Source organism: Castellaniella daejeonensis (assembly GCF_039523555.1).
GTDB classification, from domain to species: Bacteria; Pseudomonadota; Gammaproteobacteria; order Burkholderiales; family Burkholderiaceae_B; genus Castellaniella; species Castellaniella daejeonensis.
The window spans coordinates 98,233-154,572 of record NZ_BAAAFN010000011.1; the positions used below are offsets into that span (position 1 = coordinate 98,233).

General features: G+C 65.9%; 53 protein-coding genes (2 of these 53 cut by a window edge). 15 read left to right on the forward strand and 38 right to left on the reverse strand.

The features are described from left to right. Window positions 1-446: the 3' portion of an ABC transporter permease subunit gene (locus tag ABD022_RS07620; protein WP_343820727.1), read on the forward strand. Its footprint begins 385 nt before the window's first position; only the last 446 of its 831 coding nucleotides appear in the window; its start codon lies off the left edge, out of view; the stop codon is at window positions 444-446. A gap of 12 nt (window positions 447-458) precedes the next feature. Next, a complete protein-coding gene (gene pdxR / locus ABD022_RS07625) occupies window positions 459-1,967 on the forward strand; it encodes a MocR-like pyridoxine biosynthesis transcription factor PdxR (RefSeq protein ID WP_343820729.1) in 1,509 nt (502 codons plus the stop codon). A gap of 84 nt (window positions 1,968-2,051) precedes the next feature. On the opposite strand, the gene ABD022_RS07630 is transcribed toward pdxR, so the two are convergent. Both ABD022_RS07630 and ABD022_RS07635 read right to left on the reverse strand, forming a co-directional pair. Next, a complete protein-coding gene (locus ABD022_RS07630; RefSeq protein ID WP_343820730.1) occupies window positions 2,052-3,482 on the reverse strand; it encodes an NAD(P)/FAD-dependent oxidoreductase in 1,431 nt (476 codons plus the stop codon). 39 nt (window positions 3,483-3,521) lie between these two features. Further along, window positions 3,522-3,914, reverse strand: a complete 393-nt coding sequence (locus ABD022_RS07635) for a nuclear transport factor 2 family protein (RefSeq protein ID WP_343820732.1) — start codon at window positions 3,912-3,914, stop codon at window positions 3,522-3,524. 315 nt (window positions 3,915-4,229) lie between these two features. Here ABD022_RS07635 and xsc point away from each other — a divergent pair, with 315 nt between their 5' ends. Both xsc and pta read left to right on the forward strand, forming a co-directional pair. Further along, the gene (gene xsc, locus ABD022_RS07640; protein WP_343820734.1) at window positions 4,230-6,026 is read left to right on the forward strand and encodes a sulfoacetaldehyde acetyltransferase; all 1,797 of its coding nucleotides are present in this window, start codon (window positions 4,230-4,232) and stop codon (window positions 6,024-6,026) included. 21 nt (window positions 6,027-6,047) lie between these two features. Continuing rightward, complete coding sequence (gene pta, locus ABD022_RS07645; protein ID WP_343820735.1) at window positions 6,048-7,016, forward strand: phosphate acetyltransferase; 969 nt, start codon at window positions 6,048-6,050, stop codon at window positions 7,014-7,016. A 4-nt stretch (window positions 7,017-7,020) separates the two neighbouring features. Here the strand turns inward: pta and ABD022_RS07650 are convergent, their stop codons facing one another. Genes ABD022_RS07650 through ABD022_RS07660 form a run of 3 tightly spaced genes read right to left on the reverse strand, consistent with a single transcriptional unit; the run spans window position 7,021 to window position 10,545 of the window. After that, the gene (locus ABD022_RS07650; RefSeq protein WP_343820737.1) at window positions 7,021-8,739 is read right to left on the reverse strand and encodes a cobaltochelatase CobT-related protein; all 1,719 of its coding nucleotides are present in this window, start codon (window positions 8,737-8,739) and stop codon (window positions 7,021-7,023) included. Further along, window positions 8,723-9,709 (reverse strand): AAA family ATPase, encoded by a 987-nt coding sequence (locus ABD022_RS07655; protein ID WP_343820921.1) that lies wholly within the window; start codon window positions 9,707-9,709, stop codon window positions 8,723-8,725. The genes ABD022_RS07650 and ABD022_RS07655 overlap by 17 nt, the downstream gene beginning before the upstream one ends. Window positions 9,710-9,714: 5 nt before the next feature. Continuing rightward, a complete protein-coding gene (locus tag ABD022_RS07660) occupies window positions 9,715-10,545 on the reverse strand; it encodes an IclR family transcriptional regulator (RefSeq protein ID WP_425545206.1) in 831 nt (276 codons plus the stop codon). A gap of 72 nt (window positions 10,546-10,617) precedes the next feature. Between ABD022_RS07660 and ABD022_RS07665 the strand changes: the two genes are divergently transcribed. From ABD022_RS07665 to ABD022_RS07675, 3 genes are read left to right on the forward strand one after another with little or no spacing between them, the layout of a single operon-like run. Further along, a complete protein-coding gene (locus ABD022_RS07665) occupies window positions 10,618-11,685 on the forward strand; it encodes an FAD-dependent oxidoreductase (protein ID WP_343820923.1) in 1,068 nt (355 codons plus the stop codon). Then, window positions 11,682-11,903 carry a sulfur carrier protein ThiS gene (gene thiS, locus ABD022_RS07670; protein WP_343820740.1) on the forward strand — a complete coding sequence of 74 codons (222 nt, stop codon included), beginning with the start codon at window positions 11,682-11,684 and terminating at the stop codon, window positions 11,901-11,903. Before ABD022_RS07665 ends, thiS begins: the two co-directional genes overlap by 4 nt. A 5-nt stretch (window positions 11,904-11,908) precedes the next feature. Continuing rightward, window positions 11,909-12,691 carry a thiazole synthase gene (locus tag ABD022_RS07675; protein WP_343820742.1) on the forward strand — a complete coding sequence of 261 codons (783 nt, stop codon included), beginning with the start codon at window positions 11,909-11,911 and terminating at the stop codon, window positions 12,689-12,691. 18 nt (window positions 12,692-12,709) lie between these two features. Here ABD022_RS07675 and ABD022_RS07680 read toward each other — a convergent pair whose 3' ends face one another. The 4 genes from ABD022_RS07680 to ABD022_RS07695 all read right to left on the reverse strand — a co-directional run bounded on the left by ABD022_RS07680 (window position 12,710) and on the right by ABD022_RS07695 (window position 17,439). After that, the gene (locus tag ABD022_RS07680; protein WP_343820743.1) at window positions 12,710-13,831 is read right to left on the reverse strand and encodes a TRAP transporter substrate-binding protein; all 1,122 of its coding nucleotides are present in this window, start codon (window positions 13,829-13,831) and stop codon (window positions 12,710-12,712) included. A gap of 74 nt (window positions 13,832-13,905) precedes the next feature. Further along, window positions 13,906-15,228, reverse strand: a complete 1,323-nt coding sequence (locus ABD022_RS07685) for a TRAP transporter large permease (RefSeq protein WP_343820745.1) — start codon at window positions 15,226-15,228, stop codon at window positions 13,906-13,908. After that, window positions 15,225-15,782: a TRAP transporter small permease subunit gene (locus ABD022_RS07690; RefSeq protein WP_343820746.1), complete on the reverse strand. Its 558-nt coding sequence runs from the start codon at window positions 15,780-15,782 to the stop codon at window positions 15,225-15,227. The genes ABD022_RS07685 and ABD022_RS07690 overlap by 4 nt, the downstream gene beginning before the upstream one ends. A gap of 22 nt (window positions 15,783-15,804) precedes the next feature. Continuing rightward, window positions 15,805-17,439: a GMC family oxidoreductase gene (locus ABD022_RS07695; protein WP_343820747.1), complete on the reverse strand. Its 1,635-nt coding sequence runs from the start codon at window positions 17,437-17,439 to the stop codon at window positions 15,805-15,807. Window positions 17,440-17,608: 169 nt separating this feature from the next. Between ABD022_RS07695 and ABD022_RS07700 the strand changes: the two genes are divergently transcribed. Further along, complete coding sequence (locus tag ABD022_RS07700) at window positions 17,609-18,373, forward strand: IclR family transcriptional regulator (RefSeq protein WP_343820748.1); 765 nt, start codon at window positions 17,609-17,611, stop codon at window positions 18,371-18,373. Between the two features lie 122 nt (window positions 18,374-18,495). Next, on the forward strand, window positions 18,496-19,419 hold the full coding sequence (gene ygfZ, locus ABD022_RS07705; protein WP_343820749.1) for a CAF17-like 4Fe-4S cluster assembly/insertion protein YgfZ: 924 nt from the start codon (window positions 18,496-18,498) through the stop codon (window positions 19,417-19,419). 27 nt (window positions 19,420-19,446) lie between these two features. Here ygfZ and mmsB read toward each other — a convergent pair whose 3' ends face one another. From mmsB to ABD022_RS07730, 5 genes are all read right to left on the reverse strand, one after another. After that, window positions 19,447-20,340, reverse strand: a complete 894-nt coding sequence (gene mmsB, locus ABD022_RS07710; protein WP_325124724.1) for a 3-hydroxyisobutyrate dehydrogenase — start codon at window positions 20,338-20,340, stop codon at window positions 19,447-19,449. 51 nt (window positions 20,341-20,391) lie between these two features. Then, window positions 20,392-21,552, reverse strand: a complete 1,161-nt coding sequence (locus ABD022_RS07715) for an enoyl-CoA hydratase/isomerase family protein (protein ID WP_343820751.1) — start codon at window positions 21,550-21,552, stop codon at window positions 20,392-20,394. Continuing rightward, window positions 21,549-22,703, reverse strand: coding sequence for an acyl-CoA dehydrogenase family protein (locus ABD022_RS07720; RefSeq protein WP_343820753.1), 1,155 nt, complete (start codon window positions 22,701-22,703; stop codon window positions 21,549-21,551). Before ABD022_RS07720 ends, ABD022_RS07715 begins: the two co-directional genes overlap by 4 nt. Before the next feature lie 239 nt (window positions 22,704-22,942). Beyond that, entirely contained in the window at window positions 22,943-23,260 is a 318-nt protein-coding gene (locus ABD022_RS07725) for an RnfH family protein (protein ID WP_343820755.1), read from the reverse strand. 1 nt (window position 23,261) lies between these two features. Then, window positions 23,262-23,696 carry a type II toxin-antitoxin system RatA family toxin gene (locus ABD022_RS07730; protein WP_343820757.1) on the reverse strand — a complete coding sequence of 145 codons (435 nt, stop codon included), beginning with the start codon at window positions 23,694-23,696 and terminating at the stop codon, window positions 23,262-23,264. 68 nt (window positions 23,697-23,764) lie between these two features. Here ABD022_RS07730 and smpB point away from each other — a divergent pair, with 68 nt between their 5' ends. After that, window positions 23,765-24,229: an SsrA-binding protein SmpB gene (gene smpB / locus ABD022_RS07735; RefSeq protein ID WP_343820759.1), complete on the forward strand. Its 465-nt coding sequence runs from the start codon at window positions 23,765-23,767 to the stop codon at window positions 24,227-24,229. Window positions 24,230-24,278: 49 nt separating this feature from the next. On the opposite strand, the gene ABD022_RS07740 is transcribed toward smpB, so the two are convergent. Then, window positions 24,279-25,307: a GlxA family transcriptional regulator gene (locus tag ABD022_RS07740; RefSeq protein WP_425545207.1), complete on the reverse strand. Its 1,029-nt coding sequence runs from the start codon at window positions 25,305-25,307 to the stop codon at window positions 24,279-24,281. Window positions 25,308-25,426: 119 nt separating this feature from the next. Between ABD022_RS07740 and ABD022_RS07745 the strand changes: the two genes are divergently transcribed. After that, a complete protein-coding gene (locus tag ABD022_RS07745) occupies window positions 25,427-26,041 on the forward strand; it encodes a cysteine hydrolase family protein (RefSeq protein ID WP_343820762.1) in 615 nt (204 codons plus the stop codon). Between the two features lie 64 nt (window positions 26,042-26,105). Here the strand turns inward: ABD022_RS07745 and ABD022_RS07750 are convergent, their stop codons facing one another. Together ABD022_RS07750 and ppsA are read right to left on the reverse strand one after the other, a co-directional pair. Then, entirely contained in the window at window positions 26,106-26,786 is a 681-nt protein-coding gene (locus tag ABD022_RS07750; RefSeq protein WP_343820764.1) for a methylated-DNA--[protein]-cysteine S-methyltransferase, read from the reverse strand. A gap of 5 nt (window positions 26,787-26,791) precedes the next feature. Beyond that, complete coding sequence (gene ppsA, locus ABD022_RS07755; RefSeq protein WP_343820766.1) at window positions 26,792-29,170, reverse strand: phosphoenolpyruvate synthase; 2,379 nt, start codon at window positions 29,168-29,170, stop codon at window positions 26,792-26,794. A gap of 176 nt (window positions 29,171-29,346) precedes the next feature. Between ppsA and ppsR the strand changes: the two genes are divergently transcribed. Next, on the forward strand, window positions 29,347-30,180 hold the full coding sequence (gene ppsR, locus ABD022_RS07760; protein ID WP_325124734.1) for a posphoenolpyruvate synthetase regulatory kinase/phosphorylase PpsR: 834 nt from the start codon (window positions 29,347-29,349) through the stop codon (window positions 30,178-30,180). On the opposite strand, the gene ABD022_RS07765 is transcribed toward ppsR, so the two are convergent. From ABD022_RS07765 to rpsB, 16 genes are all read right to left on the reverse strand, one after another. Further along, the gene (locus ABD022_RS07765) at window positions 30,174-30,992 is read right to left on the reverse strand and encodes a TrmH family RNA methyltransferase (RefSeq protein WP_343820925.1); all 819 of its coding nucleotides are present in this window, start codon (window positions 30,990-30,992) and stop codon (window positions 30,174-30,176) included. The two genes, ppsR and ABD022_RS07765, sit on opposite strands and share 7 nt — an antisense overlap. A gap of 14 nt (window positions 30,993-31,006) precedes the next feature. Then, a complete protein-coding gene (rnhB, locus tag ABD022_RS07770; RefSeq protein WP_425545211.1) occupies window positions 31,007-31,699 on the reverse strand; it encodes a ribonuclease HII in 693 nt (230 codons plus the stop codon). Beyond that, window positions 31,686-32,909, reverse strand: a complete 1,224-nt coding sequence (gene lpxB / locus ABD022_RS07775; protein ID WP_343820771.1) for a lipid-A-disaccharide synthase — start codon at window positions 32,907-32,909, stop codon at window positions 31,686-31,688. Before lpxB ends, rnhB begins: the two co-directional genes overlap by 14 nt. Then, entirely contained in the window at window positions 32,906-33,706 is an 801-nt protein-coding gene (gene lpxA, locus ABD022_RS07780) for an acyl-ACP--UDP-N-acetylglucosamine O-acyltransferase (RefSeq protein WP_343820773.1), read from the reverse strand. Before lpxA ends, lpxB begins: the two co-directional genes overlap by 4 nt. Continuing rightward, the gene (gene fabZ / locus ABD022_RS07785; protein WP_291768721.1) at window positions 33,703-34,155 is read right to left on the reverse strand and encodes a 3-hydroxyacyl-ACP dehydratase FabZ; all 453 of its coding nucleotides are present in this window, start codon (window positions 34,153-34,155) and stop codon (window positions 33,703-33,705) included. Before fabZ ends, lpxA begins: the two co-directional genes overlap by 4 nt. Next, complete coding sequence (gene lpxD, locus ABD022_RS07790) at window positions 34,155-35,300, reverse strand: UDP-3-O-(3-hydroxymyristoyl)glucosamine N-acyltransferase (RefSeq protein ID WP_343820777.1); 1,146 nt, start codon at window positions 35,298-35,300, stop codon at window positions 34,155-34,157. Before lpxD ends, fabZ begins: the two co-directional genes overlap by 1 nt. Before the next feature lie 6 nt (window positions 35,301-35,306). After that, window positions 35,307-35,813, reverse strand: a complete 507-nt coding sequence (locus tag ABD022_RS07795; protein WP_325124746.1) for an OmpH/Skp family outer membrane protein — start codon at window positions 35,811-35,813, stop codon at window positions 35,307-35,309. A gap of 111 nt (window positions 35,814-35,924) precedes the next feature. Further along, entirely contained in the window at window positions 35,925-38,288 is a 2,364-nt protein-coding gene (gene bamA, locus ABD022_RS07800; protein ID WP_325124748.1) for an outer membrane protein assembly factor BamA, read from the reverse strand. Window positions 38,289-38,355: 67 nt separating this feature from the next. Beyond that, complete coding sequence (rseP, locus tag ABD022_RS07805) at window positions 38,356-39,693, reverse strand: RIP metalloprotease RseP (protein ID WP_343820779.1); 1,338 nt, start codon at window positions 39,691-39,693, stop codon at window positions 38,356-38,358. A gap of 21 nt (window positions 39,694-39,714) precedes the next feature. After that, the gene (locus ABD022_RS07810) at window positions 39,715-40,920 is read right to left on the reverse strand and encodes a 1-deoxy-D-xylulose-5-phosphate reductoisomerase (RefSeq protein ID WP_325124752.1); all 1,206 of its coding nucleotides are present in this window, start codon (window positions 40,918-40,920) and stop codon (window positions 39,715-39,717) included. Window positions 40,921-40,978: 58 nt separating this feature from the next. Continuing rightward, complete coding sequence (locus ABD022_RS07815; protein ID WP_325124754.1) at window positions 40,979-41,821, reverse strand: phosphatidate cytidylyltransferase; 843 nt, start codon at window positions 41,819-41,821, stop codon at window positions 40,979-40,981. A gap of 11 nt (window positions 41,822-41,832) precedes the next feature. Next, window positions 41,833-42,597 carry a polyprenyl diphosphate synthase gene (gene uppS / locus ABD022_RS07820; protein WP_325124756.1) on the reverse strand — a complete coding sequence of 255 codons (765 nt, stop codon included), beginning with the start codon at window positions 42,595-42,597 and terminating at the stop codon, window positions 41,833-41,835. Between the two features lie 19 nt (window positions 42,598-42,616). After that, window positions 42,617-43,177, reverse strand: a complete 561-nt coding sequence (frr, locus tag ABD022_RS07825) for a ribosome recycling factor (protein WP_325124758.1) — start codon at window positions 43,175-43,177, stop codon at window positions 42,617-42,619. An 8-nt stretch (window positions 43,178-43,185) separates the two neighbouring features. Beyond that, on the reverse strand, window positions 43,186-43,902 hold the full coding sequence (gene pyrH, locus ABD022_RS07830; RefSeq protein ID WP_325124760.1) for a UMP kinase: 717 nt from the start codon (window positions 43,900-43,902) through the stop codon (window positions 43,186-43,188). A gap of 201 nt (window positions 43,903-44,103) precedes the next feature. Next, the gene (gene tsf, locus ABD022_RS07835; RefSeq protein WP_325124762.1) at window positions 44,104-44,979 is read right to left on the reverse strand and encodes a translation elongation factor Ts; all 876 of its coding nucleotides are present in this window, start codon (window positions 44,977-44,979) and stop codon (window positions 44,104-44,106) included. A 97-nt stretch (window positions 44,980-45,076) separates the two neighbouring features. Further along, entirely contained in the window at window positions 45,077-45,829 is a 753-nt protein-coding gene (rpsB, locus tag ABD022_RS07840; protein WP_325124764.1) for a 30S ribosomal protein S2, read from the reverse strand. Between the two features lie 189 nt (window positions 45,830-46,018). On the opposite strand from rpsB, the gene map reads away from it, so the two are divergent. The 3 genes from map to ABD022_RS07855 are packed head-to-tail and all read left to right on the forward strand — an operon-like array spanning window position 46,019 to window position 50,041. Next, on the forward strand, window positions 46,019-46,837 hold the full coding sequence (gene map, locus ABD022_RS07845; RefSeq protein ID WP_343820783.1) for a type I methionyl aminopeptidase: 819 nt from the start codon (window positions 46,019-46,021) through the stop codon (window positions 46,835-46,837). Window positions 46,838-46,844: 7 nt separating this feature from the next. Beyond that, window positions 46,845-49,538 (forward strand): [protein-PII] uridylyltransferase, encoded by a 2,694-nt coding sequence (locus ABD022_RS07850; RefSeq protein ID WP_343820785.1) that lies wholly within the window; start codon window positions 46,845-46,847, stop codon window positions 49,536-49,538. Between the two features lie 2 nt (window positions 49,539-49,540). Next, window positions 49,541-50,041, forward strand: a complete 501-nt coding sequence (locus ABD022_RS07855; RefSeq protein ID WP_343820927.1) for a disulfide bond formation protein B — start codon at window positions 49,541-49,543, stop codon at window positions 50,039-50,041. A gap of 118 nt (window positions 50,042-50,159) precedes the next feature. On the opposite strand, the gene purF is transcribed toward ABD022_RS07855, so the two are convergent. The 5 genes from purF to lpdA all read right to left on the reverse strand — a co-directional run. Continuing rightward, window positions 50,160-51,662, reverse strand: coding sequence for an amidophosphoribosyltransferase (gene purF / locus ABD022_RS07860; RefSeq protein WP_325124770.1), 1,503 nt, complete (start codon window positions 51,660-51,662; stop codon window positions 50,160-50,162). Between the two features lie 15 nt (window positions 51,663-51,677). Further along, the gene (locus ABD022_RS07865) at window positions 51,678-52,166 is read right to left on the reverse strand and encodes a CvpA family protein (protein ID WP_343820786.1); all 489 of its coding nucleotides are present in this window, start codon (window positions 52,164-52,166) and stop codon (window positions 51,678-51,680) included. Beyond that, window positions 52,163-52,915, reverse strand: coding sequence for an SPOR domain-containing protein (locus tag ABD022_RS07870; RefSeq protein ID WP_325124774.1), 753 nt, complete (start codon window positions 52,913-52,915; stop codon window positions 52,163-52,165). The genes ABD022_RS07865 and ABD022_RS07870 overlap by 4 nt, the downstream gene beginning before the upstream one ends. A gap of 124 nt (window positions 52,916-53,039) precedes the next feature. Next, the gene (folC, locus tag ABD022_RS07875) at window positions 53,040-54,452 is read right to left on the reverse strand and encodes a bifunctional tetrahydrofolate synthase/dihydrofolate synthase (RefSeq protein ID WP_343820787.1); all 1,413 of its coding nucleotides are present in this window, start codon (window positions 54,450-54,452) and stop codon (window positions 53,040-53,042) included. A 131-nt stretch (window positions 54,453-54,583) separates the two neighbouring features. Further along, window positions 54,584-56,340: the 3' portion of a dihydrolipoyl dehydrogenase gene (gene lpdA / locus ABD022_RS07880; protein WP_343820789.1), read on the reverse strand. Its footprint extends 19 nt past the window's final position; the window shows 1,757 of its 1,776 coding nt (coding positions 20-1,776); its start codon lies beyond the right edge, outside the window; its stop codon occupies window positions 54,584-54,586.

The window sequence follows — 56,340 nt, forward strand, 5'->3', positions numbered from 1 at the left end:
CGCTGGCCTACCTGCCGCTGGTCATCATCTGGTTCGGGATCGGCGAGTTTCCCAAAGTTTTTCTTATCTTCCTTGCGATCTTCGCTCCCATGGCCATCGCTGCCCGCGCCGGGGTGAAGTCCGTTTCCATCGAACAGATCCACGCCGCCTATGCCATGGGGGCCAGCAGCCGCCAGATCATCCTCCACGTCATCCTGAAGGCGGCACTGCCCGAAATCTTCACCGGGATGCGCATCGGCATCGGCGTCGGCTGGACGACACTGGTGGCCGCTGAAATGGTGGCGGCTGCGCGCGGACTGGGTTTCATGGTGCTGAACGCCGCCCAGTACCTGGCGAGCGACACCGTGATCATGGGCATCATCGTCATCGGATTCTTTGCTTTCTCGTTCGATTTGCTTTTGCGCTATCTCGAACGCATCATGATCCCCTGGAAGGGCAAAGTCTGAGGAACACCATTCATGCCAGAAAGCGGCTCCGTCGGCACAGTCCAATGGTCGGCCCTGTTCGAACGGGTCGACGATTACAACCTCAGCCTGCAGGGCCGCATCCGCAAGATGCTGGTGTCCGCCATCCTGAGCGGGCACCTGCCGCCGGGATCCCCGGTGCCTTCCAGCCGTGAACTGGCCAGGGCACTGGGGGTGGCGCGCAACACGACAGTCTTCGCCTACCAGCAACTCGTCGTCGAGGGCTACCTGGAATCCCGCGAGCGCAGCGGCCACTATGTAGCCAGGAGCATGGCCGGCCAGCAGGCCGCTCCGCAAGGCGCACCGACCTCGGTGCCGGCGCCGCGCACCGGCGCGGATTGGTCCAGACGCCTGGTGTTCCACCCGTTCTCCCAGCGCAACATCGTCAAGCCGGCCAACTGGCAGAGCCTGCCCTACCCCTTCAGCTACGCCCAGTTCGACGCCAAGCAGTTCCCCACGGCGGAATGGCGCGAATGCTGCCTGCGGGCGCTGTCGGTGCTGGACATCCGCATGTGGGCGCCGGACCTGATCGCCAGCGACGACCCGGCGCTGGTGGAGGCGATCCGCAACCAGGTGCTGCCCCGGCGGGGCATCTGGGCCGAGGAAGACGAGATCATGGTCACGCTGGGCGCCCAGCATGCGCTCTATCTGGTGGCCACCCTGCTGGTCCACGGCCACACCGTGGTCGGCATGGAGGATCCCGGCTATCCGGACGCACGCAACATCTTCGCTCACCGCACCGGGCGTTTGGTGTCGCTGCCGGTCGACGAGGATGGACTGATTCCTTCGCCTGCACTGGGAGAGTGCGACTACATTTTCGTCACGCCCAGCCATCAGTGTCCGACCAACGCTACGCTATCCATGGAGAGACGGGTCGCATTGCTGGAACTGGCCAGTCGCACGGACGGCATCCTGATCGAGGACGACTACGAGACAGAGAACTGCTACGACGGGCACCCTTCTCCGGCACTCAAGAGCCTGGACAAACACGACCGTGTGCTCTACATCGGAAGCCTGTCAAAAAGCTTCGCCCCGGGGCTGCGCCTGGGCTACATCGTGGCACCGCGTGAGCTGATGGTCGAACTGCGTGCCTTGCGCCGCCTGATGATCCGCCATCCACCCGCCTACCTGCAGCGGGCGTTCGCGCTGTTCATCTCGCTGGGGCACTATCACGCGCTGCTGCGCCGGCTGACCCAGGTCTATGCCGAACGGGCCCAGGTGCTGCAGGAAGCAGTCCGGACGCATCTGCCGCAATTCGGCGGCAGGCCGATTCACGGCGGATCGTCCTGGTGGGTGGAGGGGCCGCCCGACGTCGACACAGACCGCCTCGCGCAGGCAGCCCTACAGGCCGGCGTGGTGATTGAACCTGGTCGGGTCTTCTACCAGGACCCCCGGTCGCAGGACCATCGGCACATCCGGCTGGGCTTCTCGTCCATCGACCGGGACAAGATCGCGGAAGGCATCGCCACGCTGGCCCGGGTCGTCGAGCAGTCGTTACGCTGAGTACAGGATAGCCCGGCGATGAGAAAAGGCCGCTCACAAGGGCGGCCCTGGTCCGATGCGGCGCTTGCGCGTCCTGGGAGCCGGTCAGAACACCTCGTCCCTCAGGTAGTAGTACTTGTAGAACATTGCCTGTCCCAGCCGGCGGAAAGGTGCGAACAGATGGCCGTGGAGCGGTGAGTTGTAGATCGGCAGATCCCACTGGGGACCAGCCTTGCCGACGACACGCTCGGCCAGGCGCCGGCCCGCCTGCGCGGAAAACGACACCCCGTTTCCGCCGTAGCCGATGGCATAATAAATCTGCTGGCCGGGATCCGGCTGTGCAATGCGCGGCATCATGTCGTGGCTGACATCCACCCAGCCCCACCAGGAATACGCGATCGGCACGTCCTTCAGGGCCGGGAATTTGCGCGCCAGGCCTTGCTTGAGCAGGTCCAGGTGCCTGGGATTCTCCGCGTCGGCGCCCGTGAGCGCACTACGGCTGCCGATCTGCATCGAGCCGTCAGGCAGCAGGCGGTAATAGAAACGCAAAGTGCGCGTGTCCGTGATGAACGTCGTGCTCTTGAGGCCGGCTGCATCCCGTTCCTGCTGTGTCAGCGGGCGCGTCACCATCGAATTCGACAAGATTGGCATGATCTTGTTGTCCAGCAGCGGATGCAGGCCCTGGGGCGTGTAGCCCCCCGTGGCCACGGCGACGCGGCGCGCGCGCACGACGCCGCCGGGAGTGCGCAGATGGTGGACGCCACCCACTGTCTCCCAGCCCAGGACCGGGCTGCCGGTATGGATCTTGACGCCCAGCTCGCGCAGGCGGCGCAGATAGCCGAAAGCCAGCTTCAGCGGATGGATGCCGACGCCTTCGGGCTCATGCAGCGCCCCCGCCGCTTCGCGATCCATGGCATAGCGTTCCCAGAGTTCCTCGCGGCTGAGCATACGGGTGTCGTAGCCGAACTGCTCGCGCATGACACGACACAGGTTCTCCAGGAAAGCCATTTTCTTAGGACGGTGCGCCGTGTACAGGTGGCCGCCGGGTTGAGCGTCGCACGGAAACCGTTCCACCAGGCTCTTCCAGTATTCGAAGCCCTCGCGGATTTCACGATCCAGGCGCTTGGCGGTCTCCAGGCCCCAGCGCTCGATCCATTGCGTCCGATACAGACGGCCCGAGGCGTTCTGCCCCTGCCCGCCATTGCGGCTGGTGCAGCCCCAGGATTCTTGATTGGCCTCCAGGACGATGGGGATGACGCCGTGTTCCTCGGCCAGGTTCAAGGCCGTCACCAGGCCGGTGAAGCCTGAGCCGATCACCACCACGTCTGCGTCAATATCCTGGAGGATGGGGCCGTCGGCGGGTGGCGGATCTCCTGCCGTGCCCACCCAGTACGTGGGCGCGTAGTGCTGATTGCGGCCCGCGGGCGAAACCAGGGGGTCGTAGCGCGGATCGTAGGGGTTGGGAGCGTGCGGCGCGGCAACGGGCGAGACAGCCTGCGTGCGGGCGCTCGGCGACGCTGAAGTCAAAGTAGCCATGATGTCTCCTGTGGGCTAGGTGAGACCGACGCGAACAATTCAGGCTTGTGCAGGTAAAGGGGGGCGTTGCTTGCGGAAGGCATTCTTGATCAGGATCTTCCCATCCTTGAAGGTCAGCAGGTCCACCATATCGGCCTCGATCCGGGAACCATCGGCGGCCGTACCGGTGAACGTCGACTCCATCACGCCCCGGTCACCAGACACCCAGCAGCGGGCATTGCGCCAGGCAGCATCGGGAATGGTCTGCCAGGCCGACTCGAATGCCTTTCGCACGGCGACCGGACCTTCATGGCGCACCCCGCAGGCCAGCGGCCCCGCCACACCCTCGAAAACACATGCTTCGTGCATGCACGCCATCAGAGCCTCGATATCGTGACGGTTCCAGGCTTCGCCGAAGGCCTGAAGCATGGAATACAACTGGTCCTGTGTCATGGGGTCTCCTATTTGATCGATGTGATGCGGCGCCGCCCCGTAGGCCGGAGATGCGCCGTGATGTTCATCACATTAGGAGAACGCCTCAGACTGGTCTAGGGCCAGTGACTACGTTTCGCTGGCGCCAGATAGGCCGGCTGGACCCTTATCCTCTATCTATCATTCGAAACGCTCAGTTCCAGATTCAGAGATTCATGTTGACAATACAAAAAGGCTCTGTAGAATCCAAATAACACGATATCGAAATGAATCATCTCGTTATTCGAAATAATTGGGCCGAAGTAGCCCTCCGCATACCGCATCAGGAGACACACAATGGCAAACGATACCCGCCAAGTCGTTCAAGGCGTCCAGGAAATGACCCCGTCCGAAGCCTTTGTCGAAACCTTGGTCGCCAATGGCGTGACCGAAATCTTCGGCATCATGGGTTCAGCGTTCATGGACGCCATGGACATCTTCGCTCCGGCCGGCATCAAGCTGATTCCGGTGGTCCACGAGCAGGGCGCAGCCCACATGGCCGATGGCTTTGCCCGAGTCAGCGGTCGCACGGGCGTGGTGATCGGCCAGAATGGTCCCGGCATCAGCAACTGCGTCACCGCGATCGCCGCCGCCTACTGGGCCCACACTCCCGTGGTCATCGTCACCCCCGAGGCCGGCACCACCGGGATCGGTCTGGGTGGTTTCCAGGAAGCCAGGCAGTTGCCGATGTTCCAGGAATTCACCAAATACCAAGGCCATGTCACCCATCCGGCCCGCATGGCTGAATACACCGCTCGCTGCTTCGCCCGCGCCCGGGACGAAATGGGGCCAGCCCAGCTCAACATCCCCCGCGACTATTTCTACGGCAAGATCAAGTGCGAGATCCCCCTGCCCCAGCCACTGGATCGCGGTCCAGGCGGCGCGCGCAGCCTGGATGCAGCCGCAAAGCTGCTGGCCGAGGCCAGGTTTCCCGTGATCATTTCCGGCGGCGGCGTGGTCATGGGCGACGCGATCGAGGAATGCAAGGCCCTGGCCGAACGCCTGGGCGCACCGGTGGTCAACAGCTACCTGCACAACGATTCCTTTCCCGCCAGTCACCCACTATGGTGCGGCCCACTGGGTTACCAGGGTTCCAAGGCAGCCATGAAGCTGCTGGCCGACGCCGACGTGGTGCTGGCCCTGGGCACCCGTCTCGGTCCCTTCGGCACTCTGCCGCAGCACGGACTGGACTACTGGCCCAAGAACGCCAGGATCATCCAGGTCGACGCGGACAGCAAGATGCTGGGCCTGGTCAAGAAGATCACCGTGGGCGTCTGCGGCGACGCCAAGGCCTCCGCAGCTGAGATCTTCCGCCGCATCGACGGCATGAAGCTGGCCTGCGACGCCAACAAGGCCGAGCGCGCCGCCCGCATCCAGTCGGAAAAGGACGCCTGGGAGCAGGAACTGGCGGACTGGACTCATGAACGCGATCCGTTCAGCCTGGACATGATCGAGGAACAGCGCAAAGAGGAAGGCAACTGGTTGCATCCGCGCCAGGTGCTGCGCGAGCTGGAAAAGGCCATGCCGGAAGACGTGATGGTATCCACCGACATCGGCAACATCAATTCGGTGGCCAACAGCTACTTGCGATTCGAGAAGCCCCGCAGCTTCTTCGCCGCCATGAGCTGGGGCAACTGCGGCTACGCCTTCCCGACCATCATTGGCGCCAAGGTCGCGGCACCGCACCGTCCGGCCGTGTCCTATGCGGGCGACGGAGCCTGGGGCATGAGCATGGGCGAAATCATGACCTGTGTACGACACGACATCCCCGTGACGGCCGTGGTATTCCACAACCGCCAATGGGGTGCGGAGAAGAAGAACCAGGTGGACTTCTACAACCGCCGCTTCGTGGCGGGCGAACTGGAAAGCGAGAGCTTTGCCGGCATCGCCCGGGCCATGGGAGCCGAGGGCGTCGTGGTCGATCGCCTGGAGGATGTGGGTCCCGCCCTGCAGAAGGCCATCGACGCACAGATGAACGATCGCAAGACCACCGTGATCGAAATCATGTGCACCCGGGAACTGGGCGATCCTTTCCGTCGCGACGCACTTTCCAAGCCCGTCCGCCTGCTGGAAAAGTATCGCGATTACACCTGACCCGGACTCGAGGAGACGCCCATGCGCGCACAGGACATGCTGCTGGATGCCGCCCGGCGCGACCCGAAACGGATCGTCCTGTGCGAGGGGGGCGACCCGCGCGTGCGGGCAGCGGCCCGCCAGGCGGCTGCCGACGGCATCGCCCGAGTCTTTCTGCTGGAGTCTCCGGAGGACGTCCCGGGCGTCCACTGTGTCCGGCTCGCTGATTCCGGCTGGTTGGACTCGTTCGCAGAGGAACTGCTAACCCTGCGCCGCGCGCGCGGCATGACACCGGAACAAGCAAGGGACGCCGTCCGCCAGCCTCTGGTCTTCGCCGCTCTGATGGTGCGGCTCGGGCATGCCGACGGTTCCGTGGCGGGTGCCACCCATACCACGGCGGATGTGGTGCGCACCGCCATCCAGGTCATCGGCAGGCGGCCTGGCGTGCGGACCGTGTCCAGTTTCTTCGTGATGATGCGTGATGAGCCCTTTCCTACCGGGGGGCATGCCATGGTGTTCTCGGACTGCGGCCTGGTGATCGAGCCCGACAGCCGCGAACTGGCCGAGATCGCTCTGGCCTCGGCGCACAGCGCCCGGACCCTTCTGGGAATCGAACCGCGCGTCGCCATGCTTTCGTTCTCCACCCACGGCAGTGCCGCCCATCAGCAGATCGACAAGATCCGGGAGGCCATGGAATTGGCCCGCCGGCAGGCGCCAGGCCTGCTCATCGACGGCGAAATGCAGCTCGACACCGCGATCGTGCCGGAAGTCGCCCAGCGCAAATGGCCACAGTCCCTCGTGGCAGGCAGAGCCAACGTGCTGGTCTTTCCCAGCCTGGACGCCGGAAACATCGGCTACAAGCTCGTCGAGCGCCTGGGTCATGCCACCGCCCTGGGACCGATCCTGCAGGGCCTGGACAAGCCGGCCAACGACCTGTCCAGGGGTTGTTCGGCGGAAGACATCCATCAGGTGATCGCCGTCACCGCCGTGCAGGCGGCCCGGTCGGACTGACGCGTCATCGGTGCCGCGGCACCAGCGTCCGGATCAGCGCCTGCAGCGCCTGCATGGTCACGCCACCATCCAGGTTCAACCCGATCGAATGCGGGTAATAGCCGCTCAGGTCCTGGTTCACGCCGACCGCCAGAATCTCGACGCCGCGCTCGTGCGTGTAATGGCGCACCACCTCTCGCAGATGCGCGTCGAGGAATCCGGGCGGATTGGCCAAGGTGGTTGCGCTGTCCATTGGACCGCCGTCGGATACGACCCACAGAATCCTGCGCTGCTCGTCCCGCTGGGCCAGCAGGCGTTCGCAGGCCCATTGCACGGCTTCGCCGTCGATGCCCTCGCGGAACAGTTCCGGCTTCATGACGGCCGTCAGTCCCAGTCGGCCCTGTCGGCGCGGCATGGATTGCGACCAGAAGACCAGATGCTGCAATTCATTGAGCCGGCCTGGATGCCCAGGACGGCCGCGCGCCGCCTGCCATTCGCGAGCCGGCCGGCCGCCGTTCCAGGCCCCTGTGGTGAAGCCCAGCAGTTCAAACGGCACGTTGGCGCGGCTGAACACGCGCGCCAGCAGATCCATCAGCAGCGCCAAGCGAGGGCCGTGATGCCGCATCGATCCAGAGCAGTCCAGCAACAACGTGATCCGAGCCTGTGCGACGGGTTCATCACGCTCACGAAAGAATATCCGGTGGTCGCCGGGCGAACCGACCAGTTGCGCAAGGCGGCGACCGTCGATCAATCCTTCGTCCTGGCCGAACAGCCGGCCGGAAGGCTGAGGCTCGAACAGCAGCCGCCGCAAGGCGTGCGCCAGACGGGACAGCGACCAGGGCAGACGGGCGACTTCTGCGTCGAGACGGCGGCGATAGTTCAGAAGCAAGGCCGGACGCACCAGACTGACGGCTTCGACGATCCGATCGTGGCGCCGTGTCCAGACGGCATAGACCGGGCCGGCCGCCTCGGCGGACGACGAACCGTCCGCCGCCAGGCTTGCAGCTTCGCCTTCGTCGTCCTCCGGTGGCAGCAGGGCCACGGAAAAATCCGTATGCCGCCTTGCCGGACGTTTCTTTTCCTTTCCGACCATGTCCTGGAACCATTGAGCCAGCACCGTCGCCAATTTCGCCGCTTCGGGGGCGTAGGCCGCCTGGTCCGTGCGCAGCCGGCGCAGCCGCGCCAGCGGCCCGGCCAGCAAGGGTCCCATCAGATAGCGCGCAGACTCTATCTGGTCTTCCAGGAATTCCGGGAGCGATTCGTCAAACAGCTTGCTCCGGACCATCAGGGCGAGGCAGAGCAGGTGTTGGCCCGTCCGGGACTCGGCCAGACCGGAACCCAGGAAAAGCAACAGCCACTGCTCGAAGCGCCGGCGCAGGTTGCCATTCATGCCTGGCCAGCGCCCAGGCGCCAAAGTCTCTACGCGCCACTGCTCCAGCCACTCGAAAATCAGTGCGGCGACTGGGTCACGGGAGGGGCTGTGATTCCGATGAAGCCGCGCGTCTGACTGCAGCAGGCGCAGGGCCAGCGCGTCAGCCAGTGCGCGGTAGGCAGACGGATCGTCCAGCCCCGGCTGCGTCTGCAGATGAGGGGCACCGGCTGGCAAGGGGGTGTCGCCGTTCCAGGGCCGGCCAGCTTCGAAGTGCACCCGCGGCTGCTGGGACAGTGCCCGGACCGTCGCGGCCGTCCGGGCCTCCAGCGCATGGCGACGTGCCCAGTCGCGGGGGTCAGATGCCGTCGCCATGCCCGCGGAGCGGGTCGGCAGCCGTCGTCCCCAGATCCATGTCGAAACAGCGCTGAAAGTACTCCGCCACGACGTCTTGCTCAGAAGCGTCGCATTTATTCAAGAATGCGTAGCGGAAAGCGCGGGCAGGCGACTGAAAGATCCGCAGGTTTTCCGCCCAGGATATCAGGGTGCGCGGCGACATCAGCGTGGACAGGTCGCCGCTTTGGAACCCGGCGCGCGTCAGCGCGGCGACTTCGACCATGGCGGCGATCAGGCGGCGGCCTTCGGGATGGTTCAGTTCGGGCACCTGCACGGCAACAATCTCGATTTCCGTCTCGGGACTGAGATAATTCAGGGTAGCGACGATGTTCCAGCGATCCAACTGCGCGTGGTTGAGGCGCTGGACACCGTAGTACAGGCCGCTGCTGTCGCCCAGCCCCACGCTGTTGGCGGTGGCGAACAGGCGAAAACCTGAATGCGGGGCGATGACCCGGTTCTGGTCCAGCAGCGTGAAATACCCGTCGCGCTCCAGGATACGCTGCAGGACGAACATGACTTCCGGCCGTCCCGCATCGTATTCGTCGAGCACCAGCGCCATGGGCCGCTGCAGCGCCCAGGGCAGGATGCCTTCCTTGAATTCCGTGACCTGGCGGCCATCGCGCAGCACGATGGCATCGCGCCCGACCAGATCCAGGCGGCTGATGTGGCCGTCCAGGTTGACCCGGATGCAGGGCCAGTTCAGGCGGGCTGCGACCTGTTCGATATGCGTGGACTTGCCCGTACCGTGCATTCCCTGGATCAGGACGCGCCGGTTGCACGAAAACCCGGCCAGGATAGCCAGGGTCGTGTCCGGGTCGAAGTGGTAGTTCGGATCGGCTTCGGGCACATGCTCGCCGGGTTCGGCGAACGCCATGACCTCGAGGTCGCTGTCCAGGCCGAAGCTGTCGCGCACGGACAGTCGTGTCGTGCCCAGGTCCGTGTCGACCAGACGCTTCACGATGTGGCCCGCTGCCGGGTTGGGCTGCGCTCCGGATAGCTGCCGGCCTCGATGTCCGCCAATGCCTGCGCAGCGCGGCGCAGCGCAGGCAGGCAGGACTTGATGCGCTCTGCCTGGAACCGGATCGTTGGCGCCTGGATGGCGATGCCCAGGTTGGACTTGCCCGACGGCATCGGCACCAGCATGGCGACGCAGGTCAGGCCAGGCAGGAATTCTTCGTTGTCCAGGGCGTAGCCGTCCTTGGAGGCCCGTCGCAGCTCGGCCTCCAGCGCCTGCGGGTCGGTGATCGTCTTTTCCGTGTACTTCTCGAGCGTGCCCGGCACCAGCAGACGCTTGCGCTGCGAGGCCGTCATCTGCGTCAGGAAGAGTTTTCCGCTGGCAGAGCAATGCAGGGGCACCCGGGACCCGGGATGCAGATAGAAACGCAAGGGCGCCGGTGTTTCCACACGGTCCAGGTAAAGAACCTCGCTGCTGGCGCAACTGGTGATGTTGCAGCTTTCGCCAACTTCGGATACCAGAGTGCGCAGCACGTTGCGGCGTGCGCCGTGCACGGTGTTATTCAGCAGCAGGTTTTCCGCGATCCGCCGCAAGCGTACGCCGGTACTGTAATGGCGACCATCCCCGTCGCGCTGGATCATGCCGGCGCTGTCGAGCTGCTGCAGCATGCGGTGCAGCGTGGGCTTGGGCAGCCCCAGTTCTTCTACCAGACTCTGGAGAGAGAAGTACTGGTCCTTTTCCGCGATCACTTCCAGGAGCGCGAACAGGCGAATGGCGGGAGTGTCGCCATCCAATTTGGTCGGCATGGGGGCAAGTTCGACTGGACGCATGGGGTTCTAGGTCTTATATTTCAATAACAGGAACTTATTGTACCGATTTTAGAATTTTTAGCTAGGTTTATGATGCAAATCGGAATCGCGGGCGCTGGCGTACTCGGACGGCTACTGGCCTGGAGACTGGTTCGTGCAGGCCATCGAGTGACTATCTTCGATCCGGCGGACGGTCCGCAAGCCAGGGGCGCCGCCGGATGGACGGCGGCGGGCATGCTCTCACCGTCCGCCGAACTCGAATGCTCCGACCTCCAGGTCTTCCAGGACGGCCTGGATTCGATCAAGATGTGGTCGGAGATTGTCGCTGCGCTGCCCGGCGCCCCCGATTTCGCCCGCCACGGCAGCCTGCTTTTGGCGCATCGCGGCGACGGCGGGGCCGCGCGCCGCCTGGTGGACCTCATCGAGCGCAAGGCACCAGAACCCCACCGACCCCGGCCGCTGGACGCCGAGTCCCTGGGCGAGCTGGAACCGGACGTCCACGGCCCTTCTCTGGCCTGGTTCCTGCCCCACGAGGGGGCCATCGATCCGACGCAACTCATGCCGGCATTGTACGAAGGGGCGAAGACGGCCGACTGGCGCTGGAGCCGGACGGTGAAAGAAGTGGGCACCGGCTTTCTCGTGGCTGGCGGACTGCGGCATGTCTTCGATCATGTGTTCGACGTGCGCGGCCTGGGACAGCGTCCCGCGAAAGGCCCCGCCGCCGGCTGCATGGATGTACGCGGCGTCCGGGGAGAGATCTTCCTGGTGCAGAATCGGAACGTCCGGCTGGCGCGGCCCGTGCGTCTGCTGCACCCGCGTCATCGCGTCTACATCGTGCCGCGTCGCGACCATCATTTCGTCATCGGCGCGAGCGAAATCGAAAGCGAGGACCGCTCCCCCGTGTCATTGCGCACCACGGTCGAACTGCTGGCAGCCGCGCACAGCGTGCTGCCTGGCCTGGCCGAAGCGCGCATCGTGCACATGGAAACCAACCTGCGCCCGGCCCTGCGCGACAACCTGCCCCGGATCGAACAAGCATCGGGCCTGACCCGCATCAACGGCCTATTCCGTCATGGATGGATGATCGCACCGGCCATGGCCGAGCGCGCGATCATCCAGGCCGGCATACCCTTCCCTTCCCGAGGAGCCACCGCTGCATGAACATCATTCCGATCTACTTCAATGGAGATGCCCGCACCGTGCCCGAGGACTCTACCCTGCGGCAGGCCCTGGCTCTGCTGGTACCCGGTGGAATGCCGGACGGCATGCCACTGGCCACCGCGCTCAACGGCAACCATGTCTCTCGTTCCCAGCGGGAACGGACCCGCGTGTCAGCGGGAGACCACATCACTACATTCACCCCCATCGTCGGAGGTTGAACGCCATGAGCTGGAAAATCGCCGATCGTGAACTCGACAGCCGCTTCCTCCTCGGAACGGCTGCCTACCCTTCCCCGCAAATCATGCTGGACGCCGTGCGCGCATCCGGCGCCCAGGTCGTCACAGTCGGCCTCAAGCGCCAGTCAGCAGCCGGCGCCTGCGGCGGACAACTCTTTTTCTCGATGCTCCGGGATCTGGGATGCCATTTACTGCCGAATACGGCAGGCTGCAGCACGGCGGCCGAGGCAGTCGCACTGGCTCGCATGGCGCGAGAAATCTTCGATACATCCTGGATCAAGCTGGAGGTCATCGGGGACGAGCACACGCTGCAGCCGGACGTCTTCGAACTGGTCGCGGCTGCCGGAACGCTGGCGCGCGAAGGCTTCCAGGTCTTCCCCTACTGCACGGACGACCTGGTTGTCTGCCGGCGCCTGCTGGACGCTGGCTGCGTCGCTCTGATGCCCTGGGCCGCGCCCATCGGCTCCGGCCAGGGCCTGATCAATCCGCCAGCGCTGCGCACCTTGCGCGAGCGTCTGCCGGATGCGCCTCTGATCGTCGACGCCGGCATCGGTTCACCGATGGACGCCGCTCAAGCGATGGAACTCGGCTTCGATGCAGTCCTTCTGAATTCGGCCGTTTCTCGTGCCCTGGATCCGGTCCGCATGGCCGAGGCCTTCAAATGGGCCATCCAGGCGGGGCGGCTGGCCTGGGAAGCTGGCATCATGGCCGAACAGGACATGGCCGTCGCCACGACGCCAGTCTCGGGCCGCCCCTTCGTGCTGGACTGACGCCGCCGGCGATGGCGGTTATTGCCGTTGCTCGTTGGCCGTCTTGACCATGTTGTCGTACAGGGTCAGGATGCGCGACCGGTACGGAAAGACCATTTTCGCGAAGTCGCTCTGGGAATCCAGGACCTTCTTGAAGAAGGGATTGGCCGCGGCGTACTTTGCCGTGACTTTCCTTTCTTCCTCGATGAAGCGCGTGTAGTAGTCGGGGGGCGTGTCCAACACCTTCACGCCTTCCTTGTCCATGAACTCGTGCAGCGCCACGGAATTGTCGTACACATTGGCGTCCAGTGTGTCGGCAATGTTGGCCTTAGCCGCAATCCGGATGATTTCCTTCAGGTCGTCGGGCAGCGACTTCCAGAAGTCCCCATTGATGAAGATCTGCCCAATGTCGGTCTGCTGGTGCAGACCCTGCAGGTAGTAGTATTTCCAGATCTTCTGCAGGCCCAGGTTGCGGTCGTCCGCGGGGCCGATCCATTCCGCAGCGTCGATCACTCCTCTTTGTGCCGAAGGCACGATGTCGCCGCCGGGCACGCCCACAGCCGAAATGCCCATGGCCTGGTAGGTCTCGCCCGGGATGCCCGGAGGCGAGCGGTACTTGAAACTCTTGAATTCCTCGACGTCCTTGATCGGCTTCTTGAACCATCCCAGGGGATCAGGCCCCATGGGTTGCATCAGGAAGGCCTTGACGTTGTAGTGCATCACGTCTTCCAGGAGTTCCTTGTAGAGCTGCTCCCCTCCCCCCTTGTAGTACCACGCAACCATGCTGGTCTGGTCCAGGCCCGTGCTGGCCGGCGCGTTCGAGAACAGCACGAATGCGGAATTCTTGCCGGAGAAATAATTGGGCCAGACGTAACCTGCCTTCACCACGTCGTTGCTGACCGCATCCAGGATTTCGAAAGGTCCCACGACGGCCCCGGCAGCCAGCACCTCGACTTTCAGACGTCCGCCGGACATCAGATCAACCTGCTTGGAAAACTGCTCCAGCAGCTTGAAATACAGGCTGGCGTTCGGCACCGCTGTCTGGATGGAAAATTTGTAGACTTTCTGGTCCGCCGCCTGGGTCATGGCGGGCGTGCCCATCAGCAGGCCGGCCGAGAGGCACAGGATGCCAGCGAACCTGGCTTTGAAAATACGAATCATGATGGTCTCCTTGAGAGAAACAGATTGGACACGCTGGGTCACGCCATGGCTCACCCTCCGTAAGAATGGCTACGTCAATCCGCCAGCCCAGTGACTTGCGGCAGCCAATGGACCAGGATCGGGAATTTGATGAGCAACAGGACGACAAGCGCCTGCAGTCCGACGAACTGGATCATGCCCAGGTAGATGTCCTTCATACTCCATTGCGGCACAACCCCCTTGAGGAAGTACGAGGACAACGCCAGAGGAGGCGTGAGCCAGGAGGTCTGCAAAGTGACGGCGACCAGGATGCTGAACCAGAGGATGTCGAAGCCCAGGTTGTGGGCGACCGGCAGCAGGATGGGAACGACCACCAGGACGATGGGAATCCATTCCAGCGGACCACCCAACAGGAAGATCAGGAACAGCATCAGCAGCAGCATGATCAGCGGCGAGACCGGCAGGGACGTGAGGATCTCGGTGATCAGTTGGCCACTGCCCAGGCGGGCGAAGACCGCGCCGAAGAAGTTGGCCGCGCCGATCAGGAACATGATGAAGGCGCTGACCTCCATCGTCCGGATGACGGCGATGCCCAGCGCTTTCCAGCTCAGGCGCCGGTAAACGGCGGTCAACACCAGCGACGCGAACGCGCCCGTCGCCGCCGCATCGGTCGGGGTGGTCACACCGCCGACGATGAGCCCCAGGGTGGACAAGATGACGACCGTAATGGGGATCACACCGATGAACAGTTCCCTCAGCTTGTCGAGAAAGGAGAGCGGTGGGCCGTTGTACGGAATCGGCGGCCCCAGCCTGGGGTTGATCTGGCAGCGGATGACGGTATAGATCAGGTAGACTCCCGAAAGCATCAGGCCCGGGATTACCGCGGCGGCGAACAGGGTCGAGACGGGAATGCCGACCAGCGGTCCCATGACGATCAGCATCACACTCGGAGGAATCAGGATCCCGAGCGTCCCGCCTGCGGCGATCACGCCGGCTGACAAGCGCGTGTCGTACCCGCTGCGTATCAGCATGGGGGCAGCCATGACGCCCAGAACGGTCACCGACGCGCCGACGATGCCGGTGGCCGCCGCGAACAGCGTGGCCGTCGCCAGGACGATGATGTAGAGCGAACCCTTGTATTTCCCCAGCATGATCTGCAGGGCACGGAACATGCGGTCCATCAGGCCGGACTGATCCAGGATGTAGCCCATGAACAGGAACAGGGGAATGGCGGCCAGCTCGACGCTGGTCATCAGCGAGAAGAACTGATAGGTCAACAGGTTGAAAACCTGTTGACCTATGGCCATAAAGCCGAACAGCAGGGCCACGAAGATGAACACGAAGGCCATCGGAAAACCGGTGAGCACGCCCACCACGGCGACCAGCAGCGATACGAGGCCAAGGACGGGATCGCTCATGATTGGGGTTCCTTGTTCCGGAAAGGTGCGTTGTGCCGGATGACCCAGCAGGCCTTGACGAGTTCGGCCACGCCTTGCAGCAGCAGCAGGAGAATCGTGAGGGGAATCACCGCCTTGAGCGGATAGATCGGCGGCATCCATGGGCTCTGCGGATAGAGCTCGTGCTGTGTCCAGGATTGGCTGGCGAATCGCAGGCTGACCATGAAGAACAGGCCCATGGCCGGGAAATACAGTACGACGTACATCACGGCGTCCAGCAAGGCCTGCCAGCGCGGCTTGAGCAGGGCGAGAAGGAAGTCCGCCCTGACGTGGCTGCCTTTCTGCAGGGCGTAGGCCGCTCCCAGCATGAACACCGCGCTGGAGAGCATGTAGGTCATGTCATAGGCCCAGATAGTGGGCTTGTTGAAGATATAGCGGGACGTGACTTCGTAGACCAGGGCGCCCGTCAGGGGCAGGGTCAGCCAGGCCGCCAGCTTGCCGATCAGCAGCGACGGATATTCCAGCGCCGCCAGCAGCCTGCGCAGTCCGGGGGAAGGTTCTCGTTCGTTGTCCATGAGGATTCTCAGCTCCTTGCGGTCAGTGAGGAACTTCTTGTGGAACGGGCGCCTGGTTGGCGTCGGCCAGGATGAATTCGGCGGCGCGCTCGGCCATCATGATGATGGGGACGTTCGTGTTGCCCGACACCAGGGTGGGCATGACGGACCCGTCCACCACCCGCAGCCGGTCGACGCCGTGGACTTTCATGCGATGGTCGACGACCGCCATGGGATCGGTGCGAGCCCCCATCCTGGCCGTACCGGTGGGATGGAATATGGTGGCGCCGTGCTCGCGGCAGAAATGCAGGATCTCGTCATCGCTGCGAGCGTCCGGCCCCGGTCGATACTCGCGTTTCATCAGGTTTTTCATGGGCTCCGTGTCGGCGATGCGGCGGGCGAGCCGTACCGCTGCAATGGCCGTGCGTCGGTCGAGTTCAGTATCCAGGTAGTTGGGCTGCATCGACGGCGGCTCGAACGGATCGGGCGACTGAATCCGCACATGGCCGCGTGATTCGGGGCGCAGTTGGCAGACGGAGTAGGTGCAGCCGGAAAAATCATGCACCTGGGCACCGGCCAGGTCGGCAGACAGCGTTCCCAGGTGGAACTGGACGTCGGGGCGGTCCGATTCGGGAAGGGCCCTGCAGAACAGCGCACCCTGGTTGATGCCGATGGCAAGTGGGCCGCTGCGGAACAGCAGCCACTGCAGCCCCATCCTGGCCCGCCCCCAGAGGCTGCGCAACTGGTCGTTGTTGGTGATCGGCTTGGTGACCTCGTAAATCAGGCGCAATTGCAAGTGGTCCTGCAGGTTCTCGCCGACGCCGGGCCGATCCAGGATGACCCGGGTGCCGTAGCGCCGCAAAAGATCTGCCGGGCCGATACCGGAGAGCTGGAGCAACTGGGGCGACAGCAGGGCGCCCGCGCACAGGATCACCTCCCGGTTGGCCCGCAGGGTCCGCTGCTGGCCGCCGAGCCTGTATTCCACCGCCGTGGCGCGCCGATCCTGGAAAAGTACTCGAGTCACCTGCGCACGGGTGACGACTTCCAGGTTGGGCCTGCCACGCGCGGGCTTGAGATATGCCACGGCCGACGAGCAGCGCCACCCGCCGTGCGTGGTGAGCTGGTAATAGCCAACGCCTTCCTGCTCGCCGGTGTTGAAGTCCTCGGTCCTGGGAATGCCATTCGCTTCGGCTGACCGGATGAAGGCTTCGACCAGTTCGTGCCTGGCGCGGATGGAGGACGCGTACAGCGGACCGTCCGTGCCGCGCGTGGGGCCCGGCCCCAGGTCGTTGTGCTCGAGCCTGCGGAAATACGGCAGGCACTCGTCCCAGCTCCAGCCCGGATTGCCCAGCTCGGCCCAGTGGTCGTAGTCCTGCTTCTGCCCGCGGATGTAGATCAAGCCGTTGATCGAGCTGCTGCCACCCAGCGTCTTGCCCCGTGGCCAGTAGATCCTGCGCCCCAGCATGTTGGGTTCGGGATCAGTGTAGAAGCCCCAGTTCACGCGCTTGTCGAACATGGTTCGACCGTAGCCGATCGGAATGTGGATCCAGGGGTTGGAGTCCGGCGGCCCCGCCTCCAGCAGGCAAACGCTATGCCGGCCGTTTTCGCTCAGCCGATTGGCCAGCACGCAGCCGGCAGATCCGGCGCCCACGATAATGTAATCCACGGCCTGGCTCATAGGATGTCGACTCCCTTGCTCCGACTCGGCGGCGATCATTTCTTGTTTGCGGCCAGTGTGAACGGGCTCGCCGGCGCGTCACCACGGGGTTAACACTATGAATTCCACCGGTGGCACAGAATGTGTCATTATGGTTTCAGTTGCCATTGGCTCATCGGGTCCTTTCACCATGAACGAACTCGTCGATCGGTCCCTGCGCGTGCTGCGGATACTGGAAAAACTGTCGGTCGCCTCCCATCCGCAGACACTGACGCAACTGGCCCAACGCACGGGCCTGCCGAAATCAAGCCTGCTGCGCACGCTCAACGACATGGAGCGCGCGTCCTATGTGACCCGCCTGCCGGGCCGGGGGGGGTACGTGACCGGCTCGCGGACCCATGAGCTGGGCCTGTCCATTCTGCGGGCGCCTCAACTATTGCGAGCGTGCCGCGCGGCGCTGAGCCGGCTCGTCGAAATCACGGGCGAAACGTGCAACATGAACACGCTGTCGGGCGACACCGTGCAGTATCTCGCCCGGGTGGAAAGCCCTGGCCATCTACGCCTGCAGCTGCATATGGATATCGGGTCCCACGTGCCGCTGCACTGCACCGCCAGTGGCAAGCTGTTCCTGGCCTTCATGCGTCCGGCAGAGCAGCGGGCACTGCTGGGCAGGCTGGATCTGGCGCGCATGACTCCCAAGACCATCACGCAGCCGGAGACACTCGTCTCGGCGCTCCGGCCGATCAGGGATCAGGAGCTCAGCATCGACGACGAGGAGTTCATCGTCGGGATGGTGGCCGTCGCGGTCCCGATCAAGGATCGCAACGGCAAGGTGCTCGCGGCCCTGGCCTGCCATGCACCGACGGCTCAGGCATCGCTCAGGGACCTGATGGAGAAGGCTCGCTTCATGCGTCGAACCGCGGATGAGCTGAGTCTGATCCTGGCGAGCGATTAGGGTCCGGGGCCTTCGCGCCCTTTACCCTTTCGGGCGGCCGGTCCTCTCACCGGCCCGGAGCACGCCCGCGATATCATGGGCGCTGATCCATTATTTGAAATATTCATCTTTACGGATTCACCATGGAAGGCCTTGCCACCGAAGAATTTCAACCCCTGCCCGACTGCGCACTGATCCACGTCCAGGGGTCTGATGCCGACACATTCCTGCACGGGCAACTGACGCACGGCGTCACCGGCCTGGGCAGTGACCTGGCGGCGCCTGCCGCGTACTGCACTCCCCAGGGGCGCCTGCTGGCCAACGGAGTGATCTGGCGGACGGGCGACGACCACTTCGCCTGGATGGTGTCGCGTGACGTGGCCGACGGCCTGATCAGGCGGCTACGCATGTTCGTGCTGCGCGCGCGGGTCACGATCGAATTGGACGACACACCTCAGGCCTGGGGCACGTGGGGCGCCGGCACCGTGCCGGCACCGCTGCATGGGGCGCCGGCCTGGACCCGCGCCTCGATCGGGGGGGCGGATTGGATCGTGGCTCCCATGTCCCGGGCAGAACGACCTGCCGCCTGGTGTCTCTCGGATACTCCGCCGGCAACGTCCGGCGCCGCCGAGGACGATGCCTGGACCGCCCTGCGGCTGGCCGGCGGCTGGCCCTGGATCCGGGCGACATCCCAGGACATGTTCCTGCCGGCCTCACTGGACATGGACCTGAACGGCACCATTGATTTTTCCAAGGGCTGCTACCCCGGCCAGGAAGTCATTGCCCGCAGCCACTACCGGGGCACGGTCAAGCGCCGCATGGCCTACGGCACCACGCCCTGGGTGCCGGGCACCCCCGCCCTGCCCCCCGGATCGGACCTGTATGCCTCTGGGGGCGCGGCAGACCGGCCCGCAGGCCGCGTGATCGAATCTGCGGTCCATCGGGGCCTGCTGCACGTGGCGGCCGAAATCACCCTGTCGGACTGGCCGGAAACGCGCTACGCCGTCGGCTCGCCCGACGGCGCAGTGCTGGAAAATTTCGGTCCCGGATCAGTCCCTGCGAACTGATCCGGGCCGGGCGAACCCGCCCGTTTTTCAGCGCGGCTGGTGATACAGCTTCAGGATGCTGGAAAAATCCAGTGCGCCGTGCCCCTGGGCGCTGTGCAGCGCATACAGGTTGCGCGCCAGTTCACCCAGCGGCGTGGTTGCTCGCGCCTGCATGGAAGCCTCTGCCGCCAGTCCCAGGTCCTTGAGCATCAGGTCCACGCCGAAGCCCCCCGCGTAATCCTTGGAAGACGGCACGTTTTCCATCACGCCGGGCCAGGGGTTGTACAGTTCGGTCGCCCAGTTGCGCCCGGAACTCTTGGCGATGATGTCCGACAGGGTCTTGGGATCCAGGCCGTTGGCCACGCCCAGCGCCAGGGCTTCGGCCGTGCCGGCCATCAGGATGCCCAGCAGCATGTTGTTGCAGATCTTGGCAACCTGCCCCGCCCCGGCGCCCCCGGCATGGAAGATGTTCTTGCCCATGGCGTTCAGGTAGGGACGGGCCGACTCCAGGTCGGCCGCGGCGCCACCGACGATGAAGGTCAGCGTGCCGGCCACGGCACCGCCGGTGCCGCCGGACACCGGCGCATCCAGCATGCGGATGCCGCGCCGCGCTGCGGCAGCCGATACCTTGCGGGCCGATTCCGGCGCGATGGTGCTGCATTCCAGCACCAGCGTGCCTTCGGCGATGACGTTGAGCAGGCCCTCGTCTCCCAGGTAAAGACCTTCGACGTGCCGGCTTGCCGGCAACATGCTGACGACCAGGTCGGCTCCCTTGACCGCTTCGGCCGCCGTCGCGGCGGCCGTGGCGCCTTCCTGGACCAGCGATTGAACCGCCTGCGGGACCAGGTCGAAAACCTGAAGCGCATGCCCCGCCTTCAGCAGGTTCCGTGCCATCGGGCCGCCCATGTGGCCCAAACCGATGAATCCGATCGTGCTGCTCATGTATGTCTCCTGTATTGATGCGTGGAATTCTCGTGCAATGGAATTCTTCGTTCAGGCGCCCAGGTCAGCGAGCGGATGTGGATGCCCTGGGGGTTCTGCGGGGGCCATGAAACGCTGCACCCAGTCCGCCGTGGCCTGTTCGTGCGTGGCTGGGTTCCAGCGGGGATTTCTGTCCTTGTCGATCAGCAATGCGCGGATGCCTTCGCGGAAGTCCGGCTCGGCGCAACAATGCAGCGAAGCGGTGAATTCCATCCTGAAGGTCTCGGCCAGGGACTGATGCCGCGCCCGGGCCAGCAAGGTGTGGCTGAGGCGGGCCGAGCCGGGCGAGCCCGCCAGGAACGTTGCGGCCGCCCGGGCCAGCCAGGGATCGGGGTCGTTTTTCCAGACGGCAATGGCAGCGGCGATCTCGAGGAAATCGGCGCGGCCGCAGGCCTGGCGAATGGCATCGGCGTGGCGCTGCAGCGGGCCGGGCTCGGGCGCCGGTGCCTGGCAAGCATCGAGAACTGCATCAACCTGGGCTGCATGGCGAACCGGATCCGCAGCCCAATCCACATCTGCCAGCGCAGCCAGCAGCGCGTCGGGTTCGCCCGCGTCGCAGATTCTGTCGGCCAGACCATAATGCAGGCAATCACCGGCGCCCAGCTGCGCACCGGTGAAGGCCAGGAAGGTGCCTATGCCGCGCGGCAGGCGGCTGAGCATCCAGGTGCCGGCCACGTCGGGATACAGGCCGATGGTGACTTCGGGCATGGCGAAACGCGTGGCGCCGGTGACGATGCGGTGGCTGGCGCCCAGCATCAGCCCCACGCCGCCACCCATCACGATGCCGTCCGCCCAGCACAGTACGGGCTTGGGATAGCGATGGATGAGATGATCCAGCCGGTATTCGGTTTCGAAGAACTCGCGGGCCGGCACATTGGCCCAGGGGTCACCAGCCCGACTGTCGAGCATGGCGCGGTACAGGGCATGCAGATCGCCCCCGGCGCAGAAAGCCTTGCCGCCGGTGCCTTTCAGCATGATGGCGACCAGCCGATCGTCGGCGGCCCAGGCTCGCAGCCGGGCATCCAGCAGCCGGCACATGGGCAGGGACAGGCCGTTCAGGGTCTTGGGGCTGTTCAGCGTGGCCACGCCGATGAGCCTGCCACCGTTGGCCGGGATTTCCCGGAACAGCACCGGATCCTGGCCGGCGGATTCGGTCATCGCGGTTGCGCTCATCGCAGGTCGGCCTCCTGGGTGAGGATGTGGCGCGCCACGATCAGGCGCATGATTTCATTGGTGCCTTCCAGGATCTGGTGCACGCGCGTGTCGCGCACCAGCCGTTCCAGCGGGTAGTCCTTCAGGTAGCCGTAGCCCCCATGGATCTGCTGCGCATCCAGGCAGGACTGGAAGCAGAGGTCGGTGGCCAGGCGCTTGGCCATCGCGCAATAAGCGGTGGCCTGGGGGTCGCCTTCATCGAGCTTGCAGGCTGCCAGCCGCACCATCTGGCGCGAGGCGACGATGTTGGCCAGCAGATCGGCCAGCTTGAACTGCAGCGCCTGGAAATCCGCCAGGGGACGGCCGAACTGGCGGCGTTCGCCCATGTAGCGGCGCGCGGCCTCGTAGGCGCCCTGGGCGGCGCCGACCGAGCAGGTGGCGATGTTGATGCGCCCCCCATCCAGACCCTTCATGGCGAAACGGAATCCTTCGCCTTCCTCGCCGAGGCGGTTTTCCACCGGCACTCTGACGTTCTCGAAAGTGATCGGACGCGTGGACTGGCTGTTCCAGCCCATCTTGTTTTCCTTGCGGCCGTAGGTGATGCCGTCGCTGTCAGCGGGCACCACGAGGGCCGAAATGCCGCGCGCACCCTCGCCGCCCGTGCGGGCCATGACCACCAGGACGTCGGTGTCGCCAGCGCCCGAGATGAAGGCCTTTGCGCCGTTCAGCACATAGTGGTCGCCTTCGCGGCGGGCACTGGTCGTGAGCGATGCGGCGTCCGAACCCGATCCAGGTTCGGTGAGACAGTAGGATGCGAGCTTCTCGCCGCTGGCCAGCAATGGCCCCCAATGGTCGCGCACCCCGGGCTGCGCCCAGGAGCCGATCATCCATGTGGCCATGTTGTGGATGGTGATGAAGGCGGTGGTGGACGGATCGATCGCGGCCATTTCCTCGAATACCAGCGTGGCATCGAGGCGCGGCAGGCCCAGGCCGCCGATCGATTCGGGCGCATACATGGCGCAGAATCCGAGTTCTCCCGCCTTGGCGAAGGCTTCGCGGGGGAAGATGTGCTCCTCGTCCCACTGCGCGGCGTAAGGGGCGAGTTCCCCTTGCGCGAATTCACGGGCGGCCTGTGCAAAGGCCTGCTGCTCCTCGGTGAGGCGAAAATCCATGGTGCGTGTCTCCGGATCTTGTATGGGGCTGTCGCGGCATGCTCGTGGCGCCGCCCGACGCGGTCCGGCCCGGGTAAGGGCCGGCCGATGCGCCGCAGGCTTAATGTAGCACTTCGAAGGCCTGCTTCCGTGCGGCCCGCCCACCTTAGCGCAGCCATCGCGGCGCGGCTGTCGCGCACGCGACAATCGCCGCCGGCGCACACAGGGCGGCGGCACGCTTCGCCGATTCGTCCGGCTGATTACTGGTTTCGCGGCACGTTCGCTTTTGCGTGGCGCCGCCCCGACTCTCGGCGGTGCGCCGCGCGGCGGCGGCGAGATTCCAGGGGATCGAAGACCAGCGGCCGGTACAGTTCGACGCGATCATCTTCCCGCAGCATGCGGCGCGCATCGCAACGTTCGCCATACACGCCCAGGGCAGGCGGATGATCCGTGAATTCCGGGAACTCCCTGGCAAAGCTGCTCAGGGCCAACGCCTGGCCCACGGTCGTCCCTTCGGGCACGTCCAGCGCCTGTTGCCACAGGCGGGTGGGTGCGGCAAAAGCGAGATGTATCCTCAATTCAGCCCCCATAGACGGCATGGGCGCGCTGTGTGAAGGAATCGATGAAGCTGGTGGCAATCCGGTTGAAGACCGGACCGACCACGGCCGAAAGCGCGCGGCTGGAGAAGGTGTATTCCATGGTGTAGAGCACCTTGCAGCCGTCGCCTCCCAGGGGTTGAAAGGCCCAATGCCCGGTCAGGCTGGAAAAAGGCCCGTCCACCAGATGGAAGACGATCTTGTGCGGATATTCGTGGTCGTTGCGCGTGGTGAAACTCTGGCGAATGCCGGCGAAATGGATCTGCACCGTGGCCTGCATGCCCTGCTCGTTGCGCCACTGCACCTGGGCGCCTCCGCACCAGGGCATGAATTCGGGGTAACGCCCGACGTCGGCCACCAGATCGAACATCTGTTCGCAACTGAACGGAACGAGAACGGAACGCTGGATCGCAGGCATCGGCAAGATATCGGTTAGGCTAGAATGATTGGATTTTACATTTTCAGTTCCTGCCTTGGTCCGACCCCATGAGTATTGTCGAAAATCGCAAAGCCACCCACGATTACTTCATCGAGGAGCGCTTCGAGGCCGGGCTGGTGCTCGAAGGCTGGGAGGTCAAGGCCATCCGCGCCGGCCATGTCCAGTTGAAGGAAAGCTACATCATCGTGCGCGATGGCGCCCTGTGGATCCTGGGCATGCACATCAGCCCGCTGCCCACGGCCTCCACGCACATCCATCCCAATGCCACCCGCACGCGCAAGCTGCTGCTGCACGCCCAGGAAATCAGTAAGCTGATCGGCAAGGTCGAGCAACGCGGCTATGCCCTGGTGCCGTTGAACCTGCACTACAAGGGTGGGCGCATCAAGCTGGACTTCGGTCTGGGACGCGGCAAGAAACTGCACGACAAGCGCGACACCCAGCGCGACAAGGACTGGGCACGTGAGAAAGAGCGCTTGATGAAGCACGACACCCGTAGCCGCAAGGGGGAATGAGCGCCCGTCCGGTGCGCCGTCTGGCGACGGGCCTGGCTGTTTCGCGTCCTCAAGAACCGCGCGAGGCCTGGAAAGCCCGCCGATAGGCCGTGGGCGTGGTGCGCAGGCGGGCGCGGAAATGCTGCCGCAGCGACAGGGCGGAACCGAAGCCGGCCGCCTGGGCCACCGCATCGACCGGCAGGACGCCGCCCTCCAGGAGTTCGCGCGCCCGCGCCAGACGCAACGCCAGCAGCCATTGCTTCAGCGACGTGCCCGTGGCCTGCTGGAAATGGCGGGTGAAACTGCGCCGGCTCATGGCCGCGCGTGCGGCCAGCGAATCGATGGTATGCGGTTCTTGCACATGAGCGGCGGCCCAGCCCAGTACACGCGCCAGCCTGCCTTCGCCGGCGCTGGCCGGCATCGGGCGCTCGATGAACTGGGCCTGCCCCCCGTCCCGATGCGGCGCGACGACCAGTCTCCGCGCTGCGCGGCTGGCGGCCCCGACCCCGCCGAGCCGGCCCAGCAGGTGCAGACAGCAGTCCAGCCCGGCGGCGACCCCGGCGGAAGTCAGCACCCGACCCTCGTCCACATACAGCGCCTCGCGTTCGACCCGGATGCGCGGGTGGCCCCTGGCCAGCCGGTCGGCATAGGCCCAGTGGGTCGTCGCGCGCAAGCCGTCCAGCAACCCCGCCTGGGCCAGAGGGAACGCGCCCAGGCACAGCCCCACCAGGCCCGCCCCGCGTTCGCCGGCAAGACGCAAAGCCCGGATCAAGGCATCCGGGGCAGGACGGCAGTCGTCGTGCCAGGTGGGCACGATCACCCAATCGGCCCGCTCCAGTTCCGTCAGGTCATGTTCGGGGGTGATCGAGAATCCCCCCGTCGTCCGCAACGGCGGCGGGTCGACGGCGCATACCCGTACATCGAAGCCCATGACGTCGCCGCCAGCGCCCGACTTGAGGCCGAAGACCAGCGAAGGCACGGACAGATGAAATGGCGTCATTCCATCAAAGGCCACGACGGCGATCCTGGGCACGGCCGCGCCGGCGCCGTCCGCGTCGAGTGGTTTTGCCTCATGAGCGGCTGAATCAAAATCCTGCATGATGGCCCGATTTTATCGAATCATGTATTCCAGGCCAATACCGGCCTGCGTCAGCCGCCGCCACAATGACGCATCGGCCCGAAAACGGGACGCTTCCACCCACTCTATTGGAGTTCCTCATGTCCGCCACCCCTCGCCGCGCCCTGCTCGTCATTGACGTCCAGAACGAGTATTTCACCGGGAATCTGCCCATCGCCTACCCTCCTGCGGAAGCCTCGCTGCGCAACATCGGCCTGGCCATGGAAGCCGCCCGGGAATCCGGCATTCCGGTCGTTCGGGTGTTGCAACACAGTCCCGCGGGCGCGCCCTTGTTCGCGCCGGATTCGGAAGGGCGGCAACCGCATCCGGCCCTCGCAGGGCATCCTGTGGCGCACACGGTTCACAAGACCCGCGCCAGCGCCTTCCTGGGCACAGATCTGGCCGACTGGCTGGCCGCGCGCGATATCGATACTGTGACGGTCGTCGGCTACATGACGCACAATTGCGACGCGACGACGATCTTCGACGCCCAGCACTGGGGGCTCGGCGCGGAGTTTCTGTCAGACGCCAGCGGCTCCCTCGCCTACCGGAACGCGGCGGGCGAGGCGAGCGGCGAGGAGATTCACCGCGTGTTCTGCACCGTGTTCCACTCGAACTTCGCGGCGGTGGCGACGACGGCCTCATGGATCGAGGCCATCCGCGCAGGCCGGGCGCTGGAAAAGGGCAATATCTTCCTGTCGAGCCGCGTCCGCTGACCATCCTGGTTTGATGGTGTCAGACCTGTGACGCGACGGCCGCCCGTTTCCGGGCGACCGGCGCTCAGCGGATGGTGAAACCCTCGATTGCCAGCAGACGGGCCTTGCGGTCGAGGCCGCCGCCGTAGCCGTTCAAGGTGCCATTGCGGGCCAGGATGCGGTGGCAGGGGATGATGATGCTGATGGGGTTGCTGCCCACGGCCGAGCCGACAGCGCGGCCATGGCCGGCCCCCAGGCCCGCGCGCGCGGCCAGTTCGCCATAGGACAGGGTCTCGCCGCAGGGCACTGTCAACAGGGCGCCCCACACCGTTTGCTGGAAAGCCGTGCCCCGGGGCGCCAAGGGCACCTCGAAGACCTTGCGTTCGCCGCGCCAGTACTCATCCAGTTCGCGGCGGGCCTGCTCCAGCACCGCCAGAGCGCTGGCAGGCGTGTCTTCACTGAGCGGATGCAGCGCTGCCGTTTCCGCCTGCAGCGCATCCCAGGACGGCCCGGCCGCCTCGTTGGCGTCCGGGAAAAGCGTTCCGCTGCGGTCAGCCGCCTGTCCCCGCACAGCCCTGAACGTGCGGATCGCCCGCCCGCCCTGCAAGCCCGCTGTCGGATCGGACACTACCTTTGCGGCGGCCTGCACTCCGGGAACACGAGGCAAGTCCCGCTGGTCCGTGAAATAAAGGCCCAGCAGGCTGGTTTCGTCCGATTCCAGGAGGATCGGCCCCAGGGGAGACGGAATCAGTGCATGAAACGGCATGCCCGTCAGGCGGCGACCTTCGTGTCGGCCAGGCGCTGCCAGGTGTCGACCACCGTGTCCGGGTTCAGTGACATGGACAGGATCCCCTCGTCACGCAGCCACTGGGCCAGGTCGGGATGGTCGCTGGGGCCCTGGCCGCAGATGCCGACGTACTTGCCGGCCTTCAGGCAGGCCTGGATGGCACGGCGCAGCATGAACAGCACCGCCGGATCGCGCTCGTCGAAGTCGGCGGCAAGCAGTTCCATGCCCGAATCCCGGTCCAGCCCCAGGGTCAGCTGGGTCATGTCGTTCGAGCCGATCGAAAACCCGTCGAAGAACTGCAGGAACTCGTCGGCCAGGATGGCGTTGGTCGGGACTTCGCACATCATGATCAGGCGCAGGCCATTCTCGCCGCGCTTCAGGCCGTGCGCGGCGAGCAGGTCGACCACGCGCTCCGCCTGGCTGAGCGTGCGCACGAACGGCACCATGATCTCGACGTTGGTCAGGCCCATTTCGTCGCGAACCTTCTTCAGGGCTTCGCATTCCATGCGGAAGCACTCGGCGAAATCCTCGGAGATATAGCGCGACGCACCGCGGAAGCCCAGCATCGGGTTTTCTTCCTCGGGTTCGTAGCGCGAGCCGCCCACCAGCTTGCGGTATTCATTGGATTTGAAGTCGGACAGGCGCACGATGACCGGCTTGGGATAGAAGGCCGCGCCGATGGTGGCCACGCCTTCGGCCAGCTTTTCCACGAAGAAGGCGCGCGGGCTGGCATAGCCCCGGGCGGCGGACTCGACGGCTTTCTTCAGGTCGCTGTCGACGTTCGGATAGTCCAGGATCGCCTTGGGGTGGACGTTGATGTTGTTGTTGATGATGAATTCCAGGCGCGCCAGGCCGACGCCGCCGTTGGGGATCTGGGAGAAGTCGAAGGCCAGCTGCGGGTTGCCGACGTTCATCATGACCTTCAGGCCGATGTCGGGCATTTCGCCCCAGCGGACTTCCTCGATCTCGGTCTCGATCAGGCCATCGTAGATGCGGCCTTCGTCGCCTTCCGCGCAGGACACGGTGACTTCGCGGCCGTTGGCCAGCACATCGGTGGCGTCGGCGCAGCCCACCACGGCCGGGATGCCCAGCTCGCGCGCGATGATGGCGGCGTGGCAGGTGCGCCCGCCTCGATTGGTGACAATGGCCGAGGCCAGCTTCATGACCGGTTCCCAGTTGGGGTCGGTCATGTCGGTGACCAGGATGTCGCCGGGACGCACCTTGTCCATCTCGGAAGCGTCGGCAACGATGCGCACCGTGCCCGAGCCGATCTTCTGCCCGATGGCGCGGCCGGTGACCAGGACCTCGCCGGTCGCCTTCAGGCGGTAGCGTTCCTGGACGTCGTGGTGGCTCTGCTGCGACTTCACGGTTTCAGGGCGTGCCTGCAGGATGTACAGTTTGCCGTCCACCCCGTCGCGGCCCCATTCGATGTCCATAGGACGCCCGTAGTGCGACTCGATGATGGTGGCATAGCGGGCCAGCTCGATGATCTCTTCATCGGTCAGGGAATAGCGATTGCGTTCCGAGGCGGGCACTTCGACCGTGCGCACGGCATGGCCGGAGACACGCTGCTCGTCGAATTCCATCTTGATCAGCTTGGAGCCGATGCGACGGCTGATGATGGGGTAGTGGCCCGAAGCCAGCGTGGGCTTGAAGACGTAGAACTCGTCCGGGTTGACGGCGCCCTGGACGACAGTCTCGCCCAGGCCGTAGGACGAGGTGATGAACACCACGTCCTTGAAGCCGGACTCGGTATCCAGGGTGAACATCACGCCCGCGCTGCCCTTGTCCGAACGCACCATGCGCTGGATACCGGCCGACAGGGCGACTTCGGCATGCGCATAGCCCTTGTGCACGCGGTAGGAAATCGCCCGGTCGTTGTACAGCGAGGCGAACACGTGGCGGATCTTTTCCAGCACTTCATCGATGCCGACCACGTTCAGGTAGGTTTCCTGCTGGCCAGCGAAGGATGCGTCGGGCAGGTCTTCGGCGGTGGCCGACGAACGCACGGCGAAGGAGCCCTTGCCGTCGGCATCCAGCGCAGCGAAGGCGCTGCGGATGGCCTGCTCGAAATCGGCCGGGAACGGGGTGTCGATCACCCACTGGCGGATCTCGGCGCCGGCAGCGGCCAATTCGCGCACGTCGTCGGCGTTGAGTGCGTCCAGGCGGGCCTTGATGCGCGCATCCAGCCCCGTGGATTTCAGGAAATCACGGAAGGCTTCGGCGGTGGTCGCGAAGCCGCCCGGCACGCGAACCCCTGCGCCGGCCAGCTGGCTGATCATTTCCCCTAGAGAAGCGTTCTTGCCTCCTACCGAGTCCACATCCGTCATGCGGAGCTGCTCGAACGATACGACATACGACATGGTGTCACCTTTAAGATAGAGAAAGCATGTTTGCCCGGCGTACGCAGCATGCGGGGGGGGTGCCCGCAAGCGCTGCGCGATGGCGTGCGCCCGGCAAACCAGCCTTGCTCCGGATTCGGGTGACTGGTAACCTTCGCGGATTGTACCGTTTCTGACGCTTGGTGGTTCAACAAACCATGACCGACTCCCCCATCGAACGCCCGGTGTTCATTGTCTCCGACAGCACCGGGATCACCGCCGAGACTTTCAGCCATGCGGTGCTTTCCCAATTCGAGGAAGTCGCGTTCCAGTCGGTGCGTCTGCCCTTCATCGACTCGGTGGAAAAAGCCGACGCCGCCGCGCGGCGCATCACCCTGCAGGCCGACCGCGGCGGCCCGCCGCCGCTGGTGTTCAGCACCCTGGTGGATTCGGAAATCGCCGATCGCATCCGGACCGCCCCTTGCGTCTTCCTGGACCTGTTCGGCTCCTTCGTCCATCATCTCGAAGGCGTTCTCGGCGTGAAGGCCAGCCGCTCGGTGGGCCGTTCGCACACCAATGGCCTGAGCAAGCAATACAACAACCGCATCGAAGCCATCAATTTCAGCCTGGCCCACGACGACGGCCAGTACGTCCAGGGGCTGGAGCAGGCCGACGTGATTCTCGTGGGTGTCTCGCGCTGCGGCAAGACGCCCACCAGTCTCTACCTGGCGATGCAATACGCAGTCAAGGCCGCCAACTACCCGCTGATCCCCGAGGATTTCGACCGGGGCGCCCTGCCCGCCACCCTGCTGCCCTACCGGCGCAAGCTGTTCGGCCTGTCGATCCAGCCCGAGCGGCTGGCCGAAGTCCGCAACGAGCGCCGGCCCAACAGCATCTATGCCTCGCTCAAGCAATGCCGCCAGGAAGTGGCCGACGCCGAACGTCTGATGCGCATGGAAAACATCCCCTGGCTCTCCACCACCACCCGCTCGATCGAGGAAATCTCCACGAAGATCCTCGACGAGGTCGGCCTGGACCGGACGAGCTACTGAGCCTTTTCCCGCCGCGCCGAACGCACCTTGACGGCGGCCACCAGTTGCTGGCGCCGTTGCTCGAACAGGCAGATGGCCGCGGCGGCGGCTACGTTCAGGGATTCGACCGCTGCCGACTGCGGAATATGGACCCGCCAATCGGCCCGGGCCAGGAGTTCGTCCGATACGCCCTGCCCTTCGTTGCCGAACAGCCAGACGCAGGGCTGCCGCAGATCCTTCAGATACAGCAGTTCGGCTTTCTCGAGCGTTGTGGCGGCCAGCGGGACATCCAGACGGTGGGCCAGGGCCGCCAGGTCGGCGTGTTCATGGATGTCCAGCGCAAAATGCGCCCCCTGGCCGCTGCGCAGGACCTTGGGCGACCAGGCCGAGGCGCAGCCATCCGACAGATAGGCTTGCCGCAGGCCCGCTGCCGCTGCCGTGCGCAGCAACGTGCCCAGGTTGCCCGGGTCCTGGACCCGGTCCAGCCACAGGCTGCCGCCCGTGATGTGGGACGGCAGCGCCGGCACGGGAGGTTCCACGATGAAGAACACGGCCGGACCGTGCTCGACCTGGGACAGGACGGAGGCCAGGTTGTTCTGCAGCACGATGCGGCGGCCCTGGGCGCACGCCTGCCAGAGCGGTCCGATCCAGTCCAGCGACAAAGCGGATTCACCCACCACCAGTACCAGTGGTGGTCCTTTGTGCTCCAGCCAGGCGCGGCACAGGTGCTCGCCTTCGAGGATGATGCGGGTATCGCGCCGACCCGGCCTGCCCTGTGCCAGCCGCAGCCAGGCACGGTAGTCGGGATTGTCGCGCGAAGCGATGTGGCGCACGGGAACGGATGCGGTCATGCGGGATCCTTGCGCTGGGTTTCCGGTGCACCGGCGGCAGGAGCCGCCCCGCGCCCGGGGTCATCCAGCAGACGGCGGACAGGCGCGAAGCCGCGCCGGTGCTCGGGGCACGGCCCGAATTCGGCCAGACGGGCCATATGCAGCGCGGTGCCGTATCCCTTGTGGCGATCGAAGGCGTATTGCGGGTAGCGTGCGTGCAAGTCCTGGCAGCAGGCGTCGCGCGCGGTCTTGGCCAGGATGGAAGCGGCGGAAATCGCCGGCTCCAGGGCATCGCCTCCCACGAGTGCCCGGGCGCTGCATGGCAGCCCCTTGGGCAGGCGGTTGCCATCCACCAGGATCAGCGCCGGCGCCGTCGGCAGCGCCAGGCAGGCCCGCCGCATGGCCAGCATCGTTGCCTGCAGGATGTTCAGGCGTTCGATTTCTTCGACGCTGGCATGGGCGACCCCCCAGGCCAGCGCCCGTTCCCGGATCTGGCCGGCGAGAAATTCCCGGCGTTCGGGAGTGAGTTTCTTGGAATCGTTCAGGCCCTCGATGGGCCGATCCGGGTCCAGGATGACGGCGGCGGCATAGACCGGCCCGGCCAGCGGCCCCCTGCCCGCTTCGTCCACGCCGGCGGTCAGTGTCCGGCCGGAAGCCGCGGCATCCGCATCGCTGCAAGCCGGCGTATTGAACAGATCAGGCTGCGCCACCATGGCTGACATCCAGTATGGCCTGCGCCGCCAGGCCGGGCGTGTCGCGGCTGAGGGTTTCATGCAGCGCCGTGAAGCGCCGGGTGATGCGTTCGGCCAGCGCGGCATCGGTCAGTGCAGCCCAGGTGTGTTCGGCCAGGGCCTGCGGCGTGGCGGCTTCCTGCAGCAGTTCGGGCACGACGAATTCACGTTCGAGAATGTTCGGCAGGCCGACCCAGGGCAGGCTCGGCGCATCCTGGCCGGATTTCCAGGCCATGATGCGGCGCATCCAGGGCGTGATGACGTAGGAGATCACCAGTGGCCGCTTGAAGAGCGCCGCCTCCAAAGTGGCCGTGCCGCTGGCTACCAGCACGGCATCGGCCGCCTCCATGACATGCCAGGCAACGGGCCACTCGGCCGTGTCCAGCCCGTCGGCGCGCGTCGCCATGCCTTGCCCCGCCTCGGGCAGTGCCGCCAGGACCCGGCAGCCGGGCACGGGATGCTGCGCCAGAATGGCCTCGAACTGCGCGCGGCGCTGCGGATTGACCACCGGAACGACGATCTGCAGGTCGGGATCCTGGCGCACCAGGATCTGTGCGGCCTGCAGGAAGCGAGGCGCAAGCAGGCGGATTTCCGATTCCCGGCTGCCCGGCATCAAGGCCAGCACCCGGCTGCCGGGTTCCAGGCCCAGGCGCGCCCTGGCGGCCGCCCGGTCGGGTTGCGCGGGAATCAGCTCGGCCAGGGGGTGGCCCACGTAGGTCACCGGCACGCCCTGCTCGCGGTACAACTCGACCTCGAAGGGAAACAGCACCAGCATGTGCGACACCGCGCGGCGGATCTGGTGGATGCGCTCGAAGCGCCAGGCCCAGATGGACGGGCCGACGAAATGCACGGTGGGGATGCCCGCGGCGCGGAGTTTTTCTTCCAGGCGCAGGTTGAAGTCGGGCGCATCGACCCCCACGAACACATCCGGCCGCCACTCGAGGGTGCGCCGGCGTGTGTCGCGCCAGGTGCGGATCAGGCGCGGCGCCTGGCGCAGCGCATCGACATAGCCGAACACGGACAATGCGTCCATGGGGTGCCAGGCCTTGAAACCCGCCCGCGCCATGGCCGGGCCGCCGATGCCCATGGCTTCGGTTTCCGGGTCGCGCGCCTGCAGGCCGCGCAACATGCGCGCCGCCAGCAAGTCGCCGGAGGGCTCACCGGCCACGATGGCGGCGGCAAAGGTCATGGCCGGGCGATACCTCGGCTGGAGGCACGCAGGAAATCGATCAGGGTCTGGACGGCGGGGGCTTCGGCGGGGCGCTCGGCCTGGAGGCCTTCCAGGGCCTCGATGGCCTGTTCCACGTTCAGCTGACGCCGGTAGAGGATCTTGTAGGCATCCTTGAGCGCCTGGATGTCGGCCGGGGTGAAGCCTCGCCGGCCCAGGCCCTCGGCGTTGATGCCGACCGGACGGAACGAATCGCCGGCGCCGATCATGTAGGGAGGCACATCCTGGCGCACCGAGCTGGTGCCGCCGATCATCGCGTGCGCGCCGATGCGCACGAACTGGTGCACCGCCGACAGGCCGCCCAGGATGGCCCAATCGCCGATATGGATGTGGCCGCCCAGCTGGACGCTGTTGGAAATGACGATGTGGTTGCCCAGCTGGCAATCATGGGCGATGTGGACGTAGGCCATGATCCAGTTGTCGTCGCCCAGCCGGGTGGTGCCCGCGTCCTGGACCGTGCCGGTGTTCACGGTCACGAACTCGCGGAATGTATTGCCTGCGCCGATTTCCAGCGCAGTGGGTTCGCCCGCGTACTTCTTGTCCTGGGGAATGCCGCCGATGGAGCAGTAGCGGTAGAAATGGTTGTCCGGACCGATGACGGTGTGCCCGTCGATCGAGCAGTGGGGGCCGATGCGGGTGCGCGCGCCAACGCGAACATGTTCTCCGACGATGCTGTAGGGGCCGACGACGACGTCTTCGCCCAGCTCTGCACCCGGCGCAACGAGGGCCGTGGGATGGATCTGTGCCGCTCCCATCATTCCTCCAGGATACGCACCGCGCACATGATCTTGGCTTCGGCGGCGATCTGGTCGCCGACCTTGGCCACGGCGGTGTACTTGCAGATCGAGCGGCTGAGCTTGTCGGCCGAGACTTCCATGCGCAACTGGTCGCCAGGCACCACCGGCCGGCGGAAGCGGGCGCCGTCCACGCCGACCAGATAGTAGGCGATCTTGGTACTGGCCAGGTTCGGTGCGCCGGCATCGGCAAAGGAGAACAAGGCCGCGGCCTGAGCCAGCGCTTCGATGATGAGGACGCCGGGCATCACCGGATGGTGGGCGAAGTGCCCCTGGAAGAAGGGCTCGTTGTAGGTGACATTCTTGATGGCGACGATGCTCTTGCCCGGGTCCATTTCCAGGACGCGGTCCACGAGCAGCATCGGCTGCCGATGCGGCAACCGTTCCATGATGTCTTTGATATCGAGTTCCATTATTGTGTGTCCTGCTTGTGGTTCATCGGCTGGCCGGACACGCCGGCAATGCCTTGTCGTTCCGCGGCGCGCAGCCGCTTGCGCAATTGCGCGAGCTGGCCGATCACGGCTGCATTATGTTGCCAGGCGCCATGTTCGGCCACAGGAAATACCCCCGTGTAGCGGCCCGGCTTGAGAATGTCGGAAGTCACCGCGGTGCCGCCCGAGATGTGCACGTCGTCGCCCAGGGTCAGGTGGCCGCCGAACATCGCGGCCCCGCCGATGACGCAACGCTGCCCCATGGTGGTGGATCCGGCCACGCCCACGCAGGCGGCCATCGCGGTGTGATCGCCGATCCGGCAGTTATGGCCGATCATGATCTGATTGTCCAGCTTCACGCCGTTGCCCAGCACCGTGTCCTCGACCGCGCCGCGGTCGACCGTGGTGTTGGCGCCGATTTCCACATCGTCGCCGATGCGCACGCCGCCCAGTTGGGCGATCTTGGCCCAGGCGCCCGGCGTGCGCGGATCGGGGGCAAAGCCGAAGCCATCGGCGCCCAGCACCACACCCGAATGCAGAATGACCCGGGCACCGACATGCACGCCATGGTAGAGCGTGACGCGGGCATGCAACAGGCTGTCGGGGCCGATGGTGCTGCCCGCACCGATGACGCAGCCCGCGCCGATGCGCACGCCGGCCGCCAGGCGGACCCCCGATTCGATCACGGCCAGTGGACCGATGTGCACGCCGTCGGCCAGTTCGGCATCGTCGGCAATCACCGCACTGGGATGTATGCCCTTGGGCAGGCCGGCCTGGCGATGGCGGTCGAACCACTGGGCCAGCAGCGCATACATCAGATAGGGCTGCGGGCACAACACCGCCGCCCAGAGCGGCTGCGCATCGTGCCGGGCGCAGTAGGCATCCCAGTCCTGCTGACGCAGGATGACGGCCGCCGCGCCGCAATCATCCAGCTGGGACTGCAGGCGGGGATTGGACAGAAAACTGATTTCGGACCGGCCCGCCGAGTTCAGGGAGCCGATGCCGGCGATCTTCAGCGAGCCCGCATCCGGGACACCCACGATGGAGCACCCCAGCCCGACCGTATCGGCTGCCCGCAGAAGCTCGGACAATGCGGGTGCCCGATCGGGCGCGAGCAGCACAGGCATCGGAAATCAGCCGCCCAGGGCGTTGATGACCTGATCGGTGATGTCCACACGCGGGCTGACCGTGACGGCGTCCTGGATAATCAGGTCGTAATTCTGCTGCTCGGCGATCTTCTTGATCGCGGCGTCGGCCTTTTCCACAATGGCGGAAAATTCCTCGTTGCGGCGGCGGTTGAAATCTTCCTGGAATTCACGGCGCTTGCGTTGCAGGTCGGAGTCCATGTCCTGGAGCTTGCGCTGACGCTTGATGCGCTCGGCCTCGGACAGCACGGGGGCGTCCTTGTCGAGCTTCTGGGCTTCGGAACGCAGGCTGTCGGACAGGCGTTGCAGTTCCTGGTCGCGCTTCTTGAATTCGGCTTCGATCTTGGCCTGAGCCGCCTTGGCGGGCTTGGAATCGCGCAGGATGCGTTCCGTGCTGACGAAACCGATCTTCGTGCCCTGGGCATAGGAAGGTGCGACGAACAGCGCCCCCAGGCCCACGGCTGCCGCCAGGGCCAGCGCCCGGTGGCTACGCATGGCGCGTTGCGCCAATGTTGAAACATTCAGACCTGAAACAAACATGATGATGAATCCACCTAGGATCAAAGCAGCTACAAAAGGGGTTATTGTGCCATCAAACGCAGGGAATCAGAAACCCGTCCCGATCTGGAATTGGAAGACCTGCTTCTGGTCGCCTTCCTTGGCATTGAGGGCACGCCCGAAGGACAGCTGCAGCGGCCCCAGGGGCGATTCCCACGACAGGCCCAGGCCGGCGGAATACTTCCAGCCGCAGGGATCGGCGACCTGGCCGTACTGGCCGTTGGCGCAGGCCGAGCCGTCGGTGGTGGAGATCTGACCGACGTCCGAGAACATGAACCAGCGCAGGGTGCGGTCGCGCGAGGCGCCGGGGAACGGCAGGTACAGCTGCACGTTGCCCACGATGCGCCTGGAGCCGCCCAGGTAGGTGTCGGTCAGGGTGTCGCGCGGCCCCAGGGACGCGCCTTCGTAGCCGCGCACCGAGCCGATGCCGCCCGCGTACATGTTCTTGATGACCGGGAAGGGCTTGCCGCTGCTGCCGTAGGTCTTGGCCCAATCCACCTGGCCGTTCAGGGCCAGGGTGAAGGAACGACCCAGGGGCCAGTAGTACTGCTGCTGGCCGCTGAGCTTGTAGTAGCGCAGGTCCAGGGTGGAAATGTCGGCGGATACGCGGGTGTAGCTGCCGCGATGGGGGGCCAGTGCGCTGTCGCGGGTGTCCTTGGCCCAGCCCAGGCTGAAGATGGCGGCATTGGTGGTGTCGCCGTAGTCGTCGACGAAATTCTGGTAGGCCAGCGGCGCCGGGTTGGTGCCCGTGCGGCGGATGTCCTTGAGGGAATTGCGCTCGTAGGTCACGCCGGCGAAGATGCGGTCCACCTCGGAGATCGGTACCCCGAAGTTCAGGCCCAGGCCCATGGATTCGACCGTGTACCAGCCGGTGGAGCCGCTGTCGGCGACGTCGTAAGGCGTCGTGCGCCGGTAGTACAGGGACGTGGTCTTGCTGATGCCGTCCTGGGTCCAGTAGGGGTTGGTGTGCGAGATCACCGCGGCGCGGTTGGTCTTGCTGGTATTGACGTTCAGGGACAGGGAATTGCCGCTGCCGAACACGTTGTCCTGGCTGATCCCGGCCGACAGCATCAGCTTGTCGGTGGTGCCGTAGCCCACGCCCAGGCTGATCATGCCGGTGGGCTTTTCCTTGACGTCGACATTGACGTCCACCTGGTCGGGCGAACCCGGCACGGGTTCGGTCTTGACGTCCACCTCGGTGAAGTAGCCCAGACGGTCGATGCGCTCCTTGGATGTCTTGATGCTGGAGGAATCGTACCAGGCGGCTTCCTGCTGGCGCATTTCGCGGCGCACGACCTCGTCGCGGGTGCGGGTGTTGCCACCCACGTTGATGCGGCGCACGTAGACGCGGCGGCCCGGGTCGACGTAGAAGGTGAGCTTGGCGACATGGTTGTCGCGATCCAGGACCGGACTGGGATTCACGTTGGCGAAGGCGTAGCCCAGCGACCCGAGGTAATCGGTGATCGATTTCGCCACGGCATTGGTCTTTTCCGCCGAGAAGGTCTCGCCTTCCTTCACGGTGACCAGCGGCTGGAGCTTGTCTTCGAGGCCGAGCAGATCGCCGGCAAGGCTGACCTCGCCCAGCTTGTACGGCTCGCCTTCGTGCAGGGTCATGGTGATGTAGATGGCCTTGCGATCGGGCGAGATCGACACCTGGGGGGGCTCCATGGAAAATTCCAGGTAGCCGCGGTCCAGGTAGTACGAACGGATGCGTTCCACGTCGCCTTCGAGCTTTTCGCGCGAATACTTGTCGGTGCCCGTGTACCAGGTCATGAAGCCGCCGGTGGTGAGCTCCATCTGGTCTTCGAGCGTGCCGGCGGAGAAGGCCTCGTTGCCGATGAATTCGATCTTGTCGATGGTGGCGACGTCGCCCTCGAAGATATCGAAGCTGACCCCGACCCGGTTACGCTCCAGCGGCGTGATCACGGGGCTGATCTGAACGCCGTACTTGCCCTTGGACAAGTATTGCTGTTTCAGCTCGAAGACCGCGCGATCCAGCATTGCCTGGTCGAAGATCCGGCCCTGTCCGAAACCGACCTGCGCCAGGGATTTGGTCAAGGCCTTGGCATCGAATTCGCGCATGCCGTTGAAGTTGATCGATGCGATCGTGGGCCGCTCTTCGACGGTGACCACCAGCACGTTGCCCTGCGCATCGATCTTGACGTCGTTGAAGAAGCCGGTGCCGTAGAGCTTCTGGATCGCGGCCGCAGCCTCTTCCTGGGTGAAGGTCTGGCCGACTTTGACGGGCAGATAGGTGAAGATCGTGCCCGGATCGACACGTTCGATCCCCTTGACCTGAATATCCTGAACCACGAAAGGCGTGAAGGCCGCGGCGATGGCGGGGGTGAGCAGAGTCGCCAGCATCAGGGGAATGGCACGCTTGATCAGACGAAAATTCCGGGGAGACGACATCCTGGCAATCCTATTTGGCCGTAGAGGAACACGCTTGAGCGATGCGCGATTGTAAGTCACAACTTCATCAACTGAAAAGCCGCGAAAAATCGTTGAACAGAGCCAGAACCATGAGGCCCAGCACGACCCCGAGGCCCAGTCTCAGGCCCACGTCGCGTGCCCTGTCCGACAGGGGCCGGCCACCGCGCAAGGCCTCGATCAGATAGAACAGCAGGTGGCCGCCGTCCAGCATCGGGATGGGCAGCAGATTCAGCACGCCGATGCTGATGCTGATCAGCGCCAGGAAGCCCAGGTAGGATTCCAGGCCGATGCGGGCGGTCCGGCCGGCATACTCGGCGATCGTAACCGGACCGGTGACGTTTCGCCAGGACACATCGCCCAGGACCATGCGGCCCATCATGCGCAGCGTGAGCAGGCTCATGTCGGCCGTGCGCCGAACCCCCTGCCACACGCTGTCCAGCGGACCCAGGCGTACCAGCACCTGGGGCCGTTCCGCCTGGATCAGGGCGCCGATACGGCCGATCGTGCGGCCGTCCTCTCCGGTTTCCGGCCGGGGCGTCACCGACAGCGAGACCCGGGCGCCCTGGCGCAGCACGGTCAGGCGCAGTGGCTGGCCGGCATGCGCCTGGACGGTGCGCACGAAGGCTTCGACAGAGGGCCGATCCAGGTCGCCGGCCGCGACGATCCGGTCGCCGGCCTGCAGGCCGGCCTGTTCGGCGGCGCCGCCCGGCACCAGTTCGCCCGCCACCGGATAAGGAGCCTGCAGCGACAGCCCGGCCGCTTCGAGCGGATCGGGGTCATTGGGCGCCACGTCCCGGGAAGGCAGCTCCACGGTTTCATCGCGCACGGTGCCGTTGGCCGATTCCAGGGTCAGCGCCACGCGGCCGCCCAGCGACAGGGGTCCGGCCAGCCGCCAGCGGGCCTGGGGCCAGGATGCGACGGGATCCCCGGCGACGGCGCGCAGCACGTCGCCGTCCTGCACGCCCGCCAGGGCCGCAGGCGTGCCTGCCGGCGGAGCCGCCAGCACGGCAGCCGGTTCCTGTGTGCCCCACAACCCCAGGAAGGCATAGATCAGGACGGCCAGCACCAGGTTGGCGACGGGGCCGGCAGCCACCACGGCAGCGCGCCGTGACAGCGGCTGGGCGTTGAATGCGGTGCGGCGCGTGACTTCGTCCGCATCCGGCGGCGCCTCGTCGAGCATTTTCACGTAGCCGCCCAGCGGGATCGCCGACAGTGCCCATTCGGTGCCATGCCGGTCCCTGCGGCGCAGGAGCACCGGACCGAAACCCACGGAAAAGCGCACGATGGACACGCCAGCGCGCCGCGCCACCCAATAGTGGCCCAGCTCATGGAAAGTAATGAGCAGGCCCAGGGCAAGAACAAAGGCGGACAGGGTCAGCAGCATGGGAGCGGTGTCGGAACGGGATCAGCCGGCATGGCAGAAACCGGCTGCGACGCGACGTGTGCGCGCATCCAGGTCGAGGATTTCCGCCAGGGAGGACGGCGTCTGGGTGCCATGCGCCACCGAGTCGTCGAGACAACGCTCGATGATGGACGGTATCTGGGTATAACGGATACGTCCGTGCAGGAACCCGTCCACCGCGACCTCGTTGGCCGCGTTCAGGGCAATGCAGGCGCCCTGCCCCTGGCCCAGCGCATCGAAGGACAGCCGCAGGCAAGGGAAACGCACCAGGTCCGGCGGTTCGAAATCGAGGCGCCCCAGACGGGCAAGCTCGAGCAGGCCGACACCGCCGTCGATGCGGTCCGGATAGCCAAGACCGTAGGCGATGGGCGTGCGCATGTCGGGCTGGCCCAGTTGGGCCAGGATGGAGCCGTCCAGGTATTCGACCATGGAATGCACGACGCTCTGGGGATGGATCACGACCTGGATGCGTTCCATCGGCATGGAAAACAGCCAGTGTGCCTCGATGACTTCCAGCCCTTTGTTCAGCATGGTGGCCGAATCCACGGAAATCTTGCGGCCCATGCGCCAGTTGGGGTGTGCGCAGGCCTGATCGGGGGTGACTGTGTCCAGCTGGTCCAGGGCGGTGCGGCGAAACGGCCCGCCGGAGGCCGTGAGCAGCAGCCGGCGCACACCCTTGGCGGGGCTGGATGGCGCGCGCGACCGGTCCGCCGACTGGGGCAGGCACTGGAAAATGGCGTTGTGCTCGCTGTCGATGGGCAGCAGCTCGGCGCCTGATTCGCGCACGGCCCGCATGAACAGGCTGCCTGCCGCGACGAGCGCTTCCTTGTTGGCCAACAGGACCCGTTTGCCGGCCCGGGCTGCCGCCAGGGCGCCGGGCAGCCCGGCGGCGCCCACGATGGCGGCCATGACCGCGGTGACCTCGGGATCGGCTGCCGTATCGGCCAGCGCCTGGCTGCCCTGGCGGATTTCCGGCAAGGGGCGGCCAGCCGGCCATGCGGCCACGAACCGGGCCCGGGCGGCATCGTCGGGCACGACCACCACGCGGGCCGCATGGCGCGCCGCCTGCTCGGCCAGCGCTTCGATCCTGCTATGGGCGCTCAGGGCATGGACCGAGAACCGGTCCGGATGGCGCGCCACCACGTCCAGGGTGCTCACGCCGATGGAGCCGGTCGATCCAAGGATGCAGAGGCGTTGCTGGACAGACATGGACTGAACCCGTGATTGCGGAAAGACTGAAAGAGCGCCTGGCAGGCGCAGACGGACCCTAGAGCCCGGCCATCAGCAGCAGCGCGGCGGCCGGCGCCACCGGCAGCACCGCATCGATGCGATCGTACACGCCGCCGTGGCCCGGCAGCAGCTGGCTGGAATCCTTGACCCCCGCGCGGCGCTTGAGCAGGGACTCGAACAGATCGCCGATGATGGACCACGCCGCCAGCACCACTGCGGCCACGATCAGCCCCACCCAGCCGATGCGTGCCAGCAGCAGGCCCCCGAAGCTGCCCGGCCACCAGAGAGCCGTGGCGGCCAGCCAGACGGTGGCCGCCAGGATGCCTCCGGCCGCGCCCTCGATCGTCTTGCCGGGACTGACGCGTGGTGCGAGCTTGCGGCGCCCCAGGCTGCGGCCGGCAAAGTAGGCAGCGATGTCGGCGGCCCAGATCAGCGCCCACAGACTGATGAGCGTGGCCGCGCCGTGCCGCAGGAATACCCAGGCCAGCGCGTACCAGGTGGCGGTCAGCACCAGGAAACCGGCCAGGACCAGCATGCCCGGACGGCAGGTATCCGGCACCCGGGCGCGCACCACTGCGGCGGGGGCCAGGGTCAGCCAGAACAGCACGGCCAACGGCAACAGGAACGAACCGAAGGCGGTTTCCAGGGCAGGCTGGCCGTCGACCAGCAGGCGCGACAGCGGCACCAGCACCAGGACAGCCAGCACGGCACCGCCCCAGCGTACGGCGGCATCGTCCTGCACCAGGCGCAGCCATTCCCACAGCGCGCAGCCGGTCATCAGCCCGAGCAAGGCCAGCATCGGCCAGGGCATGGACGCAGTGACCGCGGCCGCCACGATCAGCAGCAGGACAATGGCGGTGAGAATGCGCTGGCGCAGCATGAAGAATCCCTTTAGATGGCGCCGCGCAGCTGGGCGCTGGTGCGGCCGAAGCGCCGTTCGCGGCCCCGGTACCATTCGAAGGCACGGTCGAGCTGCTCGGCGTCGAAATCCGGCCACCAGCAGTCGGTGAAATACAGTTCAGTATAGGCCAGCTGCCAGATCATGAAATTCGAGATCCGCTGTTCCCCGCCGGTGCGGATGAACAGATCGGGTTCGGGCGCGTAGGCCATGGCCAGCCAGGGCGACAGTGCGGCTTCGTCCAGGGCCTCGGGATGTTGCGCGAGTTCGGGCCGGGCAGCCAGCAGCGAACGGGTGGCCTGCAGAATGTCCCAGCGGCCGCCGTAGTTGGCAGCGATGGTCAGGGTCAGGGCGGACCGGTCCGCGGTGCGCCGTTCGGCGTCCTGGATCAGGCCCCGCAGGTGCGGGTCGAAGGCCGACAGGTCGCCCACCACGCGCAGGCGCACGCCCTGGGTTTCCAGGCGATCGACTTCTTTTTCCAGCGTGCGCACGAACAGGCGCATCAGCAGGGAGACTTCCTGGGCCGGACGACGCCAGTTCTCGGAGCTGAAGGCGAACAATGTCAGGTAGCGTACGCCGCGCAGCCCGCAGGCCTCGACGATGCGGCGCACGGCCTGCACACCGCGCACATGCCCCGCCGTGCGGGGCAGCTTCCGCTGGGTGGCCCAGCGACCGTTGCCATCCATGATGATGGCGACATGCCGGGGCATGTCCCCGGTTTCGGGAATGGCCAGAGTGGAAGAAGGAGTCTCGATCATACGCCGTGGCGTCGCGCGGCTAGACCGTCATGATCTCGGCTTCCTTCTGGGCGACGAGCTTGTCGATTTCGGCCACGTAGCGGTCGGTGAGCTTCTGCACCTCGTCCTGGCCGCGACGGTCTTCGTCCTCGGAAATTTCCTTGTCCTTGAGCAGTTTCTTCAAGGCTTCGTTGGCCTCGCGACGCAGGTTGCGCACGGCGACCTTGGCGTCCTCGCCCTCGCTGCGCACGACCTTGGTCAGGTCGCGGCGGCGTTCCTCGGTGAGGGCCGGCATCGGCACGCGGATGTTGTCGCCCATGGCGATGGGGTTCAGCCCCAGATCGGACTCGCGGATGGCCTTCTCGACCGGGCCCGCCATCGATTTTTCCCAGACCTGCACGCTGAGCGTGCGGGCGTCGATCACGGTCACGTTGGCGACCTGGCCCACCGGCACGGGAGAGCCGTAGTATTCGACTTGCACGTGATCCAGGATGCCTGCATGGGCGCGGCCCGTGCGGATCTTGGCCAGGCTGGCCTTCAGGGACTCGATGGATTTGCCCATGCGCTCGTCGGCCGAGCGGCGAATGTCGGAGAGACTCATGAGGATTCCTATACCTGAACCAGGGTGCCCTCGTCCTCGCCGCAGATGGCGCGCCGGAGGGCTCCCGGTTTGTTGATCGAAAAGACCTTGATCGGCAGCTTCTGGTCGCGGCACAGCGCGAACGCCGTGGCGTCCATGACTTCCAGGCGGCGCACGATCGCTTCGTCGAAACTGATGCTCGAATAGCGCGTCGCGCTCGGATCCTTGTTGGGATCGGCACTGTAGATGCCATCGACCTTGGTGGCCTTGAGGACGATTTCGGCGCCGATCTCGGCACCGCGCAGCGCAGCGGCCGTGTCCGTGGTGAAGAAAGGATTGCCGGTGCCGGCCGCGAAGACGACGACCTTGCCTTCCTCGAGATAGCGCAACGCCTTGGGGCGGATGTAGCGCTCGACCACCTGGTCGATGTTCAGGGCGGATTGCACCCGGGCATCGACGCCATGGTTCTTCAGGGCATCCTGCAGTGCCAGCCCGTTCATGACGGTGGCCAGCATGCCCATGTAATCGGCCGTGGCCCGGTCCATGCCCTGGGCGCCCGGCGCCACCCCGCGGAAGATGTTGCCTCCGCCGATCACCACGGCCAGCTGCACCCCGAGGGACACGACGCCGTGGATTTCCTCGGTCATGCGGAGTATGGTCGCGCGGTTGATGCCGAAGGCATCGCCGCCCATCAGAGCCTCACCCGAGAGTTTCAGGAGAACGCGCTTGTAGGCAGGAGTGGACATGCAGGGTTCCTGGATGGAGAAATGATCGGAGCGTAGGGCGGCACGGATGCGGGGGGCTGAAGCCCCCCGGCAACGGGTACGCGCAAACCCAGGCCCGTCATGCAGGACGCAAACTGCGGCGACAGCCTAGCCATCGCAAAGGTCTGCAACGCTGCATGGCGAGTCCGGGCGCGATGCCATCGTACCCGAAATCAGCCTGAATCAGGAACCGCTGGCGGCGGCGGCGACTTCCGCGGCGAAGTCCTCGGACTTCTTCTCGATGCCCTCGCCCACCACGAACAGCGCGTAGCGATTGATGCGGGCACCCTTTTCCTTGAGCATCTGCTCGACGGACTGCTTGTCGTTCTTGACGAAAGGCTGCGACAGCAGTGTGACTTCCTTCAGGAACTTCTGCACGGAGCCTTCGACCATCTTGGCGACGATCTCGGCCGGCTTGCCGGATTCGGCGGCCTTCTGCTCGGCCACGGAGCGTTCGGCGGCGATCAGCGCGGGGTCCACGCCGTCGGCATTCAGGGCGCGCGGCTTGGTCGCGGCGATGTGCATCGCCAGGTCCTTGCCGATTTCATCGGCGCCGGCGAAATCGACCAGCACGCCGATGCGGCCGCCGTGCACGTAGCTGTTCAGGCTGTCCACGGTATCGAAACGCTGGAAGCGGCGCACCGACATGTTCTCGCCGATCTTGCCCACCAGGCCGGCACGCACGGATTCGACGGTGCCGTCACCCAGGGCGCAGGCGTTCAGCGCTTCCAGGTCGGCCGGGTTGCGTTCGGCGACGATGCGGGCCAGGTCGTTGACGAAAGCGATGAAATCATCGTTCTTGGCAACGAAGTCAGTTTCGCAGTTGACTTCCACCAGCGCCCCGCTCTTGCCGTCGGCGGCGATATGCAGACCGATCAGCCCTTCGGCCGTGATGCGGCCGGCGGCCTTGGAGGCCTTGCTGCCCAGCTTGACGCGCAGCAGTTCCTCGGCGCGAGCCAGGTCGCCCTCGGCCTCGGTCAGGGCCTTCTTGCATTCCATCATGGGCGCGTCGGTCTTTTCGCGCAGTTCCTTGACCATGGCGGCGGTGATTTGAGCCATTGTGTTCTCTCCTGATCAATCAATGCGCGCGCCGACAAGGGGCGCGCGACGAACCCGCCGCCCGCCGGCAAGCGCCGGGGCGGCGGAAGGCAGGAAATTATTCCTGATCCTGGTCCTGCTCGACCTCGATGAATTCCTCACCTTCGGCCAGTTCTTCGACCAGGCCATTGAGGCTTTGCTCACGGCCGGCCAGCACGGCGTCGGCCATGCCACGGGCGTACAGGGCGATGGCCTTGGAGGAGTCGTCGTTGCCCGGAATGACGTGATCGATGCCTTCGGGCGAGTGGTTGGTGTCGACCACGCCGACCACCGGAATACCCAGGGTGCGGGCTTCGGCCACGGCGATCTTGTGATAGCCGACGTCAATCACGAACAGCGCGTCGGGCAGCGTGTTCATATCCTTGATGCCGCCGATGGACTTGTTGAGCTTTTCCATTTCGCGGGCGAACATGAGCGCTTCTTTCTTGGTCATGTGCTCGGTGGCGCCTTCGGCCTGCTGGGCTTCCATGTCCTTCAGGCGCTTGATCGAGGTCTTGACCGTCTTGAAGTTGGTCATCATGCCGCCCAGCCAGCGGCTGTCGACGTAGGGCATGCCGCAGCGCTGGGCTTCGGCGGCAACCAGTTCGCGAGCGGAACGCTTGGTGCCGACGAACAGCACATTGCCGCCGCGCGCGGCCACCTGGCGCACGAACTGGCTGGCTTCCAGGAATTTCTCAACCGTGCGTTCCAGGTTGACGATATGGATCTTGTTGCGCTGGCCGAAGATGTATTCGGCCATCTTCGGGTTCCAGTAACGGGTCTGGTGGCCAAAATGCACACCGGCTTCCAGCATTTCGCGCATGAGCGACATGAAAATTCTCCGAGAGGGTTTGGTCTTGTACCCGGCCAGTATCCAGGACTAACATGGCTGAAGGTCGAATTTTCAAGCATCGACGCAAACTTCCATGCAAAGCCGAAGACACCCTTGGGCGGCCAGGCACGCTATTTACAGCTAAGCCTATAATTCTACTATTCATCTCGTCCACACAGCAAGCACCCCATGAGCCAACTCATCACCGACCCCCAAGAACTCGACCAGATGCGCGCCGCCTGCCAGGCAGCCGCCAGCGTACTGGACTACCTCGAACCGCACGTGCGCGCCGGGGTCACGACGGGGGAACTCGACCGCCTGTGCATGGACTTCATCACCAACACGCTGCAGGTGAAGTCGGCCACCGTGGGCTATGCGCCGCCGGGCTACCCGCCCTTCCCCGCCTCCATCTGCACCTCGGTCAACCATGTCATCTGCCACGGCATCCCCGGCGACAAGGTCCTGAAGAACGGCGACATCATGAACATCGACGTCACCATCATCAAGGACGGCTGGTTCGGTGACACCAGCCGCATGTTCTGCGTGGGCGAGCCTTCCATCCTGGCGCGCCGCCTGATCGACACCACCTACGAATGCATGTGGCTGGGCATCGAGCAAGTCCGGCCGGGCGCCACCCTGGGCGACATCGGCCATGCCATCCAGAAACACGCCGAATCGGCGGGCTTTTCCGTGGTGCGCGAATATTGCGGCCACGGCGTCGGGCGGCGCTTCCACCAGGATCCCCAGGTGCTGCACTACGGCAAGCCCGGCACGGGCGTGCGCCTGGAGCCGGGCATGATCTTCACGATCGAGCCCATGATCAATGCCGGCCGCCGCGAAATCCGCACCCTGGCCGACCAATGGACGGTCGTCACCCGCGATCACAGCCTGTCGGCGCAATGGGAGCACAGCATCCTGGTGACCGACCAGGGCTACGAAGTGCTGACGGTATCGCCCTGCATGCCGGCGCCGCCCGCCTTCGCCAAGGCCGCCCGGGCGGCCGCCTGACGCGCGCATGGCCATGCGCCCAGGCGAAAACCCGTCCAACGGCGGGTCGGGGCCCGTCGACGCGATCCAGAAGGACTCCAGCCGGCCGCAACCGTCCCTGACCGAGTTGCGCACTCTCATGCAGGCACGCCGGGCCGAGGCCATCCAGGCCTGGCGCTCGCACCTGCGGCCCGATACGCTGCTGTCCACGCTGCGGCGCATCGCCGACGAGACCCTGCGCAGCCTGCTGAAGATCCATCCGCTCCCCGCAGGCGCATGCGCGGCGGCAGTGGGCGGCTACGGCCGGGGCGAACTCTATCCCGGCTCGGATCTCGACATCCTGATCCTGCTTGAATGCGCCCCGGATGCCGCCGCGCGCGAACGCATCGAAGCGCTGGTCGCCGCCCTGTGGGATATCGGCCTGGAACCGGGCCTGAGCGTGCGCACGCTGGAACAATGCCGGCACGAGGCCACGGCCGACATCACCGTGCAGACCTCGCTACTTGAGGCCCGCTGGCTGGCGGGAGGCAGGACGCTATTCCGGCGCTTCCGGGAGCAGATGCAGCGGGACCTGGATCCGCGGGACTTCTACTTGGCCAAGCGCACCGAAATGCAGCAGCGCCATGCGCGCCACCAGGACACGCCCTATGCGCTGGAACCCAACTGCAAGGAAGCCCCTGGTGGCCTGCGCGACCTGCAGGTGCTGCTGTGGCTGGCACGCGCTGCCGGACTGGGCACGACCTGGCGTGCCGTGGCGCGCACCGACCTGCTGACTTCGGCCGAATTCCGCGCCCTGCGCCGGGCGGAGCAGGCCTTCAAACGCCTGCGCATCGAGCTCCACCTGCTGGCCGGGCGCCGCGAGGACCGCGTCCTGTTCGACCTGCAGCCGCGCCTGGCCAGGGTCTATGGCTTTGTCGACCAGCCCCACCGGCGCGCCGGCGAACTGCTGATGCAGCGCTATTACTGGGCCGCCCGCGTAGTCTGCCAGGTCAACCGGCTGCTGATGCTGGCGCTGGAAGAACACCTGTTTCCCCGTCCCCAGGACAAGGCCGCCGCCCTGGACGACGACTTCTGCGTGCGCCGCGGACGGCTGGCCCTGGTCCGCGAGGATGCCTTCGAGCGCAAGCCCAGCCTGCTGCTGAAGGTGTTCCTGGTCACGCAGCAGCACCCGGAACTGCAGGGCATGGCGGCCGGCACCCTGCGGGCCATGTGGCACGCGCGCCTGCGCATCGATCGGGCATTCCGCGACGATCCGGTCAACCGCCAGCTGTTCCTGCAGATCCTGCGCCAGCCGCGCGGCATCGTTCATGCCCTGCGCGACATGACGATGTGGAACATCCTGCCACGCTATCTGCCCCCGTTCCGCCGCATCGTCGGACAGATGCAGCACGACCTGTTCCATGCCTACACCGTGGACCAGCACATCCTGATGGTCGTCCGCAATCTGCGGCGCTTCACGATGCCCGAGCATGCCCAGGAATATCCACTGGCCAGCCAGCTGATCGCCGACCTGGACGATCACTGGCTGCTGTACATCGCGGCACTGTTCCACGACATCGCCAAGGGGCGCGGCGGCGATCATTCGCAACTGGGCGCCGCCGAGGTGCGCCGTTTCGCCCGCCACCATGCGCTGCCCCGCGAGTCGGTCGAACTGCTGGACTTCCTGGTGCGCGAGCACCTGACCCTGTCCCAGGTGGCCCAGAAGCGCGACCTGAGCGATCCCCGCGTGATCCACGAGTTCGCCGCCCGGGTCGGATCCCGGCGCCGGCTGGCTGCCCTGTACCTGCTGACCGTGGCCGACATCCGCGGCACCAGCCCCAAGGTCTGGAACTCCTGGAAAGGCAAGCTGCTGGAAGATCTGTACCACCGCACGCTGGCGGCCCTGGGGGGCGAGCAGCCCGATACCCGCACCATCCTGGCCCTGCGCAAGGATGCCGCCGCCGCGGAAATCCGCCGGATGGGCTTGCGCGACGAAAGCCGCGACGCCTTCTGGTCGCAACTGGACGTGGCCTATTTCCTGCGCCACGATGCCAACGAGATCGCCTGGCACACGCGTCACCTGTACCACTGCTTCCAGGGACCGGATCCGGTGGTGCGCGCCCGCGTCCTGGGCCAGAGCGAGGCCCTGCAGGTCCTGGCCTACGCGCCCGACCGGCCGGACCTGTTCATGGACATCTGCACCTATTTCGACCGTCATGGCCTGAGCATCCAGGACGCGCGCATTCACACCACGCGCCAGGGCTGGGCGCTGGACAGCTTCATCGTGCTGCTGCCCGAGCACGACCGCGACTATCGTTCTCACGCTTCCCTGATCGAACACGAGCTGCGCGCCTCGCTGACCGATCGCCCGGCGGCGCGCCGGGATGCCCCGGCACCGCATCCGGGATCCCGCCGTTCGCGGGCCTTTCCGATCATGCCCAGTGTCACGCTGCAGCCCGATGAACTGGGCGGCAACTGGCGGCTGTCGGTCACGGCGGCCGACCGCGTCGGGCTGCTGCACGACCTGGCACGGGTGTTCGCCCGCCACGACGTCAGCCTGAAGATGGCCAAGATCATGACCCTGGGCGACCGGGTCGAGGACGTCTTCGTCCTCGACGGCTCCGGCCTGGAACATCCCCGCGGACAGATACAATTCGAACGCCAGGTGCTGGAAGCGCTGGGCACGGCCTGCGACACGCCCCCGCTCCTTTCATCCACGACCCCGACCACGGCTCTGCCATGACCCTGACCCGCTCCGACCGTCTCTTGCGCCTCGTCTCCCTGCTGTGCTTGGCTGCCGTGGGCTTCGCCCTGATCTCCCAGCATGCATTCGGCATGAAGCCCTGCGCCTGGTGCGTGCTGCAGCGGCTGATCCTGCTGGCCATCGCCGCCGTCTGCGGGCTGGCCGGCATGGGCTGGGGCCCGGCCATCGTGCGGCGTGGCGGCGCGGTGGCTGCGGCCATCCTGGCGGGATGCGGCATCGCCGCGGCCTGGTATCAGTACAGCGTGGCCGCACAGCTGTTTTCCTGCGCCCAGACTTTTGCCGACCGTTTCATCACGGCGTCCGGACTGGACGCCGCCCTGCCCTGGCTGTTCGGCATCTACGCAAGCTGCAACGACGCCCGCGTCAGTCTGCTGGGTGTGGAATATGCACTGTGGGGCCTGGCGCTGTTCGTCGTCTGCGCCGCCCTAACCCTGGCCACGCTATGGATGAGCCCGGACGCTGATCAGTCCCCTGCGGACTGATCAGCGCCTGGCGAATCGGAGCGCCTTGCAAGGCGCGACGTGGAGGGAGGCCCCGGCTGGAGATATCCCGCGCCTGGCGAATCGGAGCGCTTTGCAAGGCGCGACGTGGAGTGAGGGCTCAGCTTTCGTCTTCGGCAGCCGCCATGGCGCCGGAGCGCTGAGGCAGGCCGCGGGTGCGGCTCAGGCGCTCCAGGTAGGCGTCGTCGATGTCGCCGGTGACATAACGGCCGTTGAAGCAGGACGACTCGAAGGACTGCATGGCGGGATTCAGGTCGCGCAGGGACTGTTCCAGATCGTCCAGATCCTGGTAGACCAGGCCGTCGGCGCCGATCTCGCGTGCAACCTGCGCCTCGTCACGCCCGGTGGCGATCAGTTCCGCCTGGGTCGGCATGTCGATGCCGTAGACGTTCGGATAGCGGACGGCCGGCGCCGCCGATGCGAAGAAGACCTTGTTGGCGCCCGCCGCCCGCGCCATGTCGACGATTTCACGGCTGGTGGTGCCGCGCACGATGGAATCATCGACCAGCAGGACATTCTTGCCGCGAAATTCCATGTCGATGGCGCTGAGTTTCTGGCGCACGGATTTCTTGCGCACGGCCTGGCCCGGCATGATGAAGGTGCGGCCGACGTAGCGGTTCTTGATGAAGCCTTCGCGGTAGTTCAGTCCCAGGCGCGCCGCCAGCTGCATGGCCGATGGCCGCGAGGAATCGGGGATCGGCATGACCACATCCACATCGCCCAGGCGCAGGGACTTGGCCACCTTGTCCGCCAGGTATTCTCCCATGTGCAGGCGCGCGTCGTAGATCGAGATCCCGTTCATCATGGAATCGGGGCGGGCGAAATAGACGTATTCGAAAATGCAGGGCGTCCACGCCTGCCCCGGTTCGGCACAGGCCTCGGTGCTGAGCTCGCCGTCTTCGGTGATCACGACGGCCTCGCCGGGGGCGATGTCGCGCACCAGGGTGAATCCGCTGCCCGTCAGGGCCACGGATTCGGAAGCCAGCATCCATTCGGGGCCGGATTCCGTATCGTGCCGCCCCAGACACAGGGGCCGGATGCCGTGCGGGTCGCGGAACGCCACCAGCCCGAAACTGCTGATGTCGGCGATGACCGCGTAGGCCCCCTTGGCGCGCCGATGCACCGCGCGCACGGCCTGGAATACTGCGTGCGCGTCCAGGGTGACGCCGTTGGACGCCTGCTGCAGTTCGTGCGCGAAGACGTTGAGCAGGACCTCGGAATCTGAATTGGTGTTGATGTGGCGCCGGTCGTGCTTGAACAGGGATTCGCGCAGTTCGCGCCAATTGGTCAGGTTGCCGTTGTGCACGAACGTGATCCCGAACGGCGCGTTCACGTAGAAGGGCTGGGCCTCGTCCACGCTGGCGCTGGAACCCGCCGTGGGGTAGCGCACCTGCCCCAGGCCCCGGTTCCCGGGCAGCGCCCGCATGTTGCGCGTGCGAAACACGTCACGCACCAGGCCGTGGGCCTTGTGCATGCTGAAGAATTGGTCGTGCGCGGTGGCGATGCCGGCCGCGTCCTGGCCCCGGTGCTGCAGCAGCAGCAGGCTGTCATAGATCAGTTGATTGACGGGGCTGCGCCCCATCACACCCACGATTCCGCACATAAGAATGAATTCCGGCTAGTAGGGAAGCAGTTCCGCCACCTGGGTCGGCAGCAACGATTTGACTTGTTGGAAACCCCGGACGGCGGCCGCGGAGGTGCGCGCATCGCGCCACCAGGGTTCCTGGGGGAGCTGAGTGTAGCCCGCCAGCCCCACCAGGGCGAGGACCAGGACGATGCCGCGCACCGCGCCGAACACTGCGCCCAGGCCATGGTCGGCCGGCGTCAGGCCGGTACGGTCCACCAGCGCACCCAGCACCATGTTCAGCAGGCCGATCAGCAGGAGCGCCAGGATGAAGACCGCGCCGTAGGCAGCCAGCGTCCGCAGCAGGCCATTGTCGATCAGGCCCAGCAGCCAGTCCGACGCAGCGGGCCCCCACCAGATGGCGGCCACGAAGGCGGCGACATAGGCGACCAGCGACAGGACTTCGCGCAGGAAACCGCGCAACAGCCCGATCAAGGCCGAGATGGCCACGACGGCCAGGACGAAGTAGTCGAAGCTGGTCACTTGCCGGAGATCAGGCCGTTCTGGTAGCCCAGCGCCCGCAGCCGGGTCTGGGCCGCCTGGGCAGCCTCGTGGGAGCCGAAGGGCCCCACCCGCAGCCGGTAGACGGTGCGGCCGTTGGACTGGCCGCGCTCGACGTAGGCGTCGGTGACGCCCGCCTGGCGCAGGCTGTCGCGCCGTGCCAGGGCGTCCTGCTCTGTCGTGTAGGCGGCGACCTGGAGATAGTAGCGTCCCCCGGCGGCCGGCCGGGTCTCGGTCCGGGCTTCCGAAGGCGTCTTGCCGGCCAGCAGGGCCAGGGCGACGGAGCCGTCGTCGGTGCGGCCCGCAGGCGCCTGGGTGGCGGGCTTGTCCTGCGACGGGCGCTCGGCGGATCGGGCAGGCTCGGTAGCGGGCTTTTCCGGGGCGGGCTCGGGCTGCGTCCGGACGGGACTGGCGGGCGCCGGTTCAGGCGTGGCCTGGACAGGCGGCTGGCCCTGGGAGGCAGCCTGTGACGGCACGGGGGATTCAGGCGCGGCCGGAGCGGCCGGCTCGGGCTGGGGTTCGGCCTGGACCGTACCGCCCGATGCAGCCGCGTCGGGCTGGGAGACCGGGGGTTCGGTGACGGGCGGCAGGCCGGCGACCGGCGCCGGCACCACGATCGGCGCTTGCGCGTCGTCGGAGACGGGTTCGTCGAACAGCCAGGGCACGACGATGAAGGCAGCCAGCACCAGCGCCAGGGCGCCGATCAGGCGGCGGCGGGCTTTTACGCGCAATTCGCGGAGTTGGGCTTCGGTACCGGCGGATCGTGCCGGCGCGCGTTGTCCCGTTTCGGTTCCCTTGCGAAAAAGCATCGTGCAGCCAACCCATCAAAAGTGGCGGATCGGCCTCATGATCCCGTCAGACGAGGACATCCCTGCCCTCGCGGCGCAGGACCTCGAGCACCGGCCCGACAGTGGCAAACGATCCGAACACGAGGATTCTATCATTGTCGGTCGCCAGTCTCCTGGCTTCTGCAAAGGCTTGTTCCGGACTGTCAAAGGTGGAAACCTGCATGTCCCGGGCTGCCACGGCGGGCCGGGGCGTGGCCCGCACGCCGGGCTTGTGCTCGCCCGCGGGGCGGGAGATTTCGCTGGTCTGGGCGATGAAGGGATCCACGGGCGCCTGGTCGCCACTGATGCGATGCACGATGGCGGCCAATTCCTGCGCGGTGGTGCCGCGCGGGCCACCCAGGGTGGCGCACAGCCAGCGGTCCACCCGCCGCGTCAGGCGCGACAGCGTGGCCTCGATGTCCTTGTCGCGCAACATGCCGACCACCGCGTAGGTGTGCGGATAGTGGCCCATGCTGTCGAGATTCTGGCCCAGCGCCGAGATGGCATGCGGGTTGTGTCCCACATCCAGGATGGTGGCCGGCAATCCGGGCAGAATCTGCATCCGGCCCGGCAGACTGACGTGCAGCAGGCCCTGGCGCACGTCCTGCTGCGTGACCACCAGGCGGTCGCGCAAGGCCTCGAGGGCGGCCAAGGCCGCCGATGCGTTCAGCAGCTGGTTGGCACCGCGCAGGGCGGGATAGCCCAGCGCATTCCGGCGCTGCGCGCGGCCGCCGTAGGCCCATTGCTGACGATCGCCGGAATAGTTGAAATCGATCCCGACGCGCCACAGGTCGGCGCCGATCGCCTCGGCGTGATCGATCACGGTCTCGGGCGGCACCGGATCGGCGCAGATGGCGGGCTTGCCAGGACGGAATATGTGGGCCTTTTCCAGGCCGATCGCCTCGCGGGTATTGCCCAGGTACTGCATGTGGTCCAGATCCACGCTGGTCAGGATGGCGCAGTCGGTATCGATCAGGTTGACCGCATCCAGCCGCCCGCCAAGGCCGACTTCCAGCACCACGACATCCAGCCGGGCGGCCTGGAACATCAGCAGAGCCGCCAGCGTGGTCATTTCGAAATAGGTCAGCGTGATGCCGTCCCGGGCGTCCTCGATGCGCTCGAACTGCGCCACGATGTCCGTGTCCGAGGCTTCCTCGCCGTTCACGCGGATGCGCTCGTTGAAGCGCAGCAGATGGGGCGAGGTGTACTTGCCGACCTTGTAGCCCGCGGTGAGCAGCATGGCTTCGAGCATGGCGCAGGTGGAACCCTTGCCGTTGGTGCCGGCCACGGTGATCTTGACGCAGTCCAGGGACAGGCCAAGACGCCCGGCGACGGCCCGGATGCGGTCCAGTCCCAGGTCGATGGCTTTCGGGTGCAGGGTTTCGAGATAGACCAGCCAGTCGGCGAGCGCGGCGCCCTGGGCAGGAGCAGAAGAGGACATGGAAAGGAATCAGGGATGAAAGAAAAACGGCAGGTGCCGATATTAGCACCTGCCGTTGCGGGACATGCCGGCACCCCTACCGCCTGCAAGGAGGTCCCTGGCAGGCCGTGGGACGCGCAGTGCAGGGAAAGCTACTTCTTCCGGGCCGGCGGCACGTCGGTGCAATGCCCGTCGGCAACCTCGGCGGCCATGCCGACCGACTCCCCGAGCGTCGGGTGCGGATGGATGGTCTTGCCGATGTCCACGGAATCCGCTCCCATTTCGATGGCCAGGACGATTTCGCCGATCAGATCGCCCGCGTGCGTGCCGACGATCCCGCCGCCCAGGATCCGGCCGGTTTCCGCATCGAACAGCAGCTTGGTGAAGCCTTCGTCGCGGCCGTTGGCGATGGCGCGGCCCGAAGCCTGCCAGGGGAACAGGCCCTTCTTGACGGCAATGCCGTCTTTCTTGGCCGCTTCCTCGGTCAGGCCCACCCAGGCCACCTCGGGGTCGGTGTAGGCCACCGAAGGAATCACGCGCGCATCGAAGAAGGCCTTGTGCCCGGCGATGGCTTCCGCGGCCACATGGGCCTCGTGGACCGCCTTGTGCGCCAGCATGGGCTGGCCCACGATGTCGCCAATGGCGTAGATGTGCGGCACATTGGTGCGCATCTGCTTGTCCACCGCGATGAAGCCCCGGTCGGACACCGCCACGCCGGCGTTCTCGGCGCCGATCTTCTTGCCATTGGGCGAACGGCCGACGGCCTGCAGCACCAGATCGTAGCGCTGGGGTTCCTTGGGGGCAGCCTCGCCCTCGAAGGTGACCCAGATGCCGTCATCCTTGGCTTCGGCGGCGACCGTCTTGGTGTTGAGCATGACATGGTCGAAGCGCCTGGCGTTCATCTTGTCCCAGACCTTGACCAGGTCTCGGTCGGCGCCGGTCATCAGGGTGGGCAGCATTTCCACCACGTCCAGCCGGGCGCCCAGCGCGGAATAGACCGTGCCCATTTCCAGGCCGATGATGCCGCCGCCGATGATCAGCATGCGGCCGGGCACCGATTTCAGGGCCAGCGCGCCGGTGGAATCGACGATGCGGGGGTCTTCCGGCAGGAACGGCAGCTTCACGGACTGGCTGCCGGCCGCGATGATGGCCGAGGCGAACCTGATCGTCGTCTGGCCGCCGTCGGCCTTGGCCACCGTGAGGTGGTGCGGATCGGCAAAGGTGCCCACGCCCTGGATGACCGTGACCTTGCGGGCCTTGGCCATGCCGGCCAGGCCGCCGGTGAGCTTGCCCACCACGGAATCCTTGTAGCCGCGCAATTTGTCCAGGTCGATCACCGGCTCGCCGAAGGCGATGCCGTGGGCCGCCATGGACTTGGCTTCTTCCAGCACGCCGACGGTATGCAGCAGCGCCTTGGACGGGATGCAGCCCACATTCAGGCAGACCCCGCCCAGGGTGGCGTAGCGTTCCACCAGGACGACTTTCAGGCCCAGGTCGGCTGCGCGGAAAGCGGCCGAATAGCCGCCGGGGCCCGCGCCCAGCACCAGGACGTCGTATTCGCCCTCGGCCGTGCCCGAGAACTGCGCGGGCGCCGGAGCCGGAGCGGCCGGTGCCGCCTGCGCCGGTGTCGGGGCCGGGGCCGGGGCCGGTGCGGCTGCAGCCGGAGCCTGGGCTGGCGCCGCGGCACCGTCGGCCGCCTCGATGCGGATGATCGGTGTGCCCTGGGAGACTTTGTCGCCCAGCTTCACGAGGATTTCCTTCACCACCCCGCCCTGCTCGGCCGGAATCTCCATGGAGGCCTTGTCGGATTCCACGGTGATCAGGCTCTGCTCGGCCTGGACGGTATCGCCCGCCTTGACCAGGATCTCGATGACTTCGACTGCGTCGAAATCGCCGATGTCGGGGACGT

What these genes read in the sequence shown, in the direction of transcription:
- pdxR (WP_343820729.1), top strand. Translation starts at nt 459, where the DNA reads ATGCCAGAAAGCGGCTCCGTCGGCACAGTCCAATGGTCGGCCCTGTTC.
- ABD022_RS07630 (WP_343820730.1), bottom strand. Translation starts at nt 3,482, where the DNA reads ATGGCTACTTTGACTTCAGCGTCGCCGAGCGCCCGCACGCAGGCTGTC.
- ABD022_RS07635 (WP_343820732.1), bottom strand. Translation starts at nt 3,914, where the DNA reads ATGACACAGGACCAGTTGTATTCCATGCTTCAGGCCTTCGGCGAAGCC.
- xsc (WP_343820734.1), top strand. Translation starts at nt 4,230, where the DNA reads ATGGCAAACGATACCCGCCAAGTCGTTCAAGGCGTCCAGGAAATGACC.
- pta (WP_343820735.1), top strand. Translation starts at nt 6,048, where the DNA reads ATGCGCGCACAGGACATGCTGCTGGATGCCGCCCGGCGCGACCCGAAA.
- ABD022_RS07650 (WP_343820737.1), bottom strand. Translation starts at nt 8,739, where the DNA reads ATGGCGACGGCATCTGACCCCCGCGACTGGGCACGTCGCCATGCGCTG.
- ABD022_RS07660 (WP_425545206.1), bottom strand. Translation starts at nt 10,545, where the DNA reads ATGCGTCCAGTCGAACTTGCCCCCATGCCGACCAAATTGGATGGCGAC.
- ABD022_RS07665 (WP_343820923.1), top strand. Translation starts at nt 10,618, where the DNA reads ATGCAAATCGGAATCGCGGGCGCTGGCGTACTCGGACGGCTACTGGCC.
- thiS (WP_343820740.1), top strand. Translation starts at nt 11,682, where the DNA reads ATGAACATCATTCCGATCTACTTCAATGGAGATGCCCGCACCGTGCCC.
- ABD022_RS07675 (WP_343820742.1), top strand. Translation starts at nt 11,909, where the DNA reads ATGAGCTGGAAAATCGCCGATCGTGAACTCGACAGCCGCTTCCTCCTC.
- ABD022_RS07680 (WP_343820743.1), bottom strand. Translation starts at nt 13,831, where the DNA reads ATGATTCGTATTTTCAAAGCCAGGTTCGCTGGCATCCTGTGCCTCTCG.
- ABD022_RS07685 (WP_343820745.1), bottom strand. Translation starts at nt 15,228, where the DNA reads ATGAGCGATCCCGTCCTTGGCCTCGTATCGCTGCTGGTCGCCGTGGTG.
- ABD022_RS07690 (WP_343820746.1), bottom strand. Translation starts at nt 15,782, where the DNA reads ATGGACAACGAACGAGAACCTTCCCCCGGACTGCGCAGGCTGCTGGCG.
- ABD022_RS07695 (WP_343820747.1), bottom strand. Translation starts at nt 17,439, where the DNA reads ATGAGCCAGGCCGTGGATTACATTATCGTGGGCGCCGGATCTGCCGGC.
- ABD022_RS07700 (WP_343820748.1), top strand. Translation starts at nt 17,609, where the DNA reads ATGAACGAACTCGTCGATCGGTCCCTGCGCGTGCTGCGGATACTGGAA.
- ygfZ (WP_343820749.1), top strand. Translation starts at nt 18,496, where the DNA reads ATGGAAGGCCTTGCCACCGAAGAATTTCAACCCCTGCCCGACTGCGCA.
- mmsB (WP_325124724.1), bottom strand. Translation starts at nt 20,340, where the DNA reads ATGAGCAGCACGATCGGATTCATCGGTTTGGGCCACATGGGCGGCCCG.
- ABD022_RS07715 (WP_343820751.1), bottom strand. Translation starts at nt 21,552, where the DNA reads ATGAGCGCAACCGCGATGACCGAATCCGCCGGCCAGGATCCGGTGCTG.
- ABD022_RS07720 (WP_343820753.1), bottom strand. Translation starts at nt 22,703, where the DNA reads ATGGATTTTCGCCTCACCGAGGAGCAGCAGGCCTTTGCACAGGCCGCC.
- ABD022_RS07730 (WP_343820757.1), bottom strand. Translation starts at nt 23,696, where the DNA reads ATGCCTGCGATCCAGCGTTCCGTTCTCGTTCCGTTCAGTTGCGAACAG.
- smpB (WP_343820759.1), top strand. Translation starts at nt 23,765, where the DNA reads ATGAGTATTGTCGAAAATCGCAAAGCCACCCACGATTACTTCATCGAG.
- ABD022_RS07740 (WP_425545207.1), bottom strand. Translation starts at nt 25,307, where the DNA reads ATGCAGGATTTTGATTCAGCCGCTCATGAGGCAAAACCACTCGACGCG.
- ABD022_RS07745 (WP_343820762.1), top strand. Translation starts at nt 25,427, where the DNA reads ATGTCCGCCACCCCTCGCCGCGCCCTGCTCGTCATTGACGTCCAGAAC.
- ABD022_RS07750 (WP_343820764.1), bottom strand. Translation starts at nt 26,786, where the DNA reads ATGCCGTTTCATGCACTGATTCCGTCTCCCCTGGGGCCGATCCTCCTG.
- ppsA (WP_343820766.1), bottom strand. Translation starts at nt 29,170, where the DNA reads ATGTCGTATGTCGTATCGTTCGAGCAGCTCCGCATGACGGATGTGGAC.
- ppsR (WP_325124734.1), top strand. Translation starts at nt 29,347, where the DNA reads ATGACCGACTCCCCCATCGAACGCCCGGTGTTCATTGTCTCCGACAGC.
- lpxB (WP_343820771.1), bottom strand. Translation starts at nt 32,909, where the DNA reads ATGACCTTTGCCGCCGCCATCGTGGCCGGTGAGCCCTCCGGCGACTTG.
- lpxA (WP_343820773.1), bottom strand. Translation starts at nt 33,706, where the DNA reads ATGATGGGAGCGGCACAGATCCATCCCACGGCCCTCGTTGCGCCGGGT.
- fabZ (WP_291768721.1), bottom strand. Translation starts at nt 34,155, where the DNA reads ATGGAACTCGATATCAAAGACATCATGGAACGGTTGCCGCATCGGCAG.
- lpxD (WP_343820777.1), bottom strand. Translation starts at nt 35,300, where the DNA reads ATGCCTGTGCTGCTCGCGCCCGATCGGGCACCCGCATTGTCCGAGCTT.
- ABD022_RS07795 (WP_325124746.1), bottom strand. Translation starts at nt 35,813, where the DNA reads ATGCGTAGCCACCGGGCGCTGGCCCTGGCGGCAGCCGTGGGCCTGGGG.
- bamA (WP_325124748.1), bottom strand. Translation starts at nt 38,288, where the DNA reads ATGTCGTCTCCCCGGAATTTTCGTCTGATCAAGCGTGCCATTCCCCTG.
- rseP (WP_343820779.1), bottom strand. Translation starts at nt 39,693, where the DNA reads ATGCTGCTGACCCTGTCCGCCTTTGTTCTTGCCCTGGGCCTGCTCATT.
- ABD022_RS07810 (WP_325124752.1), bottom strand. Translation starts at nt 40,920, where the DNA reads ATGTCTGTCCAGCAACGCCTCTGCATCCTTGGATCGACCGGCTCCATC.
- ABD022_RS07815 (WP_325124754.1), bottom strand. Translation starts at nt 41,821, where the DNA reads ATGCTGCGCCAGCGCATTCTCACCGCCATTGTCCTGCTGCTGATCGTG.
- uppS (WP_325124756.1), bottom strand. Translation starts at nt 42,597, where the DNA reads ATGATCGAGACTCCTTCTTCCACTCTGGCCATTCCCGAAACCGGGGAC.
- frr (WP_325124758.1), bottom strand. Translation starts at nt 43,177, where the DNA reads ATGAGTCTCTCCGACATTCGCCGCTCGGCCGACGAGCGCATGGGCAAA.
- pyrH (WP_325124760.1), bottom strand. Translation starts at nt 43,902, where the DNA reads ATGTCCACTCCTGCCTACAAGCGCGTTCTCCTGAAACTCTCGGGTGAG.
- tsf (WP_325124762.1), bottom strand. Translation starts at nt 44,979, where the DNA reads ATGGCTCAAATCACCGCCGCCATGGTCAAGGAACTGCGCGAAAAGACC.
- rpsB (WP_325124764.1), bottom strand. Translation starts at nt 45,829, where the DNA reads ATGTCGCTCATGCGCGAAATGCTGGAAGCCGGTGTGCATTTTGGCCAC.
- map (WP_343820783.1), top strand. Translation starts at nt 46,019, where the DNA reads ATGAGCCAACTCATCACCGACCCCCAAGAACTCGACCAGATGCGCGCC.
- ABD022_RS07850 (WP_343820785.1), top strand. Translation starts at nt 46,845, where the DNA reads ATGGCCATGCGCCCAGGCGAAAACCCGTCCAACGGCGGGTCGGGGCCC.
- purF (WP_325124770.1), bottom strand. Translation starts at nt 51,662, where the DNA reads ATGTGCGGAATCGTGGGTGTGATGGGGCGCAGCCCCGTCAATCAACTG.
- folC (WP_343820787.1), bottom strand. Translation starts at nt 54,452, where the DNA reads ATGTCCTCTTCTGCTCCTGCCCAGGGCGCCGCGCTCGCCGACTGGCTG.